General features: G+C 47.3%; 49 protein-coding genes (2 of these 49 running past the window's edge). 8 read left to right on the forward strand and 41 right to left on the reverse strand.

What is annotated here, in order from left to right; all coding sequences use genetic code 11:
* From AC1TPC_RS02370 to AC1TPC_RS02400, 7 genes are all read right to left on the reverse strand, one after another.
* Positions 1–612 carry the 5' portion of a YveK family protein gene (locus AC1TPC_RS02370; RefSeq protein WP_482065263.1) on the reverse strand. Its footprint begins 141 nt before the window's first position, so the window shows 612 of its 753 coding nt (coding positions 1–612); its start codon is at positions 610–612; its stop codon lies off the left edge, out of view.
* 166 nt (positions 613–778) lie between these two features.
* Entirely contained in the window at positions 779–1,063 is a 285-nt protein-coding gene (locus AC1TPC_RS02375; RefSeq protein ID WP_482065264.1) for a hypothetical protein, read from the reverse strand.
* A 1,605-nt stretch (positions 1,064–2,668) separates the two neighbouring features.
* Complete coding sequence (locus AC1TPC_RS02380) at positions 2,669–3,487, reverse strand: SPL family radical SAM protein (RefSeq protein ID WP_482065265.1); 819 nt, start codon at positions 3,485–3,487, stop codon at positions 2,669–2,671.
* A complete protein-coding gene (locus AC1TPC_RS02385) occupies positions 3,484–4,005 on the reverse strand; it encodes a methylated-DNA--[protein]-cysteine S-methyltransferase (protein ID WP_482065266.1) in 522 nt (173 codons plus the stop codon). The genes AC1TPC_RS02380 and AC1TPC_RS02385 overlap by 4 nt, the downstream gene beginning before the upstream one ends.
* Entirely contained in the window at positions 3,986–4,609 is a 624-nt protein-coding gene (locus AC1TPC_RS02390; protein ID WP_482065267.1) for a bifunctional transcriptional activator/DNA repair enzyme AdaA, read from the reverse strand. Before AC1TPC_RS02390 ends, AC1TPC_RS02385 begins: the two co-directional genes overlap by 20 nt.
* Positions 4,610–4,714: 105 nt before the next feature.
* A complete protein-coding gene (locus tag AC1TPC_RS02395; RefSeq protein ID WP_482065268.1) occupies positions 4,715–5,773 on the reverse strand; it encodes a M42 family metallopeptidase in 1,059 nt (352 codons plus the stop codon).
* A 307-nt stretch (positions 5,774–6,080) separates the two neighbouring features.
* The gene (locus tag AC1TPC_RS02400; protein WP_482065269.1) at positions 6,081–7,862 is read right to left on the reverse strand and encodes a glycoside hydrolase family 36 protein; all 1,782 of its coding nucleotides are present in this window, start codon (positions 7,860–7,862) and stop codon (positions 6,081–6,083) included.
* A gap of 198 nt (positions 7,863–8,060) precedes the next feature.
* Between AC1TPC_RS02400 and AC1TPC_RS02405 the strand changes: the two genes are divergently transcribed.
* Positions 8,061–8,918 carry a helix-turn-helix domain-containing protein gene (locus AC1TPC_RS02405; RefSeq protein WP_482065270.1) on the forward strand — a complete coding sequence of 286 codons (858 nt, stop codon included), beginning with the start codon at positions 8,061–8,063 and terminating at the stop codon, positions 8,916–8,918.
* On the opposite strand, the gene AC1TPC_RS02410 is transcribed toward AC1TPC_RS02405, so the two are convergent.
* The 16 genes from AC1TPC_RS02410 to AC1TPC_RS02485 form a co-directional block, all read right to left on the reverse strand.
* On the reverse strand, positions 8,915–9,712 hold the full coding sequence (locus AC1TPC_RS02410) for a pyruvate, water dikinase regulatory protein (RefSeq protein WP_482065271.1): 798 nt from the start codon (positions 9,710–9,712) through the stop codon (positions 8,915–8,917). The two genes, AC1TPC_RS02405 and AC1TPC_RS02410, sit on opposite strands and share 4 nt — an antisense overlap.
* A gap of 41 nt (positions 9,713–9,753) precedes the next feature.
* Positions 9,754–12,573, reverse strand: a complete 2,820-nt coding sequence (gene ppdK, locus AC1TPC_RS02415) for a pyruvate, phosphate dikinase (RefSeq protein WP_482065272.1) — start codon at positions 12,571–12,573, stop codon at positions 9,754–9,756.
* Positions 12,549–13,601: a type I glyceraldehyde-3-phosphate dehydrogenase gene (gene gap, locus AC1TPC_RS02420; protein ID WP_482065273.1), complete on the reverse strand. Its 1,053-nt coding sequence runs from the start codon at positions 13,599–13,601 to the stop codon at positions 12,549–12,551. Before gap ends, ppdK begins: the two co-directional genes overlap by 25 nt.
* A gap of 207 nt (positions 13,602–13,808) precedes the next feature.
* Complete coding sequence (locus AC1TPC_RS02425) at positions 13,809–15,074, reverse strand: Nramp family divalent metal transporter (protein ID WP_482065274.1); 1,266 nt, start codon at positions 15,072–15,074, stop codon at positions 13,809–13,811.
* Between the two features lie 649 nt (positions 15,075–15,723).
* Complete coding sequence (locus tag AC1TPC_RS02430) at positions 15,724–16,410, reverse strand: ABC transporter ATP-binding protein (RefSeq protein WP_482065275.1); 687 nt, start codon at positions 16,408–16,410, stop codon at positions 15,724–15,726.
* Positions 16,410–17,498: an ABC transporter permease gene (locus tag AC1TPC_RS02435; protein WP_482065276.1), complete on the reverse strand. Its 1,089-nt coding sequence runs from the start codon at positions 17,496–17,498 to the stop codon at positions 16,410–16,412. The genes AC1TPC_RS02430 and AC1TPC_RS02435 overlap by 1 nt, the downstream gene beginning before the upstream one ends.
* A complete protein-coding gene (locus AC1TPC_RS02440) occupies positions 17,495–18,520 on the reverse strand; it encodes a hypothetical protein (RefSeq protein ID WP_482065277.1) in 1,026 nt (341 codons plus the stop codon). Before AC1TPC_RS02440 ends, AC1TPC_RS02435 begins: the two co-directional genes overlap by 4 nt.
* A 408-nt stretch (positions 18,521–18,928) precedes the next feature.
* Positions 18,929–20,764 (reverse strand): IucA/IucC family protein, encoded by a 1,836-nt coding sequence (locus AC1TPC_RS02445; RefSeq protein WP_482065278.1) that lies wholly within the window; start codon positions 20,762–20,764, stop codon positions 18,929–18,931.
* The gene (locus AC1TPC_RS02450; protein WP_482065279.1) at positions 20,761–21,972 is read right to left on the reverse strand and encodes a type III PLP-dependent enzyme; all 1,212 of its coding nucleotides are present in this window, start codon (positions 21,970–21,972) and stop codon (positions 20,761–20,763) included. Before AC1TPC_RS02450 ends, AC1TPC_RS02445 begins: the two co-directional genes overlap by 4 nt.
* Positions 21,969–22,748 (reverse strand): HpcH/HpaI aldolase family protein, encoded by a 780-nt coding sequence (locus AC1TPC_RS02455; protein WP_482065280.1) that lies wholly within the window; start codon positions 22,746–22,748, stop codon positions 21,969–21,971. Before AC1TPC_RS02455 ends, AC1TPC_RS02450 begins: the two co-directional genes overlap by 4 nt.
* Positions 22,745–24,526: an IucA/IucC family protein gene (locus AC1TPC_RS02460; protein ID WP_482065281.1), complete on the reverse strand. Its 1,782-nt coding sequence runs from the start codon at positions 24,524–24,526 to the stop codon at positions 22,745–22,747. The genes AC1TPC_RS02455 and AC1TPC_RS02460 overlap by 4 nt, the downstream gene beginning before the upstream one ends.
* Positions 24,498–26,183 (reverse strand): IucA/IucC family protein, encoded by a 1,686-nt coding sequence (locus tag AC1TPC_RS02465; RefSeq protein ID WP_482065282.1) that lies wholly within the window; start codon positions 26,181–26,183, stop codon positions 24,498–24,500. Before AC1TPC_RS02465 ends, AC1TPC_RS02460 begins: the two co-directional genes overlap by 29 nt.
* Positions 26,173–27,594: an MFS transporter gene (locus AC1TPC_RS02470; protein ID WP_482065283.1), complete on the reverse strand. Its 1,422-nt coding sequence runs from the start codon at positions 27,592–27,594 to the stop codon at positions 26,173–26,175. The genes AC1TPC_RS02465 and AC1TPC_RS02470 overlap by 11 nt, the downstream gene beginning before the upstream one ends.
* Entirely contained in the window at positions 27,588–28,946 is a 1,359-nt protein-coding gene (locus AC1TPC_RS02475) for a diaminobutyrate--2-oxoglutarate transaminase (RefSeq protein ID WP_482065284.1), read from the reverse strand. The genes AC1TPC_RS02470 and AC1TPC_RS02475 overlap by 7 nt, the downstream gene beginning before the upstream one ends.
* A 14-nt stretch (positions 28,947–28,960) precedes the next feature.
* Positions 28,961–29,959, reverse strand: coding sequence for a hypothetical protein (locus AC1TPC_RS02480; RefSeq protein WP_482065285.1), 999 nt, complete (start codon positions 29,957–29,959; stop codon positions 28,961–28,963).
* A gap of 243 nt (positions 29,960–30,202) precedes the next feature.
* A complete protein-coding gene (locus AC1TPC_RS02485) occupies positions 30,203–30,991 on the reverse strand; it encodes an IucA/IucC family C-terminal-domain containing protein (RefSeq protein ID WP_482065286.1) in 789 nt (262 codons plus the stop codon).
* Positions 30,992–31,217: 226 nt separating this feature from the next.
* Here AC1TPC_RS02485 and AC1TPC_RS02490 point away from each other — a divergent pair, with 226 nt between their 5' ends.
* From AC1TPC_RS02490 to AC1TPC_RS02505, 4 genes are all read left to right on the forward strand, one after another.
* Positions 31,218–31,937 carry a hypothetical protein gene (locus AC1TPC_RS02490; RefSeq protein ID WP_482065287.1) on the forward strand — a complete coding sequence of 240 codons (720 nt, stop codon included), beginning with the start codon at positions 31,218–31,220 and terminating at the stop codon, positions 31,935–31,937.
* Between the two features lie 119 nt (positions 31,938–32,056).
* Positions 32,057–33,328: a stalk domain-containing protein gene (locus AC1TPC_RS02495; protein ID WP_482065288.1), complete on the forward strand. Its 1,272-nt coding sequence runs from the start codon at positions 32,057–32,059 to the stop codon at positions 33,326–33,328.
* A gap of 84 nt (positions 33,329–33,412) precedes the next feature.
* Complete coding sequence (locus AC1TPC_RS02500) at positions 33,413–34,426, forward strand: FecCD family ABC transporter permease (protein WP_482065289.1); 1,014 nt, start codon at positions 33,413–33,415, stop codon at positions 34,424–34,426.
* On the forward strand, positions 34,423–35,463 hold the full coding sequence (locus tag AC1TPC_RS02505; RefSeq protein ID WP_482065290.1) for a FecCD family ABC transporter permease: 1,041 nt from the start codon (positions 34,423–34,425) through the stop codon (positions 35,461–35,463). Before AC1TPC_RS02500 ends, AC1TPC_RS02505 begins: the two co-directional genes overlap by 4 nt.
* 164 nt (positions 35,464–35,627) lie before the next feature.
* On the opposite strand, the gene AC1TPC_RS02510 is transcribed toward AC1TPC_RS02505, so the two are convergent.
* The 15 genes from AC1TPC_RS02510 to coxB form a co-directional block, all read right to left on the reverse strand.
* Complete coding sequence (locus AC1TPC_RS02510) at positions 35,628–35,999, reverse strand: alpha-L-rhamnosidase C-terminal domain-containing protein (RefSeq protein WP_482065291.1); 372 nt, start codon at positions 35,997–35,999, stop codon at positions 35,628–35,630.
* A 274-nt stretch (positions 36,000–36,273) separates the two neighbouring features.
* Positions 36,274–36,522 carry a P-loop NTPase fold protein gene (locus tag AC1TPC_RS02515; protein ID WP_482065292.1) on the reverse strand — a complete coding sequence of 83 codons (249 nt, stop codon included), beginning with the start codon at positions 36,520–36,522 and terminating at the stop codon, positions 36,274–36,276.
* A 53-nt stretch (positions 36,523–36,575) separates the two neighbouring features.
* Entirely contained in the window at positions 36,576–38,042 is a 1,467-nt protein-coding gene (locus tag AC1TPC_RS02520) for a hypothetical protein (protein ID WP_482065293.1), read from the reverse strand.
* A gap of 1 nt (position 38,043) precedes the next feature.
* Positions 38,044–39,780 (reverse strand): DEAD/DEAH box helicase, encoded by a 1,737-nt coding sequence (locus AC1TPC_RS02525; protein ID WP_482065294.1) that lies wholly within the window; start codon positions 39,778–39,780, stop codon positions 38,044–38,046.
* Positions 39,781–40,170: 390 nt separating this feature from the next.
* Positions 40,171–41,478: an ABC transporter permease gene (locus AC1TPC_RS02530; protein ID WP_482065295.1), complete on the reverse strand. Its 1,308-nt coding sequence runs from the start codon at positions 41,476–41,478 to the stop codon at positions 40,171–40,173.
* Entirely contained in the window at positions 41,471–42,376 is a 906-nt protein-coding gene (locus tag AC1TPC_RS02535; protein WP_482065296.1) for an ABC transporter ATP-binding protein, read from the reverse strand. Before AC1TPC_RS02535 ends, AC1TPC_RS02530 begins: the two co-directional genes overlap by 8 nt.
* Positions 42,373–43,311, reverse strand: a complete 939-nt coding sequence (locus AC1TPC_RS02540) for an ABC transporter ATP-binding protein (protein WP_482065297.1) — start codon at positions 43,309–43,311, stop codon at positions 42,373–42,375. The genes AC1TPC_RS02535 and AC1TPC_RS02540 overlap by 4 nt, the downstream gene beginning before the upstream one ends.
* Before the next feature lie 12 nt (positions 43,312–43,323).
* The gene (locus AC1TPC_RS02545; protein ID WP_482065298.1) at positions 43,324–43,710 is read right to left on the reverse strand and encodes a GntR family transcriptional regulator; all 387 of its coding nucleotides are present in this window, start codon (positions 43,708–43,710) and stop codon (positions 43,324–43,326) included.
* 29 nt (positions 43,711–43,739) lie between these two features.
* Complete coding sequence (locus AC1TPC_RS02550) at positions 43,740–44,465, reverse strand: hypothetical protein (RefSeq protein WP_482065299.1); 726 nt, start codon at positions 44,463–44,465, stop codon at positions 43,740–43,742.
* Between the two features lie 170 nt (positions 44,466–44,635).
* Positions 44,636–45,079 carry a DUF420 domain-containing protein gene (locus AC1TPC_RS02555; protein ID WP_482065330.1) on the reverse strand — a complete coding sequence of 148 codons (444 nt, stop codon included), beginning with the start codon at positions 45,077–45,079 and terminating at the stop codon, positions 44,636–44,638.
* Between the two features lie 53 nt (positions 45,080–45,132).
* Positions 45,133–46,029 carry a cytochrome c oxidase assembly factor CtaG gene (gene ctaG / locus AC1TPC_RS02560; protein WP_482065300.1) on the reverse strand — a complete coding sequence of 299 codons (897 nt, stop codon included), beginning with the start codon at positions 46,027–46,029 and terminating at the stop codon, positions 45,133–45,135.
* Positions 46,030–46,121: 92 nt separating this feature from the next.
* Positions 46,122–46,439 carry a cytochrome C oxidase subunit IV family protein gene (locus AC1TPC_RS02565; protein WP_482065301.1) on the reverse strand — a complete coding sequence of 106 codons (318 nt, stop codon included), beginning with the start codon at positions 46,437–46,439 and terminating at the stop codon, positions 46,122–46,124.
* A 3-nt stretch (positions 46,440–46,442) separates the two neighbouring features.
* Positions 46,443–47,060 (reverse strand): cytochrome (ubi)quinol oxidase subunit III, encoded by a 618-nt coding sequence (locus AC1TPC_RS02570; protein ID WP_169087959.1) that lies wholly within the window; start codon positions 47,058–47,060, stop codon positions 46,443–46,445.
* Positions 47,057–48,904, reverse strand: a complete 1,848-nt coding sequence (gene ctaD / locus AC1TPC_RS02575; protein ID WP_482065331.1) for a cytochrome c oxidase subunit I — start codon at positions 48,902–48,904, stop codon at positions 47,057–47,059. The genes AC1TPC_RS02570 and ctaD overlap by 4 nt, the downstream gene beginning before the upstream one ends.
* 74 nt (positions 48,905–48,978) lie before the next feature.
* Complete coding sequence (gene coxB / locus AC1TPC_RS02580; protein WP_482065302.1) at positions 48,979–50,031, reverse strand: cytochrome c oxidase subunit II; 1,053 nt, start codon at positions 50,029–50,031, stop codon at positions 48,979–48,981.
* Between the two features lie 367 nt (positions 50,032–50,398).
* Between coxB and AC1TPC_RS02585 the strand changes: the two genes are divergently transcribed.
* Positions 50,399–51,127, forward strand: a complete 729-nt coding sequence (locus AC1TPC_RS02585) for a hypothetical protein (protein WP_482065303.1) — start codon at positions 50,399–50,401, stop codon at positions 51,125–51,127.
* A gap of 187 nt (positions 51,128–51,314) precedes the next feature.
* Positions 51,315–51,647: a winged helix-turn-helix transcriptional regulator gene (locus AC1TPC_RS02590; RefSeq protein ID WP_169087951.1), complete on the forward strand. Its 333-nt coding sequence runs from the start codon at positions 51,315–51,317 to the stop codon at positions 51,645–51,647.
* 1 nt (position 51,648) lies between these two features.
* Here the strand turns inward: AC1TPC_RS02590 and AC1TPC_RS02595 are convergent, their stop codons facing one another.
* Positions 51,649–52,518 carry a DUF421 domain-containing protein gene (locus AC1TPC_RS02595; protein WP_482065304.1) on the reverse strand — a complete coding sequence of 290 codons (870 nt, stop codon included), beginning with the start codon at positions 52,516–52,518 and terminating at the stop codon, positions 51,649–51,651.
* Positions 52,519–52,967: 449 nt separating this feature from the next.
* On the reverse strand, positions 52,968–55,859 hold the full coding sequence (locus AC1TPC_RS02600; RefSeq protein ID WP_482065305.1) for a family 78 glycoside hydrolase catalytic domain: 2,892 nt from the start codon (positions 55,857–55,859) through the stop codon (positions 52,968–52,970).
* Positions 55,860–56,030: 171 nt separating this feature from the next.
* Here AC1TPC_RS02600 and AC1TPC_RS02605 point away from each other — a divergent pair, with 171 nt between their 5' ends.
* Complete coding sequence (locus AC1TPC_RS02605) at positions 56,031–56,921, forward strand: helix-turn-helix domain-containing protein (protein ID WP_482065306.1); 891 nt, start codon at positions 56,031–56,033, stop codon at positions 56,919–56,921.
* A 5-nt stretch (positions 56,922–56,926) separates the two neighbouring features.
* Here AC1TPC_RS02605 and AC1TPC_RS02610 read toward each other — a convergent pair whose 3' ends face one another.
* A protein-coding gene (locus tag AC1TPC_RS02610; RefSeq protein WP_482065307.1) for an SDR family NAD(P)-dependent oxidoreductase crosses the window boundary here: on the reverse strand, positions 56,927–57,671 show its 3' portion. It continues 8 nt past the right edge of the window; only the last 745 of its 753 coding nucleotides appear in the window; its start codon lies off the right edge, out of view; the stop codon is at positions 56,927–56,929.

Raw genomic sequence — 57,671 nt, forward strand, 5'->3', positions numbered from 1 at the left:
AGTCTTGATCGTGTCATCCAAATAATCGAGAAGGAAGGTAATGCCTATGCCTACCATCAAAGCCAGCATAAAAGTGACGGCGATATTCATCTTTGGATTCGGCGATACCTGTGCGTGATTCTCCTTCGGATCGGCTTGGTCCAAGACGGATACATTGTCTACCTTCATTAGCTCTGGTACCGATTTTTGAAAAACGATCGCAACCGCGTTGGCGATTTTAGCCGCTTGCGCATAAGAATCATCCCGCACCGAAATGGACATGACCTGTGTTTCATTTACTGAGCTTACGCTTACTTTGCCAATGAGCTCACCGTACGTCACGCCTAGATCCGGATACTGCTTGACGACCTTCTTCATCATCCGCGGCGTCCTCAAAATTTCTTTATAGGTTTTGATAAGTCCAATAGTGGAGTTGATCGAACCAACGTCTATGCTTGGAATCAGCGAGCTGCTGCCCTTATGATCGTTGACGATTAATTTAGCGGATGCTTCATACTGTGGTTCGATGAAGTAATTGGAGTAAATTCCGATGGTCAGACAGCTAGCGGTAATAATTAAAGCAATCATCAATAGCCTTCTTTTCACGATGATCCAATACTGTTTTAATTCCAATTGATTTCCTCCGTTACTAATAAAGTCATCCGTCCTTGCAACTTCATAAAAGTTGTTCTTAACGAATATTAAATTTTTTTAATTATTCAAAACGCGAACTTTTAGACGTCATTTATGGATAGGTGTATCCCGTTTCATGAATACCTGACAACAAGGACGGAACCTATTATTTTGCTGTGTTCAAAAAATCGTCTACCGTTCCGCCATTCATAATGTAATCCATCATTTCGGCGGAGCAGGCTTTCAAGCCCAGCTTGCCGAGTAGCTGCGAGAAAAGCTCGGCCATATCAACAGGCTCATTTTGAAAGCGGCAGCCGGTGGCCATAAGCAGCTCTGGCAAAGATCTAGCTTCCGTTTTCCCGTCTTGCTGTAATAGAGAAGGATCCTCGGATAGTATTTTCAAAAATTGCTTCAGCCTTACTCGCTTCTGCTCCTGATTTGAAATGTTCATCTTTGAAACCTCCATTCATCAGCTCGCTTGTTCCTTTAATTTGAATCGCGGAACGCTTCCTGCAATCTAGTATGACACAGATGATAATAATTCTTGAGGGAATAAAGACATGGTGTAGATTAGCCAATCGTACTCATTTTCATTCGTGTTTTCATAAGTACGGACTCCTAATTGATGAGAATAGTTGGAAATAAACTGGTGCTATTTGGGTGTCAAAAATAAAAATTCTAACAATTGGAAGCGCTTTATGAATTTTCTGAGAGAATCAAACTTGAGACTCATTTTTACTTAACCTTCATTCGCTTCTTTCCCCTATAATACAAAGGTTTTTCCCTATTTTCATGTTGATTTGAAAGCAAAAAACTTGCAAATGAATGCGCTTTATTGACGTTTAAAGGGGGGACTATTGACTAGTATCCTACCAAAGCAGGACAAAAACGAGTTTCGACATTGTTCGCAATCCCCATAAAAGTGCACATTTCCTCACATCATAAAGTCAGATTTACATTAAAAAAAAATCATAATCGAGATTTTTGCTTAAAAATACCAGGACTTGACTGCTATAAACGTACATTCAACTGTTTTCAGTAGACTTTTTCGTCATTTAACCGAGTATGTTGAGCAGCCTTTCAGGATTAACTTCCATGAATCGGGATAATTATAAAGCTTCGAAAGCACTGAAATTGCACCAGATTATCATTATTCCTCATTCCAAAAAGACTACCTCCCTTTCCTCTCCTTACGTCCTACTGATGCCGAATTTGACGAAAGAAAGCGCATTCAGTTGCTAAGAAACGAGACTGCGCGCGGGAAGTCGCGCTTCGCAGCCTATCTGCACATGGCAGACACTGATCTAATAGCGAAAGTCGCGCTCCGCAAACTCTCTTCAAAACACTTAACGGGAATTTCTCCCGTTAATCCGTTCGATTTTACTCAACTAGCTCCCCAACCGCGCTCAACCCAAACTATTCACATAGAGACACAAATACGCGAGCGCTAATGCGCTCCCCCAACCTAGTTACTCTTCTCAGACACAAAGCAACCAGCGCCAAGCGTGCTCACCTTACATATCTACATTTCGCAGACACAAATCAACCCGCGCCAGTCGCGTCCTAGCCTCTTCTTTAACACTTAACGGGAATTTCTCCCGTTAATTAGCTCATAAAAGCTGTTTTTCCACCATTAGATGGAATTTCTCCCGTTAAATCATTCGATTTTACCCGTTAATGGCGTTTTGGATTAAATTAACAGGAATATTTCCAGTTAAGCGCATTTCCAGCTCCATTTAATGAACATTAACAGGAGAATTTCCCGTTAATTCACTTGCAAGCCTACAACTAGAAAAGGCTAGCCGTTCAAGTCATTGTCATCTCACATTCCATGACCCTTCCGACTAACCCCTGCCTAATATTGCGCAAGCTCCTCCTTCCTCATGAGTTGCTCATGAGTTGCTCATGAGCTGATAATGAGCTGCACTTGAGCTGCTAATGAGCTGCTCGTGAGCACAGCATAGAGTGACAAGCACAATCGCTCATCACTCCAAAAAAAAAAGGCCAGCCGAGCAAGTCATTACATGACTTGACCTTTCCGGCTAACCCCTGCCTATCAGGGCGCAAACCCCTGCTGGCTCAAATAAAGCTGATTCTCAGCGAAAACATGACTGAATCGATCGTAAACCATCCGGTACGCGGTAGGCGAATACCACTCCTCTAGGCCAAGCTCCTTGTACAGCCGCTCTATGCCCAGACTTCGCGTTCGTCTTCCTCCGCTCCCATCACCCATGAAATAATCGTCCACGCAGACACGATTGACCAGCGCTTTTAAAATTCCCGGAAAAGCCTCGCTGCTTGGCAGTATCGGCGCGATGGTCGCTTGCACGGGTACTCCCGCTTCCGCTAACAGCTGCAGCGTCTTTAATCTAGCAGCGATAGGAGGCGCAGCCGGCGTAAAATGTTTGCGAATATCCTCAAGATCCGTCTCCACTGTCATGCTTACCCGAACCTTATCTCCCAGTTGAAGCAGCAAATCCATATCTCTGCGAACGAGCGGACTCCTTGTTTGAACGAACAAAAAATCCGGCGGGTCCTCTACCATTACCTCTAGCAGCGATCTCGTAACCATCTCTTTATGTTCAATCGGCTGATAGGGATCCGTGCTTGACGACATAAAGATACTAACCTTTCCTTTGCCCTTCGCGCGCCGAAGCTCTTTCCGAAGCAAAGCTGCCGCTTCAAGCTTAACGTCTACCCATGTGCCCCACTCCTCCTGACGGAACGTGGATACCGGCATCTGACGAACATAACAATACGAGCAGCCAAACGAACAGCCCGTATAAGGATTGAGCGAATGGGTGTAGTCTTCTAGGAAGCCTGTACCTTTATTGAGAAGCGTCTTCGGATTTTTGTAAAATAACGCCGTCTTCATGCTTCCCTTTCCAGCTGCAGAAGCTGCGTCTTCATCTCCAGTCCGCCGCGATAGCCGGTGAGCGAGCCGTTTTTGCCAATTACGCGGTGACACGGCACCGTAATTAAAACCGGGTTTGCCCCTATAGCGGCTCCGACCGCACGTGAGGCTGCCGGCTTTTGAATCTGATTAGCTATATCCGAATAGGACTGGGTCTGTCCATATGGGATCTCGCAAAGCGATTTCCAAACGGCAATCTGAAACGATGTCCCGCGAAAATCGAAGGGGACCGTAAACGCTTTGCGTTGTCCTTCAAGATACTCGATTAATTGCACGGCATACGGCTGCAGCTTCTCTTCATCCTGAACAAGTCTGCTGCCGGGGAACTTAGCCTGCGCCCATTCGGCCAGCTCCTCAAACGGCTTATTTTGGGAACCGACGTAGCATAGCCCCATTGACGTGGCTGCAACGTACATGCTCCATTTTCCATGAACCAGCAATGTCCAATACATGAACGAACTAATTTTCTCTGCCACCATGCGGCACCTCCGGCATCTCGTTATTTTGTTTGGTTTGAAGTTCGGAATGACGTTTGGAATGACGATAATCACTCGGCGTACGCCCTATTTTCCTCTTAAACAGCGTTATGAAGTAGGAGGTATTGGGCATACCGACATTCAAACCAATATCCGAAACGGCTCGATCCGTATGGGCAAGATACTCCTTAGCTTTAACCATTCTCGTCTGCTGAATATATGCAATGGGCGTCATTCCTTTAATTCGCTTAAAGGTACGCTGCAAATGATAAGGGCTTCCGTGGCACATGTCTGCCAGCGTTTCGAGGGTCAACGCTTCTCTATAATGGCTATCGATATATTGCGTGATGACATCGACCCACTCATCATCCGGCAAACGCTCGCCCGTAGGCTTGCACCGCTTGCATGGGCGAAAATATGCCGACCGCGCCTGCTCCGCATTTTCAAATAACCGGACGTTTTCCTTATTCGGCGCTTTGGACTTGCAGGATGGCCTGCAAAAAATACCGGTCGTCTTTACCGCATATATAAACCTGCCGTCATAAGAAGCATCATTGCTTAAAATCGCTTGCCACTTCTCATCCGACATTTGTTCCTCAGCCTTCATTCCTTCCACCTCCATACATCAAAGTATACCCTCGTAAGTGGTGTGATGTACGCTTATTGGAATGTAAAAGCAAGATATTGAAATCGGTTTATGGTGCGATATCGTTTATTGATTCGATTCCATTACATAGGCTAAAAGCAAAGCCGCTGTATTAACGATAGCATCTACATGCGTCCGTTCCATTCCATGCGAAGCTTGAACCCCTGGCCCGATCAAAGCTGCACGAATATTGCTGCCGCCGCGCAGCGCCGCTGATGCGTCGGAGCCGTAATGCGGATAAATATCAACGGCGTAAGCCAGCTTCTCGCGTTTTGCGAGTTCAATCAGCCGGGAGGTCATTGCATAATCATAAGGTCCGGTCGAATCCTTGGTACAAATAGACACATCCATTTCCGTTGCTGAAAGATCATCCCCGAGCGCTCCCATATCGACGGCAATCATTTCGGTAATATCCGCCGGTATGTAGGAGCTTCCGTGCCCGACCTCTTCATAGGTTGATAAAATAAGCTTCAGCGTATGGGACGGCGTCCTTCCTTCCCGCTTCAACCACTCCATGAAGCCGAGCAAAGCCGCAACGCTAGCTTTATCATCCAAATGCCGCGATTTGACAAAGCCGCTTGGCAAGACACGAACTCTAGGCTCCCATGATATGAAGTCGCCAACGGATATGCCTAGCTTCTCTGTATCCTCCTTTGTTTTGACCAGCTCGTCAATGCGAACCTCCATATTCGCTTCCTCGCGCTTAAAGTCCCGGGCATCGGAGTATACATGCACGGAGGCTTTGGTAGACAGCACGGTTCCTTCATATTTTCGGCCGTCGCGCGTATGAATGACCGCATATTCGCCTTCGACTGTTTGCATCGCATAACCGCCGATCGGCGTCATTCGCAGCATGCCGTTAGGCTTAATCGAACGAACCATCGCTCCTAGCGTATCCAGATGCGCGGTGATGCCGATTACATGGTCGGCATTTTCGCCTGGAATCGTAATCATCCCGTTCCCCTTTGGCGTTATCGCAAGCTTATAGCCGAGCCTTTCCGTCTCAGCCTTCACATGCTTGATAATGTCCATGCAGTATCCGCTCGGACTCGGTATGTTTAGCAAAGCTTCTAGCTGATTGACGATATATTGGCGGTCTAGCTGTGGTGCGAGTGGTGTATTCATAAATGGAATCTCCTTATGGATAGGAATTGCTGAATGGACCAAAGAGCGTTCATTCTGCTTGTATGTTCATTTTACCTGATTGAATGTCAGGATCAAACTTCCTGGAGCGCAACCCTATTCGCGATAACACCAAAGTCGTGACAATGGCGAGTGCAACGCCAACGCGCTCCGATCCATGTAATGGCCGATAAAGACACGCCTCCAACGACGACACCTCCAAAACGCCCTCTTACGGCAACCTCTAAATAAAATAAGACTGTTCCGAAAAGTAGAATTTTCTACCTTTGGAACAGTCCGCAATATTTGCTTATTTGGAGTTGGCAGACAGAAGAATAACCAGTCCAGAAGGAGGAACGCTGAGCGACAGCAAGCCTTGCTCGCCATCTATCTCAAATTTGCTGACTTCTAGGCCCATGCAATCGAGTACCTGAACCTCTCTCGCCCCTAAAGCCTTAACCGCCTCTACAATCAACCGATCTCCGCGCGTCCCGTTTACGATGATTATTTTTTGAGTGTCCGTATCTGCTAATGAAACAACGGAATCGTTATAAACGGCTGTAATCGAAACCTCGTTATTGCGTGCGGTCACAAGCGGGAAGAGCAGCTCTGGACGCTGGGGCTCCAATTGGCCATGCATTAACACATCACGGTTCTCGCGCCAGAAGGATAGCCAGAAGGTCAGCATATCCAGATGCTTCTGCGGCAGCGTCTCCAGCCGGACGGAAATTTGCGGTACCGCGAACAGAATGTTGATTAATTGAAGCGCCGCGCTGTCAACCGGCTCGTCCGGATTCCACATGATCATGTCGGCATGCGCTGCCGTATTTCCACACAGCAGCCTGATGTCGAGCGTGCGAATACGGTTTTGCACCGCATCGTTTGGACAATCCCCCGCTCGGAACAGGTTGCCGTATTTCCGCATTAGCGGGCTGATATACGGCTGGCGGAATTCGATCATAATGTCTGGCTTTATTGCGCGTAGACGAGCCATCACATCGCTCAGCAATACGTCCACCGCTTGCGGCACCGAGGCGATATCGCGTCCCGGATCAGAGTTTTCATCTTCCTGCTCCTGCTGCTGGAATACATCAACAAAATCAAGCTTAAAGCCGTCTAAGTCCCAATCCAGCAACGCCTTCTCGTAGATGCCGATCAAATATTCGCGCACCTCGGGATATCGTGGATCGATGACGCCAGCACCCATGCTATCCATTTTGTAGAGCAGCTTATTTTGGAATCGAATCCATGCTTCGCTGTTCTTCCCAATGAACGGAACCGAATACCAGAGCAAATATTTCAAGCCCATTGCATGAACGCGTCCTACATGCGCCTTCATGTCGATCATTTTCTCCTCGCAAACCTGCCAATCCCCGCAAAAAGCGTAGCCTCTGGCATTGTCCGCCGTTTGCCAGCCGTCGTCAACGATGACCGATTTACAGCCGATTTCAAGCGCAAGGCGGCACTGCTCCTCGATTCCTTCCGGCGTGAGCTCCTGATGGAAGCTGTACCACGTTGAATACATAGGCTCCAGCGCTTCCGCAGGCACGCTTGAAGGCGTATTCGTCTTGTATTCGCTCCACCAATGACTCACATCGTCCAGAGATTTAAAATACGGAATTTCGCGCGTGTCGATCCGAAGCTCTGCTTCATAGGAGGCAAGCTCTGGCGTTGGCGTGTCGAACATAGCAATGACACAGTTAAAATGAGAGGTCTCCTCATGGAGGCCTGCATCGTACTTGATAACGTTCAGCACATCGGAAAAAGCGAATGTCAGCTTGTTCGTCCCCTGACCGCTAAATAGACTTACAACTGGAGCGGAATTCGTCGACTTTGAATCCAGCAGCGGATACCAGTCTGCCCGAATCCATCTGTGATATAAAGCCGTTGGATGCCACATGCCCTGCACGTCGATAACGGGGTGGCTCCATTTCAGCTTGAACGTTGGCGGTACTGCCGGAGAATCTGCTGCAATCTTTATACGAACAATATCAATTCCTTCGGATTCACGTTCGACCGAAAGCTCTGCGCGGAATCCGGATTCCACGCTTTCCAGCTTATATTCATATAACCCATTAGCGGTAAGCTGCATGCTGAACTGCCTCCCTAAGCTTCATCTGTTTTTGAGATTATTATATCTCCTGCACGAGTTGAGGCTATAGAGAGATTTGTGTTTAATAGTAGTTATTTTGTGTCATGATTTTAATGGAAACATTGTTTTAATGCTTAATTTACTAGTAACTTTGTGCTATCCTTAGTTATAGACAGCTAACGAAAAGAGGGATTCAGGTTGGAAAATCAATTTACGGAACATTTTCTAATCGGTCGCTTGGACACAGATATTCGTCTGCACTATTGCGGGCTGGAGCATTGTATGCCCTCCCATCAGAATGGTCCGGTCATGCGCGATCATTATTTGCTGCATTTTATCGTAAAAGGCTCCGGCGTCTTCACAATGGAAGGCTGCGATTATAAGCTGAAAGCAGGAGACAGCTTCTGCATGTATCCCAATCAGCCTGCTTCCTATCGTGCAAGCGAAGCGGATCCATGGACTTATTATTGGGTCGGAATTGATGGGCAGCTTGCCGCCAAGCTGTTCCTTTCAGCAGGAGTAACCGTCCAATCTCCCACCCATTCGCATCTCGAGCCTGAGCGAGCAGAGAAATTGCTGGCAGAGCTGCTCCATCATTCTGCAGTCAACGATCTGGCATCCGAAACCTACTGCTATGGCCTATTGCTGCAAATTTTCTCCACCTTCCTGAGCAGGCAGACGGAATTACAACAGCCTGTTCGCAGCGGAGGGCGAAATAGCAACGAGCTGTATGTCGCGCAAGCGGTGAAATTTATAGAAGAGCATTACCATAAGCGCATTTCCATCTCCGTCGTTGCCAGGCATGTGGATTTGGACCGTTCTTATTTCACCAAGCTGTTCCATGCCCAGATGGGCGTGTCTCCACATGAATTTCTAATCCGCTACCGGATGGAAAAAGCTTGCCTCATGCTGAGCCAGACGAGCCTGCCCGTGCAATTAATTGCAAGCAGCGTCGGCTTCGAAGATGCAGCCTATTTTGGCAAAGCTTTTATCCGCCGGTTGGGACTCTCGCCCACTGCATTCCGCAAGCGCGGTACATCTTCGCTATCAAATTAAATATATTCCATAATATGGTCTGCAGTTTCTTCAATGGCCTTATTGGTAACGTTAATGACCGTACATCCTAGCTGCTTCATCAAATCATGCGCATATTCAAGCTCTTCTACAATTCGCAGTATATTCGCATATCTGGAGCCATCAGGCAGCCCAAGTGCTTTAAGTCGTTCTGTACGTATTTTGAGTATGTTTTCGGCATCAATCGTTAGTCCGATAATGCGATGGCTCGGAATTTTGAATAGCTCCGCCGGAGGCTTGACCTCTGGCATAACAGGAAAGTTGGCCACTTTAATGCCCTTATGGGCAAGAAAAATGCTGAGCGGCGTCTTCGAGGTTCGCGAGATGCCGATCAATACAACATCCGCTTGCAGCATCCCTCTGGCGTCACGGCCGTCGTCATATTTTACAGCAAATTCAATGGCTTCCACGCGGCGAAAATAAGCGGCATCCATTTCATGCAGAAGACCTGGCTGCTGCTTAGGAGCATCTCCATAAGTATCTATGAATGCCTGCATCATCGGCCACATAATGTCTACTGCCCTTACGCCCAAACGAATGGATTCGGCTTTGATCATCTCACGCAATTCCGGCTGTACTAGCGTGTAAGCGACAAAGCCTCCTGTCGAAGCGGCTTCTTCCATCATGATTTTAATTTCTTCTTCATGCCGGATATGTCCGTACCGCCTGATCTTTACCTGATCGGCGTTGAACTGGCGAATGGTTGCCTGCGCTACCGACTCTGCCGTTCCGCCAATGGAATCAGAGCAAATATACAAATGCTGCTGTTCAGTCATTCAGATTTCCCTCCGATTCTACAGAATGCGATGCGAACTCGTTACCTGCGGTGAATGAGCTGTGCTTGTGCAGCTGCAATTCTTGCCAAAGGAAGACGGAACGGCGAGCAGCTGACATAATCCAAGCCGGTTTGGTGGCAGAAGAAGATCGATTCTTTTTCTCCGCCATGTTCGCCGCAAATACCAGTCTTAAGGCCTGGCTTTTTGGAGCGGCCGCTCTCGACTGCCCATTCGATCAATAAGCCTACTCCTTCCGTGTCTAACACCTGGAACGGATTTTGAGGCAAAATATTATGCTCCACATAATGAGTGAGAAATTTCCCTTCCGCATCATCTCGGCTGTAGCCAAACGTCATTTGCGTCAGATCGTTTGTTCCGAAGGAAAAGAAGTCTGCATATTCCGCAATTTGGCCTGCGGTTAGAGCGGCTCTTGGCACTTCGATCATCGTTCCTACCTGATAAGGAACCTGCTCCTTTAACACGCCCAACACTTCTTCGGCAGTACGATCCACCAACTCTCGCATAGCTTTCAACTCATTGACATGACCAACGAGCGGGATCATGATTTCTGGAACAACCTGAATCCCCTTCACCTGCAGTGCCAACACAGCGCGGAAAATAGCGATAACTTGCATCTGATAAATTTCTGGAATCAGAATGCCCAGCCGGCATCCCCTCCACCCCAGCATCGGATTCATTTCTTGTAAATTCCGGACCTTTCTTATGAGCTGGTCGAGCGCGCTGCGATCATCAACGGTTTCCGCATCCTTTTTCATCCGTTCCTGCCGAAGCAGCAGCTCCTCCATATTGGGCAGAAACTCATGGAGCGGCGGATCAAGCAAACGAATCGTAACAGGCAAGCCTTCCATTGCGGAAAAAATACCTTCAAAATCATCTTGCTGCATAGGAAGCAATTGATCCAAAGCAGCCTTGCGATCATAGGAGTTATCAGCAAGTATCATTTCCTGTACGACCGGCAGCCTGCTAGCCGACATAAACATATGCTCCGTGCGGCAGAGCCCTATTCCTTCCGCCCCAAACGACCTTGCTTTAGCCGCATCCTCTGGCGAGTCGGCGTTCGTCCGTATCTTTAGTGCTCGAATATCATCCGCCCACTTCAGCAGCTGGCCAAGCTCATCACTCATTTCCGGTTCCTTCAGCGTGACAGTGCCTGCAATGACGCGTCCAGTCGAGCCGTCCAGCGTGATCCAATCTCCTTCGCGAACCTTAACATCGCCTGCGATGAACTGTCCTTCTCCTGTATCAATGCGAACCTCCTCGCAGCCGCATACGCATGGCTTGCCCATTCCTCGCGCGACTACTGCCGCATGGCTAGTCATGCCTCCGCGACTGGTAAGGACACCTTCGGCAGCGATGACACCATGGATATCCTCGGGGCTTGTTTCAGAGCTGACAAGCACGACGCGCTTGCCGGAGCGGCTCCATTCCTCGGCTTTGTCGGCATCAAATACGACTTGTCCTGTAGCTGCGCCGGGCGAGGCAGGCAATCCCACTGCCAATACCTGCAGCTTCTCGTCCTCGTCAATGGCTCTATGAAGAAGCTGATTAAGATGTTCAACATCAATCCGAAGCATCGCTTCTTCTTTGGTCAATATCCCTTCATGAACAAAGTGGACTGCAAGCTTTACTGCTGCTTGCGCCGTTCTCTTGCCATTTCTCGTTTGAAGAATGAAGAGTTTTCCTTTCTCTACAGTAAATTCAATGTCCTGCATATCTTTATAATGTGCTTCAAGCTTGGCAGCAGTTTGTACAAGCTGCTTATAAATTTCAGGCATTTCCTGACTCAGCTTAATGATCGGCAAAGGCGTTCTTATCCCGGCTACGACATCCTCCCCTTGGGCATTGATCAAATATTCACCGTATAATACCTTCTCTCCCGTAGATGGATTGCGTGTGAATAGGACACCGGTTCCGCAATCATCGCCCATATTCCCGAATACCATCGATTGGATATTAACCGCTGTCCCTTGACTATCAGGTATGTTATAAGCCTTTCTGTATACGTTTGCCCTATGGTTGTTCCAAGAGCGGAATACAGCTTCTACTGCAAGATGCAGCTGTTCGAACACATCTTGAGGAAAGTGAACATTCGCTCGCCATTCGATTACACCCTTATATTTCTCGATGATTTCGATCCAAGCTTCTACTGGAACATCTTTATCCTCCATTACATCCAGCTCTTTTTTCTTATGGTGCAGCAGCGTCTCGAAGTGGATTCCTTCTATATCGAATACCACATTTCCGAACATTTGGATCAATCTTCTGTAGCAGTCATAAGCGAAACGGGGATTTCCTGTATGGCTTGCAAGACCCTTTACGGTATTGTCGTTCAAGCCCAGATTCAATATCGTATCCATCATGCCTGGCATCGAATTAACCGAGCCCGAACGGACAGACACAAGCAACGGATTGCCATTGTCGCCAAATTGCTGATTTTTCGTTAATTCCACCTGCACTAAAGCACTGCGGATCTCATCGAACAAGCCTTCCGGCAGCTTGCCGCCAGCACTATAGTACTCCCGGCAAGCATCTGTAGTGATCGTAAAGCCAGGAGGAACAGGCAGTCCCGCATTGGTCATTTCTGCAAGATTGGCACCTTTTCCGCCAAGCAATGTTTTCATTCCAGCATGTCCCTCTTGAAAATGGCGAACTCTCTTTTGTTGATCGTCCTGCGGAGGATGGGGCTGATCCTTTCCTTTAATAGGGTTCACCGAGCATGTGCTGAGTCCGCAGACTCCATATAGGATTTTCACCCTATTCGTATCTACGGTATCAATTAATTCCCCACAGTACTGACATACGATACTTCCCAATTTCACTTCGCTGCTGCTTGATTGCATTGCTTCATGCCTCCCATAAATTGAGTTTTTTGAACAACCATAGCCGCTAAATCGATTACCCTGCAGGAGTAAGCCCATTCGTTGTCATACCATGCCAATATTTTTAATTGATCGCCGGCAACCATTAGAGACGACCCATCAACAACCGCTGAACAATCATTTCCGATATAGTCAGACGAGACAAGCGGAACATCTTGCATATCAACATAAGGAGCCAATCCTCCTGAAATCATGGAACGAATTTTCCGCTTAGCCTCAACAAGCGTCGTATAGCTTCCAAGCTGGACAGTCAAGTCAATTAGAGAAACATTTATTGTTGGAACACGGATCGACAAGCCTTGGATATGCGGAGCTAAATGCGGCAGCACGTCAATTAAAGCTTTGCCTACTCCTGTAGTCGTTGGAATAATAGATTGTGTACATGCTCTCGCACGACGCAAATCCTTATGCGGGTTATCCAAGTGGTTCTGGTCACTGGTAAAGGAATGGATCGTTGTCATCCAACCGCTCTTGACCTCAAAGGCATCATCAAGCAATTTAAGAATGGGAGCGACACAATTCGTCGTACAAGATGCTGCGGATAAAATATGATGCTCATTCGGTTCGTAGCTTTCCTCATTGACACCCATCACCACGGTCAGATCAGCATCTTTGCCTGGTGAAGTGATAATAACGCTATGTGCCCCGGCTGCAAGATGCTTCTCGGCCCCCATACGGTCAGTGAATTTACCTGTAGCATCAATAACGATATCGACGCCGGCCTCTTTCCATGGCAGCCGAGACGGGTCTCTCTCCATAAAATAATGAAGTGCTCTTCCGTTTATTATTAGCTTTCCATCTTCTGTTGAAATGTCTGCATGCCAAGTTCCGTGTACCGTATCATATTTTAATAAATGGGCTATCGTGTCTACAGAATGGGGAGAATTGAGCGCTTTGATCTGCATATCGTTATATTTATCCGAAAACGCTCTTCTTATAAGCAATCTTCCGATTCTTCCCAAACCACTTATGCCAATTCCAACTTCCATTCCTTCAGCCCCTTATCGCATTTTTTATATAGTACATCCTAATTAATATAATATGACACATTAATCGAAATGTACATGTTTAATATGCAACATAATTAGATAATTAACCAACATTTAAATAGTCGATAGTAACAAATAGCAGCCGGATTGCCCGTAAAACGCAAAAAAAGCCGCCGATTGCTTCGGCAGCCTTCATGAAATTAATTTCTAAAAATGAGTTAACGTTTGGAACAGGAGAAAGATATTTAACGAAATGATAACGAGTGCTATCGCCCAAGCCAGTATATTTGTTATTTTATGATTAGCAAGACTGCCCATAATTTTTTTACTGCTTGTAAAAATAATGAGCGGAATTAAAGCAAATGGAATCCCAAATGACAATATGATTTGACTAATAACGAGTGCTGTTGTCGGATTGACCCCGATTGCAATAATGACGATAGGCGGGATAACTGTAATAAATCTTCTTAAATACAGCGGGATTCGCCATTTAATAAATCCTTGCATAATAATATCCCCGGACATAGTGCCCACTGCTGAGCTAGCCAATCCTGATGCCAATAAACCAACGCCAAATAAAATCGCTGAGAAAGGTCCGACTAATTCGCCAAATTGTTCAAAAGCTACATCCAAGTCCTGAACATTTAATCCATTTTTAAAAAATAAAGCTGCCGCTACAATGAGCATGCTCGCATTAACCACACCTGCAATGACCATGGCGATTAAAATATCAATAAATTCAAAACGAAATATCCGTTTTCGTTCACCTTCCGTTCTTCCTACGATCCTTTTTTGAGTCAAGGCGGAGTGAAGATAAATGGCATGAGGCATAACCGTCGCACCTAAAATCCCCGCTGCCAGCATCACGCTGTCTACACCATTAAATTGCGGAGTAAAAAGTCCATTTAGGATGTCTCCCGTATTAGGCTGTGAGTATAAGACCTGGAGGCCAAATGCTAATACTACTATAAATACCATACCCATTATTCCGGCCTCTAATGAACGGAACCCTCTCCGCTGCAGTTCAAGAATCGCAAAGGAGCCAATGCCTGCAATGATCGCAGACGGCAATAATGGAATACCGAACAATAAATATAAGCCTAATGCCGCTCCAATAAATTCGGCAAGGTCTGTCGCAATGACGACTAGCTCCCCTTGTATCCAAAGTCCAAACGAGACTGGTTTAGGAAAGTTCTCCCGAGACACCTCAGGCAGATTTTTTCCCGTAGCAATGCCTAATTTTGCCGATAAAGCTTGAATAAGAATGGCCATTACATTCGAGACAAGCACTACCCAAAGCAGCATATAGCCATATTGCGAGCCGGCAGCGATATTTGTGGCAAAATTGCCAGGATCAATATATGCTACGCCAGCTATAAAGGCTGGGCCTATGAACGGCAGCAACTTCTTTAAGCCTTTCGTACGTCCTGATAACAGCTCATTGGCTGCATGTTCTTTTGTTGCTTCGTCCAATCAGAACAGCTCCATTCCCATTTATGCTTCAACCATTGCACCAGGCAATATTTCTTTGATCAATGACAAAATGTTTCCTTTGGTAAAATTATAGGTGGGCATCGACAAATTAGCAACTTGAAGCAGGTAACGTTTATTGTTTCCTAATTCCAGTGGTACAAAGCATAATTTTTAGGCAATAGACTACAATAGAACAAAAAAACGAGTCTTTAGAATCGCTTCTAAAGCTCGTTTCGTTTTGAAATTCAGTCTACGAAATTTCTGACCACTTACACCAACGTCTCCATACCCTTGCAGTTGAACAGTGAACAGAAATAACAGGAAAAAGTCCATCTAAATTTCCTCTAGTGGCGGTAAATAAAGCAATTAACTGGAAATTCTCCCGCTAAAGTTAACGCTTTTATCCCATTGAGATAAAAAGCAGAAAATTAACGGGAGAAAATCCTTCTAAACTCGAATTTCTCCCGAAAATCAATAAATTAGCTGGAGTTTTTCCTGTTAAGCATGCTTACCGTGAGCTTTCGCAGTTGAGTCCATATAATGTGTAAAATGATGAAGGTTACTTTAACTCTCCAATTTTCCATCCTATTTTAATGCTGCAACAAGAGCTAATTCCTTTCGAAGATGCAGGAGTGAAGAAACGATAAACTTATTCGCGAATATCAATAATTAAACCATCCAGCATTTTAATTTGTCTGTCACATTTTTGGGCTAACGACTCATCATGTGTAATGATAATTAACGTTTTTCCGCTTGCAACTAACGAACGCAAGAGCTCGATGATCTGCATGCCAGACTGTGAATCTAATGCTCCGGTTGGTTCATCTGCTAAAATAATTTGCGGATCATTGACAATAGCTCTTGCGATTGCCACTCTTTGCCTTTGTCCGCCCGATAAGTTTTTTACTTTCTCATTCATTTTTCCAGATAAGCCCACAAGCTCCAAAGCGTCTGCAACCATTCTTTTTCGCGTACTTTTATTCTTTCGATCCGAGGAGTAGATTAGAGGAATCTCAATGTTTTGGAAGGCGGTATCCTCCTCAACAAGGGCGAAGTCCTGTACAATGTATCCAAACGTTTTATTTCGGCAAATCGCCCGTTGTTTCTCTTTGAGCAGCTTCGTATCTTGACCATTGATTACGATTTGACCTGATGTAGGGACCACGATCATGCCAAGCATATTAAGCAATGTTGTTTTTCCACATCCCGATGGTCCCGTAATGGCAATCTGCTCGCACTTGTTAATAGTCAAGGTAACGTCTTGTACGGCTATCGTCTTATTTTTCCCGCTGAAATATTCTTTCTTTAAATTCATGGACTCCAGTACAGGGATCATTATTCGTTTCTCCTTAAGAAAAATGTCATATCATACTTTTTCAACCTAGCAAGCGGGACATAGGATAGAATTGCAACGATTATGACTCCCAGCAACACATGAAAGATGAGAGGAATTTTCACGGGCGAAGCAAATTGAGATGCATATGCTGTAATAATCATAGGTACTGCAATAATAGAGAGGACATATATAATAATTTGAGCATATAACTGGCCTATAGTAGCTCCATATAAACGGTGAACGGCATATTCACGTAAATTTCGTTCGATGAGAAGGAGTAAACTAGCAATTATACCTGCCAATGTAAACAAAATGGCTGCCGAGAAGAAAAATATAAAAAACAAACCGCTTAACAGACTTTCATGAAAAATTTGAGGAGCAGTACTATTAAATCGAACAGGGCTAAAATTTAAGGATTGGCTTTGTGTCATCGTTTGTATATAATCATCAATTTCTTCATCTATCGGATTGATTAATGCCGTATTCGTTATAATGGATTCTAGGTACATGCTATTATAATACTCGTTTAATTTTTTAAACGAGGTGAGAATGATAATGCTCTCATCCAAATCGACGGAAGTTTGTTTCCTCAAATAGGCACTGTTTTCATTGAGCTTATTGTCAATTTCCAATTGCTCCTCATTATTTACTCCGAAAGATATGTTATCTCCCAGCTTTAAGGCATTTACTTTCGAACCAATAAGCACGGTGGTGCCATCATATTTTCCAAGACCAAATACTTCATCAAATCTCCCCAAACCCACTATGACATTTATATTAGGAAAAGCTTCTATACGAACATTATCTACGAAGGAATACCCGCTGTTCTCTTTATCTAAAATGTTTGTCATCTTCTCAATCATACCTTCCGTGTACTTCATTCCTTCTGTACCATAATAAGAATTAAAGTAAACAGGGTTATAGTCGCGAAGTTGATTTATTTGTTTGCCATAATTAAGAATGGTCATCAGTTGCGTTGAACAAATGAAAATAAAGAAAGTGAAAATCGTTAATTGACCAATGAACAAAATAATGGAGAACGCATTCCGATATATATTTTTAGCAGCAAAATACCATATATTCTTCATAATAGAGCTCCGTCGTTCGATCTTATTTTCTGACTATAAAACGCGAATACATAAGCAATAAAACTAAAGAACAGGTTTAATCCAACAATCAAAAGTAAAGTTAATATCGAAAAATCCAACTTCCCAAAGCGATAGAAAAATAAATAAGCAGAAGAGCCTGCTAAAGAACCGATTATAAAATTGACATATGAGTCTTTTAGAAGCTTTCTCATCAATTTTAAGCGGGTAGCTCCGAACCTCAAATGAATACCGAAAATTTTCTTGGATTTTAACAAGTTGACTCGATAATACAAGTAGTAGTTAGCATAAATCATTAGCAATCCAATAGCTGTCGTCAAATACATTTTATTATTCATAAGCTGCAGCAAAATATGGCTGGAAGAGCCCGCGGAATTAGCGACTCTCTTTTCCACAATATATTGATTATTCGTTAACAGTCCAATCAATTCTTGTATAACTTCTTCATCATACGTATCCATATAATAGAAACCTCTAACATCGGATAACTTAGAAAAATGCAGCGCATATTCCGTTTTGTCCGTATAGAATGGATGCTTCGAATCATAGACTCCCATCACTTGATAGGCTTGTCCTTTGATCTCATATATTCCGTCCTTTCTAACACTGGACTCGTGAACGAAAGAATTTTTCTTTACGACTATATAATTATGATGTTGGAGGATGAAATCGTTTGAATTCAAGCGGTGCCCTTCCGTTAAAATATATTTATTGAATAACTCTTTTGGATCGTAAATGCCCAATCCAAGGGAGTCGATATTATTCACAACTAGAGTAATCTTGTGTTTCTCAATGATTTTTTCAATTTGAGTCAAAATCAATTGATTTTCTTTCGTACTTGTTGAGTATGGATTTGTTACTCTCAGTTCCGTATAGGCAGTTCCAAGCTGAAAAGGCGATGCTGTAAGGAGTCCAATCTGAATTAAACTGTAAACAATGAAAATGGAAACTGCAGCCGTGCTAATCGCACTAAGCACTATTAGTAAAGCATCCAGCCTTTTCATTTAATCATCCTCTTCATTGTGTTTGCGGGCTTTTAGTAAATAAAGTATCAAAAAATCGGGTTCCTGAAATGCCACTAAAAGTGGATAAATGAAATCGTATTATAGATTGACGATATTGTAAATAGTTCCATATAACCCAATAGTTTTTTTATATTCATCCCCTCATAATGTCAATGCATCTATTCGCAAAATTTTATGTAGGAATTACTTGTAGATATTGTTTCAGTAAAATATTCACAAAACGAGTACGATGTATGTGAGGAATAAAAAATAACTGTCGAGATATTCTCGACAGCTATCCATAACTACGTTAGTTATCTAAGTTGGGAAGATTATTGCTGAGTATTCCATCGCAATAAGGGATAAGATGATACCTAAGCCGCGAATACAATTTAACAAGCCGCCTGACTAGACGAGCCGTGTACGAAATGGATTATGCCCTACGCCCTTGCCGGACGGCATCGCTCCCGGCACGCCGTCAGCTTCAAGCAGCGGACGGATGACCAGCTTCGACGGCCACGTCTCGCTTTCGAACAACGCACGAAGCAGCGCGTCGCGATCGGCATCCGGAATATCGATATGCGATACGGCCTCCCGCAGCGCCTTCTCCGTGATATCCCACAACCGCTTCTCCGGAACCTTGTAAGCCTCCGACATAGCTTCCATAATCGAAGCCAAATTGACTTGTGTGCCAAGAGATTGAACGTAAAAAATCAATTTCTCGATCGTTTCGTTGTAAAGGCTGTTCGAATAACCCGGCCGAATGTAATATCGAGGATCTTCGATTCCGTGTTTTTCCAGATAAGGCGGGTGCAGACGCACGGAATCGTGATCACGGAACAGCATGCCTGCAACTTTGTCGTCCTTCAGCACGAGGCAGCAATTCTGTCCATGGATTTCCGGCACGATGCCGATCTTGAACAATCGCATTACAATATCATAGAACGTCGCCGCTACGTCCGTGTAGAAGCAAACAGCTTCTTCCAAGGATGGCCTCCCGCCCCGGATTTCCGTCAGGAAATGGCTGTCGTTCCACGTTACTCCCAAAGCTGACATTGGGATGACCTTATATCCCTCTTCCAATATCTCCTTAGGATAGATTCTGACTTGAGCGGCCAGATGGCGCGGATGATCATCGAATAAGCCCATCTCCGGAGGCAAATAGCCCCACCAATGCTTCTCCTCGCATAGGAAGACGCGACCCGCAAGCGTCTCATCAATGGCGACCGCTTGGCGCAGCAAACGCTCTCCGGCAAGCCCGTTCAGCAGCTTCACGACCGGCAAGTACCGCGCGGCCCCTAACGATTTCACGCTGATCGGAAGCTTCAGCATCATCGTCGATTCGGCTGCTGGCGCGAATGAGCGCACCGATGAAGTCGCCAAGAACTCGCCCGCCTGCGTCTCCAGAAGGACGACGGTTCCATCTTCCAGCTCACGGCGGAAATCCGGCAATATTCGGTTGCGGAGCTGCCACGGATGAACGGGAATCAGCGTATACGCCTCCTTCGATAGTCCTTTTCGCGCGAGCTCATCCTCGATGCTCGCACTCGATTGTTCATCGAGTACATCGAGACTATTCACTTCCCCAAGCGCGCATCCGCTAGCAACCGCATCGTTTGCGACAGCAACCCAATGAAGCGCAGTCGCATTTCCAAACTCTGCCATGTACGCCTGATAATCCCGCTCCGCGAACCCGATCTTCGCCTTGGATAGCGGATGAAACGGCCGATCGCGCAAGGAGGAGAGCCGCTCACCTTTGACAAACCACTCGTAAGCCGACTTAGGCGTGAAGTCGAGGTGCTCTCCCGCCTGTTCCAAGCTTAGGCTCAGTTGTTTGACTGCGACGTTTAGCGCTTCCAGAAAATCTGCCACGCCCGGATGAGCGTACGCTTCCTTAGATAAAGCTTGCAGCAGCACAAGACGGCCAATCTCCGCGGGAGAGTTGACGGCGGCCCAGCCCGCCCCCACTTTCTTATAAATAGGCGTATCCATCGCCCACTGAACCCCTTGCCTATAACTGGATTCAACGAGAAAACAGATATCGCCCGCATAGACGGAAGCATGTGGCATGCCTTGGTAAAGGCACCGCACCTCATCGTCCGCCTCCGATAGTTTTTTTGTCGTTTCATCATCGATGACTACAAGCCGCTCCGCCAGAAAAGCGTCCATGAGTTCTTTCCGAATTCTGCGCTCGGCGGCAAGCAGGTTTTGCGACGATAGCGTAATCACTGTGTCCTTCTTCATCTCCGTCCCTCTTCCGTCAGATAATAAAATGCCGGGTGCGGATGACCCAGGAAATCATGGTGGGAAATCGTCCAGCAGTAAGCGCCCGACTTCTCGAAAATGAGAACGTCTCCTGCACGCAGCTGTTCAAGCTCGGCATCGGCATGAAGCCGATCCTTCGGCGTACACAGCTCGCCGACAATCGTTACCCTGCCGCCTTCGGTTTCCGGGCGCGAGAAAGGATAGGCCCATTCGTCCGTTGGCACAACGCGGAACGGATGATTATGCCCCCACGAAGCAGGCAGCCGGTTATGATGCGTACCGCCTCGAATGACAGCGAAAGCTTGATCGTGCGACCGCTTGATATCGATGACTTCGGCCACATAATAGCCGTGATCGGCTACGATGAATCTGCCCGGCTCGAAGATCAATTGCGTATCCCCCAGATTGCGTATTTCCTCGCACTCTGCCAGAAGCGAAGTGAATCGAGCCCAATCGAAGCCCGGTTCGCCGTCGTATGTCACGCCGAACCCGCCTCCCGCATTTACGACCGTAACATCCAGCTCATAGCGCTGCTTCCATGCCTCGACTTTCTGCAAATAGAGACGCACCATATCCACATGCAATTCGGCCAGCAAATTGTTCGAGAGGGAATGGAAGTGGAAGCCGCATAGGCGAGAATGCGTATTGTTCGGTTCCTTCAGCAGCCGAATCGCCTCTTCGATCAGCGGTTCATCGAGCCCGAACGGGCTCGGGCGGCCACCCATCGCGATCTTCGTTTGCGGCAGCGTATTCGTTCTCAAGTTGACCCGCAGCAAAATTTCGGTTGGCCGGTTCAATGCCTTCGCCAGTCCGATGATTTTTTGAAGCTCCAGAAGGCTTTCCACATGGAAATACGTCACATTGCTCTGCATGGCCAGCTCCAGCTCGGTGTCTTTCTTCCCCGGACCGCCGAAGAGAATCGGAACGCTGGTCGATACTTCCCGTACCTTTAACAATTCGCCGATCGACGCCACTTCGAAGCCCTTCACGAGCGGCAGCAGCGCCTCGATAATCCGTTTGTCCGGATTGGCTTTGATTGCATAGAACAAGCTGGTTTGCGCTGGCATCGTCCGCAGCATGCCTTTAACATGCGCTCGAATGCCCGCCAAGTCGTACACGTACGCGCATACCGGCTCTCGGCTCGCCCCCTTCCATTCGGCAATCAAACGATTAATTTCCTTGCTCATTTCCGCTCCTCCATCACCTTTCGATAGTCGTTCCGCTTGTTCATATACGCGCGGAAAGCCGTATTCCGGTCGTCCCCCAGCACGAAAATATTCACGCCCCGCTCCGCCCACCGAAGATGGCCAGCCGTGCTTCGCGATACGGCCGCATACGGCACGCCGAATTTCGTTGCCGTCTCCTGCACGCGCTCCAACTGGCGCTGCACCTCCGGATGCTCGGTCTCCCAAGGCACGGACAGCGATTGCGACAGATCCGCCGCCCCTTCCAAGACGAAACCGACATGCGGTGCTGACAAAATCTCTTCGCGGCGATTTACGCCCTCCACGCTTTCGATCATTGGAACGATCAGAATTTCCCGGTTTGCTTCTGCGATGTAGTCCGACAAGGAATATTTTGCGAAAACACCCGGCCGGCCGCTGTTCAAGCTCCTCATTCCAATCGGGTGGTAATAGGCGCAGCGCACAGCCTCCTCGACTTGCCCCCTGCTCTCCACGTGGGGAATAACGATGCCTTGCGCGCCGCAATCGAGCACCTTTAGAATTTCGCCGCGATCCACCTTGGAGATTCTGACAAGCGGCGTCAGATCGAGCAGCTCCGCCGCACGAATCAACTCTTCGATCGTCTCCATGTTCGTCGAAGCGTGCTCATAATCGATAATGACGAAATCGTAGTCCGCATGGCCGATCAGCTCTACGACGATCGGGTGCGGAATAGAGACGAACAGTCCAAAGACCTGCTCGCCCGCGCCGATTTTTTCCTTCAACCTATTCCGTCTCATCGCAAGGTTTCCTTTGCCCGCTGCAGCGGGTTTTGCGCCTTGCGGAAATACAATTCACCGTCGCCGTAGATTCGGCGCTTTGTCATCTCTTCAATGAGACCGTCTTCGGAGAAGAGATCAAACAGCTCGAACCGTTCCCTATATTCCGGGTGATCGCTCTGATAACCGAGAATTGTCTTCGTGCATTTGCTCCAAAATTCCGTTTCGCTGAGCCCGAATTTCTCGAGCGTGAAGCCGATTTCCGTCATGCAGATGAAGAAGAACGCATCATAGGTGTAATCTCTCACTTCCGAAGCCGATTCCGCCTGGAGGAACGAGTAACGGTTGAATTTGCGATGCGTCACCGGCTCCGGATGAAGCTTCGGTGCCCACTCCGGATGCAGCAGCTTGCCGGGAACGTAACGAACCCCGTCATGCAAGTCTTTTACGATGATTCGAGTCGGCAGCTCGTTCTCAAGGACAAGAATGATGTTCTGTGCATGTGATTCCAGCGCGATGCCATGGGCGTACAGCAGATGAATGATCGGAAGCGTAACCGCCTTGATCAGCGCATCGCTCCACGCTTCCACTCCGTAACGATCTATCGCGGTTTGGATAAAAGACTCTCCGTTTCGCTGCACGAGTGAAACTGCGTTTAACGGCCAGGCTTCTTCCTGGGGCGCAAGGTAAGTGGATATATTCTCCCGATAGATGGCGCCAAGCGTACCGTAGGCCAAACCCTGCGCAAGCGCCGGCAGCGCTTCGTATCGAAGCGAGACGCCCATCACTTCCCTTAAAATTTGAAATCTCTCGCGGCTCAGCAGCGCATCGTTCCGGATAATCCGCTGCAGCCAGTCGCTGATCTTCGGTGCGTTCTGCGTCGTATGATGCGCGAGAATGCGGCTCGTCGACGTGTTGGTGATGCTCAGCGCCAGTTTTATATAAGCGGCGCCTGCATGGTCCCGGCGGGACAACGTCCGAATCGACTGCTGCGCCCGATACGGGCTTTGCGACGCACCCAGCAACACGATTTCTTTGTTCATCAACTGCTTTACATAGAGCGTAGGGATCCGATGCTCAACTTGCCATGGATGCAAGGGAATAAAAACGTATCTCCCGGCATCGCAGCCTTTTGCTTCCAGTAAGCTATTGAAGGTTTGTCTGTCTTCGTCCGTCAAATGATCGAGATGAACCGCATCCGCAGCCGTCTCGCCCGATACTGAAATGTCTGCAAGCCTTTCATGAACCGCTGCCCAATGCAGCGCGACGGCATGATTGAATTCCGGACCATAGGCTTCGTTATCCGCCAGCGAGAACCCTATCCTCGATTTGTAGCTCGGATGATACGGATGCCCGTCCGCCATATGACTCTCCAGTGCTTCATAATGCCGATCCTGCGCCGGAACGCGCTCTGGCTGGAACGTCTTGGCTTGATGATCCTTCGCCAGCGTCTCGAGCAGCTCGCCCACGAACTGCATGACATGCGCTCCATCCAAGCTGTTCGCAACGACTTCTTCGAGAAAGCGGTAAAGATCGGCGCAAGGCTCCCCCTCTCTTCGGATTGAATTTTTGACGAGCTTCACGCGGCCAAAAGACGCTTTCTCCTCCGCCAAGCACGAATAGGAGACCGTCTCCCCGTTCATCTTTCTCCCCGTCAGCATCCACACCTCGCCCTGTCGCTCGACGTCAATAATCTGCTCGAACAGGAAGGCTTCCATCGTCTGACGCATGATTCTCTCCGCGACTTCATCCAAGGCGTTTATCTTCGCATCATTTGACAAGCATCTTGTTGATTCCATTCGCTTCACTCCCTATTGTCTTCATTGCATTGTTTACGGGTGCGTAAGACGGCGTCTCGCTGTTCCCCGCAAGGCAACTGATCAAATTCCTCTTCGCGTAGAACACATCCGCCGTCAGCAGGTGAAGAACGTATTCGTTTCCCGTTTCCGCATAGGCTTCCGCCAAAACCTCCCGCACGACCGCCCACAACCGCACTTCTTGCATCTGGACATCCCTGGCTATCGCGTGTATCAAAGAACCGAGATGGTTAACGATAAAGTAGTAGTCCGTGCGCGCCCAGCATTGTTCTTTCTCATAAAAAAGAGGGCTCGCCGCGTCCTCGCTTGGCAGCGCCTTCTCCCAATTCACGCTAACGCCTTCCAAGTCCCGGATTACGAACGCATGCGGCATGCCGTCCTTGATCGTAAGCAAGGTGTTCTGCAAATGCGCTTCGAAATGAATGCCATGCTCTTCCGCCGCGCGAACGATCGGCAGAAGGGAGATGGCCAAGTAACGGCGGAACCATCGTTCAATGGGAACGCGCCGATCGATCAACTCGAATAACCGGCAAGGCTCGCCCGGCACTGGTGCCTCGATTAGGCTCGACAACACATACGTCGACGTCGCGTCGAATTCAACCCTGCGATACGCGACCGTCAATAATCTGGAGATATTCTCATCATCGAAACGGCAGCCGCATACGCCTTCCTCATAGGCGATCCGTGTCGCCTCTTCGTCCCCGAAGCAGTTCCTCCCCAGCAGATAGTTCGACGCATCCAACGTTCGACGCATCTGCTCACGGCTGTTGTTTCTTCTCAGATTGGTAATTTGAATGTTTAACGGCAGCTTGATGTTGCAGGCCATATCGGGTATATAGACGGTGCGCACCGAGGAAGTCGGATAGACCGTCGGGCCGCAGCTTCCCAGCAGAACGATCTTCTCTTCCCGAATATAAGCCCTCACGGCTTGAACCGTCTGCACGTGTTCATACTGCCAAGGATGAACCGGCAGCACGCGGTATGCGTCCCTCTTCTCCCGAAGCATCAGTCTCGCTTTCGCTTCAACGCTCCTCGGGAGATCGACCCGACTGCTGCCGGATACCCATTCCTCCAAATAGACATCTTCTCTCACAGCCAAAAAACTCAACTGATAAGAAGCACGAAGCTCCGGACTGAATTTTCTCGCTTCCTCTTCGGTGAATCCTAGCGTATTCTTCGGAAAAGGGTGAAAGGGGTGCCCGTAGAGCAAGGATTGTTCGGAGGACAAGTAGTCCCGAACTGGATATTCAGCCGAATGTTGTAAGTAAAAGACCATGTTCCGGCAGCTGTTGCCGACCTTCTCCGCCAAATCATCGGCCAGCCCGGCCGCGATAGACGGATCGCGATGGCGAATCTCCTCGGCGATGTAGCGGACCAAAGCGCCATAGTCCAACTGTTGCCCGCCATTTGTGTAAAAATCCATATATTCGTGCTCGCCCATTGCCGAATAATAAGCAAGCTTGCCCGAAATCGCAGCACTGCTCGCCGGGAACGAGACTGCATACGTCCGGTTAGCCGGGTGAAGCGTAATCCCGCTGGCGGGTTCTTCGCCAAACTCCCTGATATAACAATTCAACAACGTTTTGCATGCATGCGCGTTGGCTTGTTCGCGGATTCCCGTCCGCAATTTATTTTCCATGTCCGATAACCGCACCTGCCCTCTTCTTATTTATCATAAATACAAGCGGCAACGTCAGGACCATCAAGACGCCCAGCGCGATGCACTCCTCTTGTAGCGTTATCCATTTCGCGCGCGCGGCCGTATCCCCCGACCGGGCGATCATCTGCCACCGGAAGTCATAAAAGACAGCCAGCAGCATAACTGCAAATGAAGAAGCCAAACGCTGGATCGTATTGGACAGCGCCGATCCTTCGTGCAGGTCCTCTTCAGGCAACGCTTGAAGTCCGATCGCCGTCATCGTCATATCGGACAATCCGTTGCCAATGCCCCTTAACGCCATCAGACAAATCACGAGAATCAGCGAGACACCCGCTGGCACGAATGCAAAAGACAATACAGACGCCGCAACAAATCCGATGCCATAAGCGATGAATGTCAGGGATTTGCCCGCATCGAGCCAATTGCCGCCCACCCAGACGAACAGGCTCGTGAAAACAGCAGTCGGAATAAACAAGGCCCCCGCTACAAATGGCGACAGATGAAGCACGTCTTGAAAGATCAGCGGCATGACGAAGATGACCCCGAACATGACCGCATCCTGCACCGTCGAGATCAGCAGCGCAACCGTGAACACGGGGCTGCTGCGCAGCAGCCCGTAACGGATCAAAGGTTCTTCCTGGGCTTGCTCATTCCGGATGAAGCCAATCAGCATCAGGACGCCTGCCAGGAACATCAGGCATGTGACCGCCTTTGGAACGGCGGAATTGGATACGAATTGAAGGCTCAGGCTAATTGCAGCAAGACTGGCCACAATCATCACAATGCCCTGAAAGCGGATGGTTTTCCTCTTGGCAGGACGATAGGATTGAATCTGGGTGCAGCACAGCACGAATGAGATCAGTGCGAACGGAACGTTCATCCAGAAAAGCTGCTCCAGCTTGCCGAACTGCATGATGAAGCCGCCGAGCGTCGGACCGATCGCGGGTGCGATCGTCAGCAGCATTCCCCAAATGCCAACTACCCTTCCCCTCGTTTCTTGTCCGTAATAATCAAATAACAGCACGAGGGAAAGCGGAATCATCAACCCTGCGGCCACGCCATGCATGACGCGCACGATCAACACGATCTCCATGTAGCTGTGAAACAGCCCGCCCAGAATGGAGAACAATCCGTATAATCCGATTCCCGCAATATACGTCCACTTGCGGCCGAGTCGATCCACAACAAGCGATGTCAGAGGCATCGTAATCGTCATGGCCAACATATAAAGAATGATGATCCATCCGCTTAACGCGGTCGAAATCCCGTACGTTTGGACAAAGCTCGGCAGCAGCGTATTGAATGCGCTGTTCGTCAGCACCAAGGAGAAGGCGCCGATAAGAATCGCGAGCAGCACGGAATGCTTCTTCGCCTGGGCGAAAATCAGCATGGATATTTCGCCGTCTCTACGGCTTCCAGCACCGATTTCTCGAAAATCGAAAGCACTTCCGCCGTTTCCCGCTCCGTGATTGTCAGCGGCGGCAAGAACCGCATGACGGCAGAGCGGCGACCGCCCACTTCAATGATCAGACCATTCTTAAAGCATCTTTCTTGAATCTTGGAAGCCAGCTCACCACTCGGCGGAAAATGCCCGAGCCAGTCCTTGCGTCCGCTGGGATCGACGATTTCGACGCCGATCATGAGGCCTCTGCCGCGTACGTCGCCTATTTCTTCGACCTTCTCCTGCAAGCGATCAAGCGCGTTGAAAAATTGATCGCTGCGCGCTCTCACATTCGCAAGCACGCCGTATTCCTGTATGTATTTCAATGTCGCGAGCCCCGTTGCCATGCCCAGCTGGTTGCCGCGGAACGTCCCTGTATGAGCCCCCGGCTTCCATTGATCCAATTCTTCCTTGTAAATCACGACCGACATCGGCAAGCTGCCGCCTATCGCTTTCGAGCAGACGATGATGTCAGGCACGATTCCTGCATGCTCGAAAGAGAACATCGTTCCGGTTCGGCCAATGCCTGTCTGCACCTCGTCCACGATCAATGGAATCCCCCTCTCGGCGGTAATTCGGCGCAATTCTCTTAGCCATTCGATATCGGCCGGAATTGCGCCGCCTTCCCCTTGAACAGTCTCTACGATCATGCCGCAGGGAGCCGCGATGCCGCTTTCGCAATCATCCAGCAAATTCTCGATATACTGCGCGCTGATTCGGGCCGTCATACCTTCTCCAACGCCGAACGGGCAACGATATTCGTAGGGAAAAGGCAGAAAGTGAACATCCGGCAGCAAGCTCTGCAAATGCTGCTTCTTGCTCAGATTGCCGCTCATCGCCATCGTCGCCTGGGTCGAACCGTGATAGCCGCCTTGGAATGCCAGAATAGACTTGCCTTTGGTCGCGTTCTTGGCGAGCTTAATAGCTGCTTCCACGCCGTCTGCGCCGGTCGGGCCGCAGAATTGGATTTTGGTTGTATCTCTTAACGGCTCGGGAAGAATCGAGAAAATCTCTTGCATGAACGCCAGCTTCAGCGGTGTGGCCAGATCCAATGTATGCAACGGAATTTGCTTCGCCAGTACATCCTTGATGGCCGCGACAATTGCTTCGTGGTTGTGGCCTAGCGCCAATGTTCCCGCGCCTGCCAAGCAATCGTAATAAGATTTGCCTTCCGTGTCAGTGATCAGGATGCCTTTCGCTTTGTCGATGACAAGCGGAAAGTGCCGCGGATACGACTGGGCATTCGACTCCTTCTCGTTCTGCAGCTCTAGATAGGACTTCCCTACGCTCGCCGATATCATTATCAATCGCTCCTTTATTCCTCGAATAGGTATTGCAAATAGATTTTGACCGGGTCAGAAGAACCTCCCTGAAAGAAAATGTGGGGATCGATCATATCCGGCAAAGCATTGACCTCCAGAATCCCTCCATTCTCATCGTCCAGCGGAAGACCGATATCTTTGCAGCGGATATCTACGCCGGCTACGTCGACCTGCAATGCTTTTGCAGCCTCAATCGCAATATCGATATTCATCCGGCATATTTCCGCGGTTCGGTCTGTCACCACTTCGCTGATGTCATTCGCCGCTATATTCCCTCTTGCGAATAGCTCTACCCGCATCCCTTTCTCAACGATGTCATGAACGTTCATGCCCTGCTCCCGCAGGTGGAGGAGCACGATATCCGATTCCGCATCAATCGGCTGAAACGAACCAACCGTTCCCGCGGCGTTGCGCTTAAGCTGCTGCTCGTTCAATCCGTTAATAAGCTGCCCGACCGTCGAACGGCCGTCGCCTTCGACGAACGCGGGCCGGTATTCCAAGACGCCCACCGCTTTGCCCGCGATGACCAATACCCGATAATCGCAGCCCTCCACGTATCGCTGAATCATGACGCTCTCGCTATGCAGACGCGCTGTTCGAATGGCTTGATCCAAGCCTTCCTGGCAACGAACGCCTAGCGTCACGCCAATGCTTTTGTTCAAGTCCAGCGGCTTCACGGTGACGAGACGATGCTCGCACAAGAAGCGTTCAGCTTCTTCACCCATTCCAAAGACGACGATATGCGCCGGCACCGGCAGCCCTCGTCTTCGCAGGAGAAGATTGGTCGCCTCTTTGTTCTTGGCCAGCAATCCCGCCATTAGCGGCATTTTGTGCGATCTGGTCTTGTTGATAATAATGCTCTTGCCTTCATAAGACAGCTCGAGAAAATCTTCATTTCCCGGAATCAGCGGCTTGCAGGCGATTCCCAATTCTGCTGCCTTGCTCATAATGAGTTTGTTCTGCGGGTTCTGAACCTGAGCTTCAGGTTTCAAAGCCACCCCTCCCAGACGACAAGCGAAACGTGGTGTTATGCTTTTGTCGATTTTATTTGATAATGATAATCAATATCATTATGCATGCCTATCATAAGAGAAAGCATTCCTAATTGTCAATATTTATAAATTGATGAGTTATCTTGTCAGCTTGTAGGTTGTTGTGGAGACGGGGAAATATCCGAAGTGAGAGAGATCAATTGGGGTTAGACATGCCTTCTAAACAACAGTATCGATAGGCGGTTAACCGCCTATCGATGCCAGTTCGTGTTTTATTTTAGGACAGCTAGCACAATAATCGTTAGGGTCATCCGAGGCCTGATAGTATAAACAACAGGTTTTACGAAGGCGAATAGGCGCTTCCGAAGCGCAGGTAATGACCTTGGGGCTATCGAATTTGGCAAGCGGATTCTTCGTTTCACCGAATAGATGCGCAGGCGCCGCGGTACGCAAATAGTGATAGTCAGCTTGAATTCGTGCTTGCTGGACGGGGTCGGCGCCTTCTGCGAATTTGTTCTCGTACAGCCAATATACGTAGATCGCCGTATTCTCCCACAAAACGGAAATGGAGATCGAAGCTGATTTGGACATAGCACGCCAGGCTTTGGCCAGATTGTCAGCGAACACATTGCGGATCACAAGGTCTCGCCATTCGTCGCGACCGCCCTCCTCGGGCCTAACGACATTCCAATCGGCTAAGCGCACCTTTGGCAGCCAGGCTTTGCCTTGATGGTGGGATTCAACATGGCAGTTACCGATAGAATAATCCAGGCTTTTGTCATATCTGCTCATGGCGTAAAGGCTGGATGCAAGAATTAAGAAGCTGTATCTCTTGGCGAACAGCGAGGCGTTCGCCTTGCTGGATGTCGCTTCGAAGATGCTGGAAACCTTCTCTAAATAAGCCAAACTTTTGTCTCGATCCAACAGGTCGATTGCTGGAATAGAGTACCATCTGTCCACCGACGGCTCCAACGCCAAGCGGTGATCCTTTACTAATGCGTCGATTTCTTCAGGCATATATTGAAATAGCATCTCTTTTCCCTCGTTTACTTAGATTGTTCTGCCCTTGCCGTACGGCACGCAAATCGGCGTTCCTGCATCTCTCCTTTATTTACCATAAATCTTAATCGCTTGGTAAGGCGATGTCAATGATATTGATAGTCATTATTAATTAGATGTTGAAATTGGACGATATTTCCACTAGAATACGTTTGAAGTCAGAAGCCGACGAATCATATAAGCATGGGAGGAACTTTAATTGAAACACACTTTTACAATCGCCCTCGTAACAGCGCTGTGCCTCACGACGGCCTGCGGCTCTTCACCGTCATCGAATCGATACATAGAGAAAGGGGCTCAGCCTACGAGCGAGCAGACCGCAAACGAGCAGACCGACCAGAAGGTTCAGCCAGAGCAGACGCCTAGCGAGCAGATCGCCCAGTCCGAGCAGTTGAAGCAAGACACGCCCGACAGTGAAACACAGGCCGAAACGGCGACAACAACCGAGAGCCCGGCAAAGGAACAGCACGCAATACCAACAAGCAAACCTTCAGCTAAGTCGTTTAAGCCTCAAAAGCCGCAGGAAGCCAAGAAGGACAATGCGTCCATCGGCAAAGCCGTCACGGATTCCATCATGGATAAAAGGAATGATACTGCAGTCGCGGAGGACCCAGAAACCTTAAAGCTAAAAACGTCCATACCAAACATCCGCGAGCTCGTCAAAGACCTGAAGCAGCAAGCAGAGAGCGGCGACGTGAAAAAAATCGCAGAAGTCTCCTCTCAAATCTCGCAGGGTTGGAACGGTATGAAATCGGACGTCGAAGCCTCCCATCCGGATATGCTGAAATTTTTGCAAGAAAAAATCGACAAATTAAATGAGCTGCAAGCCGCCGAAACGCTCGACACGAGCGCAATTCTGCAGCTGGACTACGAACTGTATCAAGCATTTCGTCAATTGGCCGACAAAGCAGGCATTTAAAAAGAAAATCATTATTTGGTAAATTATTCTTGACAAACAAGAGAGTAATGATCTACTTTAATTGATAGTGATAATTATTATCATTACTACATATCTCGAAAGGTGGATTTCTGTTTCCCATGATTAAACCAACGCTCCGAATAATCGCTTTATGTCTTTCTTTCCTGCTTGCAATCATCTCCATCCCGTTTGCCGCAACAGCGGCCGCTGCGCCGATCAAAGTCGTGCTCGACGGCAAGCAGCTCAGCTTCGACGTTCAACCGCAGGTCATTAATGGAACCACGATGGTCCCCTACAGTGTGATTACATCCAAATTTGGCGCTGCCTTAAGCCTGAATTCGAAAACAAAACAGCTGAAAGTCACGCGGGGCAAAACGACCGTGGAATTAACGATCAATAGCAATAAAGCAACCGTTAACGGGCAAGCTGTTAAGCTTCCCGTCAATGTCGTCGAGAAGAACGGCCGCACGCTCGTGCCGCTCCGTTTCCTCGGCGAAGCGTTCAGCTTGTGGGTCAACTGGAACGCCAGCACGCGAACGATTGATATCGATACGAAACGCATGATCGATCATGCTTTAGGTCAAACGACACTCACGTCCGTTCCAAAGCGCGTCGTCGTCTTGTTCAACGGCATGGTAGACATCTCGCTCACACTGAGTGTCAAGCCTGTCGGTGCGGTTGAGTCATGGGTTCAAGCTCCTTGGTACCACTACCTGCGCGCGGACATGGTCGGCGTCAAAAATCTTGGCAGCGAGCTGCAGCCTAACATGGAGGCCATCGTCGCCTTGAAGCCGGACTTAATTATCGGAGCGAAGCCTCGCCATGAGAAAATCTACAGCCAATTGTCCAAAATCGCACCAACCATAATGGTCAACCAACTGTTCGAATGGAAAACAAACCTGGATATCGCCTCCAAGGTATTCAACAAAGAAGACAAAGCCGCCGCTTTCATGAACGATTGGAACAAGCGAGTATCGGAATTCAAAGCCAAAGTCAAAGACCGAAACGCCGAGGTATCAATCGTCCGCTTCTACGATGACAATTCCGCTCGTATTTACGTTACCGGATTTGCCGGTTCCGTGTTGGAAGAGCTCGGCTTGAAACGGCCTAAATCACAGCAATCGCCTGACAAAGTGTTCGTCGATCTTGATTCGCAGGAGCAGATCCCGCTCATTAACGGCGATATCATCTTCGACATCACGTCCAGCAACAGCGGAGGGGACGAGTTCAAGACGCAGGCAGAATGGCAGAAGAATCCACTATGGAACAATCTCAAAGCCGTCAAAAATAACAAATACTACAAAGTTAACGACATTACCTGGAACATGTCCGGCGGCGCTACCGCGGCGAAAATGATGCTGGATGATCTGTTCTTCTACTTCGATATCTAAACAATGAAATATAGATTGCGACGCGGGGAAGAATGGGCCGAATAGGTCCGTTCTTCCTCGTGTTGCGGGAATGGAGCGGCGATCATGGAAAGGTTGTTCTCCGGAAACCTCGCTAAGAGCTCCGGTCTTGTGCTTGGCCTTCTCGTCTTGATTGCGTGCTTGTTCAGCAGCTTGGCGTATGGTATCACGATGATCAGTTGGAGCGACGTGTACCATTCTTTCACGCAATATGACGAGGCTTCTGACGCGCAAATCATCGTACAAACTTCACGCGTACCGAGGGCATTTACCGCGGCTGTGATCGGTGCCAGCCTTGCTGTTGCCGGTTCGCTGATTCAAGGATTGACGAGAAACCCGCTCGCCGATCCCAATATTCTTGGAATCAATTACGGCGCATCCTTCGCCATCGTATTCGCCGTCACCCAGCTATCCGTCTCCTCGTTGCCTGTGCTAACGGGCGTTTCCTTCGTAGGCGCTGCAGTAGCCGCCATCGCAGTGTACCTGCTGGGATCGGTCGGCCGCGACGGCTTGACGCCGCTTAAGATCATCTTGGCGGGAGCCGCGCTGAGCGCTCTGTTCTCTTCGTTCACACAGGGGATGCTCGTTCTCGACGAGCAGGGGTTAAGCCAGGTTATGTTCTGGCTGGCCGGATCAGTGGCGGGCAGATCGCTTGCCATGCTGAAGAGCGTGCTGCCGATTATGGCAGCAGGATGGATCGGCGCGCTCTGGATCGCAAGGCATATGAATGTGCTGACGATGGGGGAGGATACGGCGCAAGGCCTCGGACAGCGAACAGTATTCGTCAAGCTGGCCGCCGGCCTGATCATCGTGGCGCTTGCCGGCAGCTCCGTTGCGGTGGCGGGTCCCGTCGGCTTCATCGCGCTCATCGTGCCGACGATAGCCCGCCTGTTCTCCGGCAATGATTACCGCTGGAATATTCCTTACAGCGCGATTCTCGGCGCGATTCTCGTGCTCGCAGCCGACGTCGCGGCGCGCTTCGTCATCCAGCCGGAAGAGCTTCCCGTCGGCATTATGACCGCGATCATCGGCATTCCAGCCTTTATCGCGATCGCTAGAAAGGGGATAGTCAAGAAGTGAAACCCCATATACGCATCCGATTTGAGCGAATCCCTGTTTCTTTTTTCATTCAGAAGAAAACAATAATGCTGACGGTCGTGCTTGCAGCCGCATCCGTTGTCCTCTTCCTGCTGAGCGCTTCGCTCGGGGATATTCGCATCCATCCTTTGGATGCCATCCGCGTGATTCTCGGAAGCGGTACCGAAGAACAGCGGCTTATCGTTCATACGCTTCGTCTCCCCCGAATCGTCGCCGCGTTTCTCGTTGGCGCCGCACTTGCCGTCGCCGGGTCGATTTTGCAAGGCATTATTCGCAACCCGCTCGCTTCCCCCGACATCATCGGCATTACGAGCGGCGCTTCCCTTGCGGCGGTTGCGTTCATCAGCTATTTGGCGGGGACGGTCAGCATCGCCTGGCTGCCGATTGCCGCGATAGCTGGTGCGGGCATTACATCATTACTGATCTATTTGCTCGCATGGAAGAGAGGCGTGACATCGATCCGTCTCGTACTCGTCGGAATCGGCATCAACTTTCTGTTTGGTTCGATCACCAAAGTCATACTGATCAAGAGCCCGGAGTTTACAGCTTCGCAGGCCTACGTGTGGTTGACGGGCACGGTGTACGGCACCGATTGGAGCATTGCCTTGATGATCTTGCCGTGGCTGGTCGTCTTCATCCCGCTCGCATTCGTATTCGCTCGGAACATCAACGTGCTTCAGCTCGGGGACGATGTCGCGGCAAGCGCGGGAAGCGCCGTTCAGCGGCAGCGCTTTACTCTGCTTATGATTAGCGTTGCGTTAGCCGGAGCCGCTGTATCTGTAGGCGGGGCGATTTCGTTCGTCGGACTCATTACGCCTCATATAACCCGCAAGCTGGTCGGTCCATCGTTTGGCGGCATGCTGCCTGTGTCGGCCCTGCTCGGCGGGTTGATCGTCGCCGCGGCGGACACGGTCGCAAGGACGGCATTCTTGCCGTACGACATCCCGGTCGGCGTGTTCACCGCCGGCGTCGGCGCTCCGTTCTTCATTTATTTGCTTTATCGCAATCGAAATTCATAAACGAATCGGCTTCCCTGCACCTGTCTTTCGTTTCCCTCAACGGTTCCGCCAGAGCGGCGCAACTACGACAAAAAGATCACCAAAAGGGGTGATCTTTTTGTTATAGTGACTTCGTTGATTATTAATTGAGACATGTCGTAGAAATTTTCAGAAATAAATCCGTACTAACAGCCGTTAGAAAGTGTATGAATAACCGTTACCCCCTCGGGCGCTTGAATGTTCGCATGGATGATGTCGTTTTCGTCCAGATGCCAATCGACCAAAATGATGCCATTCGGTGTTTGTACAGATCCGTGACATTCACGAATGCCTCCCACCGGCTTCGGGTTAAACCGTACAGTCGCAAATCCGGTATCAACCGGCTCCACGCCAAGCACAGTTTGACATATCCATTGAACGGGAGTACTTGACCATGAGTGGCATAGGCTCATCCGATAAGACTCATAAGCTGTATAAGTGGTCAGCTCGTCATGAAAGTCTGATCCGGAATCCAGCTTGAACGCCTCCCAGAATGTAGTTGCCCCCTTCTCCAACATGCCTCCCCATACGGTCTTAATGATATTGTATGCTTCGTCGTGTCTTCCAAATAATGAATAGCATTACGCCACTGCACCATATGAGATTGTAAGTACGGCAACAATAAGGGTGTTTAACCGATAAAGATAAAAGCGAAACTGATCACAATCTGGAGAGGCATGAATAACCCTCTATCAAAAAAATCAGAAATTAGTTCAGACATTGTTTTTTTCTTTTGGGTAGGGACAGACAATTGGTGATATAGTTTATCTTTAAGCTCCTCCTCATTCCCACCTAGCTCAAGTTAAATGTAATTGGAAAGATATATTTATTTCTCGTGCTATCCTCTTCAAGCGTATTTAAATACATTTCTTTTATAGAACTTTTCCCTACACCCCACGATCCCAATAAACCAATGCTGTAAGGAGCCTCATGTAATTCAATTAAACTTTGAAGTGCTTCAGAGTAATGTCGATGACCAAATTCATCCGATTCAATTGATTGAATCTCCCTATCTATTGCAGATTGCATGGCTGTACTCACACACACCTCCTATAATTAATGACTTTTCTAGTAACGATCCTTGGGATGGTATACTACTTCTTCTTATTAAACATTCCGAATACTTGGATCTCCACAATGCGATCTTCCTTCTTGTCATAAATGACAAAAAACTCTTTGAATAAAAGTCCTTTTCCTAGTAAGACAATTCGATTTCCCTTCTCGGCGTACTCAAATTTCTTTGATTTAGTTGGATTTGGAATAGCCTTTAATATTCGTTGAATTATAGGTGTTATTGAGCTTATGGGAGCTATGGACTTACACAGAGGACATAGGCTGCCTGGATTGCAATTACCGCAATAGAATTGGTTGCAATTTGTGCAAAGATACTGCTCTTCTTCAGCACAAGCCTGTAAGCAGATATGGCAATTGATATGATGAGAGTTACATAATGGAAGCTTTGTTACACTTGATAGCGTCATACACGAAATACAAATGAGATCCGTACAAACCTTGCATTTATTCAACTTTCGATCATCAAAGAGCTTATTGCACGTCGTACATACAAACGTATGTTTTTCTGTAACTAAAACATGATCACTAGAGATTGTAAACGGTCCTTCCGTAGAACCACTAATTGTACATCGAACGGTTAATGGTTTATCACCATGAACCTTGAGAAGAGTATGCCCAGACTTACTATCGATTCGTACAGTCGCATGTTCAACAATATTTCTTGCCACCAATATAGCTACAGGTTCAATCATTACTTCGCTTTCTGACATCGAGAATTTTATTTCTTGCTGATGAATTAGTGCTACACGCTCTTTATGCAGTAAATCAATTTCCGTCTTGGGTTCATTTCCTTTTGATGTTTCTCCACCTTGGTTATCAGCAATGAGGGTATCATAATAGTCGTTTATTCGGTTGATCTCATTTAGTAATTGGTTATTTGTTTGTTTCGTAATTTTGTCAACAAATCGTTCAGCATCTTTAGAAGCCTCAGTTAATACATTAGAAAGAGCTAAATCCAACTTTTCTCTAGTTAGCCCGTCTACCGGAGCAGTTGTACCTTCTATTAAAATCTGTTCCAAACTTTCAAGTAGAGTGGTGACTACTCCTGTCTCGAGATCAACCTGAAAGCCTTTAAGGTACTCCTCTACTAATTGTCCGTGAACTGTTGTTTTACACCAAACATACAGCTTATCCGAATTGATACTTTCCTCATTTAATATTTCAAGTTCACAGCTTGGGAACTTAGTTGTAATTTCATTAACTAATCGCTCAATTGTCTGCTGCAATAGGATATGCCCGACCCCATGATTTTGCTCAGCAACTAATTTGGCTAACTTCTGTGTGAAGAACGATTCAAACGTAATGTATGTTTGCTTTGGGTTTGAAGTCTGAATAAAACTTATCTGATATTCTCCAACACCTGAGAACTCATTCTTAAGATATTGAGGGATCATAATATGCATCAGATGCTCGGAAATCGTTACTACATCAATACCCAAAAATGAACAACTTTCTTTTATAAAATCTTTAAGTTTGAAAAATTCCAATTTAGGCACCTACTCCGATATGATCTAATATTTTTGTTGTCTGATCTATATCCCCTTCCAACTCTTGTTTGGCTTTAAGCATATCCTCACCGATCGCTCTTAATTTATGTTCAATTTCAGATGCATGGGCAGACTCTAATATAATCTTGCCGATTCTAACTTCGAGTGAATCATCCTCTACTTTCATATAGGAGAGGATCGTATCTAGCTCCCCAATGACAATCTCAAATAGATTAACTTTCGAGGTTAAAATATAAAGTAGGTACTCATCAATGGTTCCTTTAGTCGGCATCGTAAATATCTCAACATCATTTACTTGTCCGAAACGGTGTACTCGTCCAATCCGTTGTTCGATTCTCATCGGGTTCCAAGGAAGGTCATAATTGATCAATCGATGACAGAATTGTAGATTGAGGCCCTGTCCACCTGATTCTGTTGATATAAACACTTGGCAATCTCCATCTCGAAATCGTTCGATAGACATTTGCTTTTCGCTGGAGGAGAGACCTCCCTGATAGGTTGTAAAAGTAACGCCATGATCGGTAAACACTGACTTTAACATTTCGATGGTCGCAAGATATTCAGAATACACGATGACCTGAGTGTTATTGGCTTTAATAATTTTCAATAGTTCTAATGTTTTTGTAGGAACAGTGATACTTTCACCGAAACTAATAAGATCTTCACATATTTTTTGATCATCTAATCCTGATAACCGCGGCAGCATTCGATTCTTAAGGGTCCTCAAGGTTGATTGTGGGCTGCTGCAATTTTGCTTAAGAAGCATCATAAGAATGAGAACAATTAAATTGATTTCCGTCTTATCCCAGCCAATAGGAATTTGACCATCGACATATTTACGATAAATATTTCTACAGAAATCTATCACCTGATTATGGAACTCCCTTTCGATATCAGACAACTCGATCTCCATGCTATAAACATGTCGTCTTGGTAACTCCACTAATGTATTAGCTCTTCGATTTCTGATCATCACATTATTTAGAAGATCTTTAAGATTTTGAATATTTTTGGGTGTATAACGGTTAATAATATACTCTTCTCTGAATAGTTTTCGACTACGTAAATACCCTGGTTTTAATATGTTCACGAGATTATATAATTCTCTAATATCATTCTGGATAGGTGTAGCAGACATAAGCAACGTGTTTATCTTACTTATGCTGTAAATGAATTTGTATGTAGCTGTAGTGTGATTTTTAAGACAGTGTGCTTCATCCACGACAAGGAGATCAAAAGTACGTTCACTGATTTTTCGCTTTCTTTCCTCAGAACGCACGAGCCCAGGAATGGATGAAATAATAAAGTTAGATGTCTCCCATCCTGACTCTTTGCTGTCCTTAAGCTCAATATTAAATTTCTCATTTAATTCTTCTTTCCATTGTTCCACAAGTGGGGCAGGTACAAGGATTAATACGGACTTGATGAGCCCTCTAGTGTAAAGTTCCTTAATAATTAATCCTGCTTCTATTGTTTTTCCCAGACCGACCTCGTCAGCTAATATCGCGCTTCCTTGCATATCACGCAATACTTTCAATGCCGCATCAGTTTGCCATTGGCGTGGTTCTATTTCTATTTCCGAAAGACATACTAAACGATCAAATCCTTTTTGGAGACGAATTTCCTGAGATTGGAGTTCCAATCTAACGTTCATGCTCGAAGATCTACCTGATAATAGTGCTTGCATCTGAGCTTCTGTAGGCATAACTACTTTCAACTAGAATACCCCCAAGTACGACTTTAGTAATATTGTACCAGATATTGTATGTTGTTTACTGTCGATAATAGTCGTTAAATATCAAAATTGATAATTTAAAAGTTATCCTTATGGGTGATTGCTATCTAGAATATCAAGCCTCATCCTTTGTTCCTATTCATGAAATATTTCCTTCCATTAACCGTATTTTCGATATACCTGACTTTTTTTAATTCTTCATAACCTTTTATATTAACTCTGTATTTTAAGTTAAAATTGAAAAAACCAGTAAGATCAAGGGTTTTGATCCTACTGGTTCATTTAGTTTGTCTCAAGTAGATGATATACAAATTCTAAGTCTTAATAAAAATTGTCTCACTTATAGGTATTACCCACAGTTTTCAAATAATCCTAAATCTTATAAGCCTTCATAGCTTTGCGAAGCTCTTTAAAGCTGGGACGCTTGCCGTACATCAATACGCCCGTGCGGTAAATTTTGGCCGAGAGCCATACAGCAGCGTAGATGGTGACGAGCAGAATACCGATCGATGCCCACACTTCCCATACTGGAGGATCGGTCAAGCCTAGTCTCAGCAGCATAACAAACGGCGAGAAGAATGGAACGAAGGAGGATACCTTCACTAGAATGCTATCCGGACTTGAAATGCTGAATATGGAAATGTAGAAGCCTGCCAGCGAAAGCATCGTAATCGGCAGCACCGCCTGACCCAAATCCTCTGTACGACTGACAATGGACCCCACCGCAGCGAACAACGTTGCGAACAAGAAGTAACCCGTCAAGTAGAACAGTACCGCATACAACAGCAGCATTGGATCAATTTTTGTTAAATCGATATTGAACTGGCCTAGCATTTTATCGTTATGCGGCAGCGATATGTTTACGATAATTACGAGCACGTAGATCGTAATTTGGATAAGCCCCACCAAAAACATGCCGACGATTTTACCGAACATTTGCTTAAGGGGCGATACGCTCGTAATAAGAAGCTCCATAACGCGCGAGCTTTTCTCTGCTGTAATTTCCGAAGCGATCAATTGACCTGTAATCATAATAGCCATGAACAGAAGGACGACGATGAAGTATACGAGTCCCATATTAACGGCTTGCTCTTCCGGTGTTTTGCCATCGCCGACATTGCCTGCGCCTTCGCTAGCGGAAATTTGTACCGATGCGATTTCGATCGGTGCATTAAGCAGCGCTAGCTGCTTATCTGTTAATCCAGCATCCTGGAGCACGGTAGCTTGACGAATCGCTTGAAGACCATTCTGAATTGAGCTAGTCAGATCAAATGCCAGCAGCTTCTCGGATTTATACGTGATTTCCGGAAAGCCACTGTCTGTCATTTTGCCAAAAGCCAAGTAGCCTTTAATGTCTTTAGCCGTAATCGCCTGCTTCAGCTGCTTCTCGTTCTCTGCATCTGTGCCTTTATCCTCGTAAGGAACAAGCTTTACTCCCGGCTTCTCCTGCAGCTCAAAATATGCTTTAAGCTGGTCACCCGTCGCCGCACCTTCTGCTTGTGTGGATTGAATATAACCAATATTAGTTACTTTGTCGCCGCCGCCGAATTGCGAGAAAATATAAGGTAGATTTATAGCGATTGTCATAATAGCGGCAATAATAAGCGTCGTAACGAGGAATGCTTTGCCTCTGAATTTATTTTTTAACGTAAAGCCAACAACTGTCCAAAAATTACTCATGGCTATCACCGCCTACTGTTTTAATAAAGATTTCGTTTAAGGTAGGTTCCTTAATTTCGAATCTTGAAATGTTCGACTGTTCAAGGGCATGTCGCAAAATCTCTCCGCCTACCGCTTCATTTGCAATGCCAACTTCATAGCCGTACTCATGGCGGTTAACGCTGGTAACCCCGGCAATCCGCTCGATACCCGCAACTTCTTTCTCCGTGCTGAGAATGACGCGCTCCTTCGGAAATTGCTTCTTAATATCCTTTAAACTCCCCTTTAGCACAACATTTGAGCGGTGCAAAATGGTAATGTTCCGGCATAGCTCCTCGACATGCTCCATCCGGTGAGTGGAGAATAGGATGCTCGTGCCTGAGTCTCGCAGCTCCTTCACCGTTGATTTCAATAGCTCGACGTTAACCGGATCAAGTCCGCTGAACGCTTCATCAAGGATGACGATTTTCGGAGAATGAATAACACCAGCGATAAATTGAATTTTTTGTTGATTGCCCTTGGATAGCTCTTCTACCTTCTTGTTGTAATACTCCGGTACCTCGAATCGGTCCAGCCACTTCTTCAAGCTTTGCTCCGCATCCTTCTTCGACATGCCGCGCAGCTGAGCTAGATAAATCAGCTGGTCGCTAACGCGCACCTTCGGATACAAACCTCTCTCCTCCGGCAAATAGCCAAGATTGCGGAGCTGATCATTGCTGTAAGCTTTTCCGTTGTACAAAATTTTTCCTTCATCCGGGTAAATAAGGCCTAACACCATTCGCATCGTCGTTGTCTTGCCTGCACCATTGGCGCCGAGCAGGCCGTAAATTTCACCCTCGCTAACCTCTAAACTAATACCGTTGACAGCTGTTTTATCCCCGTATTGCTTAACAACATTTTCTACTATTAATGGATTCATTTCGTTGCTCCCCTCGATTCATTCGTTCTTGTACTTAATCGATCCTGCATAAGCAGCGCATTCATAATTTCATCGAGCTCAAGTGCCTGCCTGCTGACGATCTGGTAACCTTCCGCAGCACACCATTGTTCAGCTTCAGCTGCTTTATTCGTCGTTATGCGGTACGTTATTCCACCCGTATGCTCCACGCCGCATTGGCCTGGAATCAACGCTGCCTTCTTCGGATTTAGCCCCGTGCCGCTGACAAAGATCGTAAACCAGCTGCTGAACAGCTCATCCTTCTCATAGATGCCAAGCACCCGTCCCTGAGCCATAAATACGATAAAATCGGCAAGACGTTTCACTTCTTCAATAATATGGGAGCTCATGAGAATGGTCCGATCGCCGCGGTCCATATACCGATGAAGCACCTCGATCATCGTTTTCCAAGCAAGCGGATCAAGTCCTGAGGATGGTTCATCGAGCAATAGCAGATCAGGATGATGAGCCAGCGCTAACGCAAATTCGAATTTGCGGCGCATCCCCTTTGACATTTTGCCAAGCACTTGATTATCATCGACCTCAAGAATATGCAGCAGCTCGCGATAGCGATTGACATCCCAGTTGTCATACCAAAACCGGTGAAATGCTGCCTTCTCCGTCCCCATCATGCTATCCTCGTGTGCAGAAGATTGATCATGCAAATACCCGATTCTTTTCTTTAGCTCAGTGCCGAGCCCCTTCTCTACTTGATGACCAAGCAGCTGAATCGAGCCCTCATCCGCTTTATCGAGATCAAGCATCAAGCGGAACGTCGAGCTTTTGCCGCAGCCGTTAGGACCAACAATAGCTGTAATGTAGCCGCTCGGAATACTCATATGAAGCGGTCCTAGCTTGAAATTCGATCGGTTCTGCACAACGCCGTCCAGTTGAATGGCAATCGTATCCTCCATCATGCGTCCCATCCTTTATTCAAAATGTTTTTTCATCGCGTCTTTAAACATCGAATCCAGCTCTTCCTCCGTACACTGAACCCGCTTGCCCGCAACGACTGCCTGCTCAAATGCTTCAATGACAGCGGCGAGCCGATGCCGGTCACGTTCCTGTTCTCCAACCTGCGCCACATAAGTGCCGGTTCCTTGCCTCGTTCGAAGCAGCCCTTCCGCTTCCAAATCGTTATATACCCGCTTTACGGTAATGACACTGCATTTAACCGTTTGCGCAAGCTCGCGAATCGATGGCAGCAACGTCCCTTCTATTAGCTGTCCGCTTACAATTAATGCGCGAAGCTGTACTTCGATCTGATGATATAGCGGCTCTGCGCTTTGCTCGTTAATTTGTATGGGCAGCCGCATGGCCTTCACCTTCTTCCATTCTCTAATGACTAAGCGCTATAGCTGCGTTTCTCAAGACGGTTTTCAATGCGATTCACTCCAATGAAGATGGCTGCAACACTTATTGCGATAGTCACTAAAGCAATCCACCAGTGTCCGTTTGTGATCGCTTGCAGGGATGCGGCAACAATATTGCTATCCATCAATACTGTTAGACAGCTCGAGATAACGAGTAGTACAAAAATATAAACCATGTTAAACAAGAAGTATATTTTGCCTGTATGACCAACTTCCCAGTAGACGTAAGCAATCGCCATCGATAAGGAGTAACCGAACCAGAAAAGCCCATAGATTGCAAAATGCAAGGCAGATATGTCCGCACCCATATCTCGTATGAAGATGAATTGTATGATGAAAAATAACAGCTGCGTTGTTAACAATACAATAGCTAGCTGTATAATACGTCCCAACGCAATTTGCTTGGATGAGATCGGCAGCGTTCGCCAATACGCTAATTTTTTGGTATAGCTATTATCCTTCCAGTAACGCAGCATCGCTTGATTAAGAATAAAACCCATACAAGGGAATAACGTTAGATAAACAAAGTCTGCAGCCCAGTAGAGCGCCTTCTCTTTGTTGCCTTCAATCACATCATTTAATAATGGAACCGTGAATAACAATAAATAGCCGATAAAAAAAATCGATAAGAGACTTTTCCAACGATCCCTAGCCAGTTCATGCTTCGCTAAATACCAAGCGCCTTTCCATAACCCCATTGCAATTGCTCCCTTCGCTCAACCAGTGAATATACTGTATATATCTTTATACACAGTATATTCACTGTGTACACCTTTGTCAACACCTCCCAATAAATAAAAAAAGCCATACTTCCGAAAGAGTTGTCTCTCCCGAATGCATGGCTTTCCCACTGACTATGAATCGTAATCTATCCGAAAATCGCTTTTATCATAGGCTCCGTATGACCGCCCGGATACATCAGATAAAGCAAAACATAAACCATGGTACCGGTAATGGCGGTTACGAACCAAATAACCGAAGTAACCTTTCCCCACTTCCGATGCTTAGCGAATTTCTTCTTGTAGCCAAGCGTAAGCGTCGTAATGCCAAATACGGCAGCAACCGTCGCAAGCACAATATGAAACAATAAGAAAACGAGATAATATGGCTTTAAACCATCCGGCCCGCCCCATGAGGTATTACCTGCAAAAATCGTTCGTGATGCGTATACGATAAAAAAGATTATTGCAGCTACCGCTGCATAGAACATCACCTTCTGATGCTCCTCCAGCCTGCGCTTAATGGCCAGTCTCCAGCCTATGGCTACTAGGACTGCGCTAAGCACGATGAAGAAGGTGCTAATTGTCGGCATAATATTATAAATGTTCAACTCTACCCCACCTATTGTTCTTATAATGATTGGTGCTAAGCCGTACCTTTATTCGTATTTGGCAAATCATCTTCCGTATGCTCTCGTTTGAACCATTGCTTGAAAATATAGGCCAAAATAATGCCGTACATAATCTCCTGCACAAACTTCATCACGATTCCACCAAGCTGCTGATCCTCAACGACATCCATAATATTAAAAAATTGCGGACCGCTGAAGCTTTCCAGCAATCGACTAGGATCGCCCGTTACGCAATAACCCATTGCAGTCACCCATACGTCAGGATCGCTGTAGATGGCATACATGGACGTTTTCGCAAAAATAATTAAGGCGCAGGCTGGTGTAAGCAGCATTCCGTTTGCAAAAACATAAGCCATTCTTTTCAAATCGGTTAGTCTTGCCCACTCTGGTACAGGAACAGCAATTTGCCACCACATCATAAACGATGTAACGAGCAAAATAAAATAATAAAGACGATGCACAGCAAAGTGCGTCATCACATAGTCATGGACAATTGGAATATGATATACCGAAAACAAGACATTAAACAGCACAAGACAAACAATCGGATGCATCATAAAGCTAAGCTTTTTCCAAAACGGCATCGAGAACAGCTTTTTCCATAAAAAGCTTGGTACGCCTAGTAAAACTAGCGGCGGTACAATCAAATAAGACACAGACATATTGATCATATGAAATGTAAACATAAGGTGGCCTAATAGATTAAAAGGCCCTCCGTGCACCAAATAAAACATAATAGCAGCAGAGACGAACATCACCTTTTGCAGCCTAGTTGCAGTCGGTGCTTGAGGATCATTCTTCTCTCGCCATGGACCGATCAGATAGTAATATAGAATGACGATTGCCGCCATCCCGAACGCAAACATGGGGGTCCACAATTCTTCGAAGCGAAAATACTGTAAGCCAAGCATCGTGGAAGCTCCTTTCAATAACACTAGCCTATTTTTACAAAAGAGGAGGGACCCAAGCCTCGGGACCCTCCTCTCCTCCAATCAATCGAACATTACCACCAAGCCCAATACTCGGCCATAATGACACATGTGAATACGATGAATACGCCTGTCAAAATGCCGATAATGGCGAAAGTATGACCGCGGTCCTTCATATGCATCCAGAATGCCATTTGAACGAAAACCTGCAAAACGGCTAATCCGACTAAAATAATGTAAATGAAATCTTTGTTGATTTCTCCGCTGATTACAGTCGCGAATGCGATAAACGTAAGCAGGAGGGAGAAAATAAAGGCAATGATATGCTTCTTCGGTCCTTCGACCTTATGACGCTTGGGGCTTTCCTCTGTGGCTGGATGATTGCTGGCCATGGATTAAACCACCTTTCCCATCAAGTAAACGACGGTGAAAATGAATACCCATACAACGTCGATAAAGTGCCAGTACATACCGGCTACATATACCTTCGGTGCGGTAACAACAGTCAAGCCTTTTCTTGCGAGTTGAATGATAATCAATGTGATCCACGTAATACCGAAAGCAACGTGCGCTCCGTGGAAGCCAACAAGCGTATAGAACGAGGAGCTGAATGCGCTCGTCGTAAAGCCGTGGCCTTCATGTACATAGTGGTAGAACTCATAAATCTCTAGTCCTAGGAAGCCTGCGCCAAGAACAACGGTAATAATCAGCCAATTAATAAGCGCTTTTACCCTATTCGTATGCAGCGCGTGAACAGCGAATACGCTGGTCAAGCTTGATGTAAGCAATAGTGCAGTCGCAAGCGCAACGAGCGGAAGCTGGAACAGCTCATGCGCTGGAGGACCGTCAAGAACTTGATGGCGAAGTGCAAGGAACGCTGAGAACAACGTTCCGAACAATACTGTCTCGCCGCCAAGGAAAAGCCAAAAGCCTAATACTTTATTGCGTCCCTCGAGGGTCGCCTTTTCGGGCTCATGAGGCAATTGCCCCTCTACATGCGAATGCGCACTCATGCTTTACCCCCCAAATCTCTAAGGATTTCGTCTTCTTCAATGTGGAAGCCGTGATCATCGATTGCGGAACGCAGGAACATGCATCCGAACAAGATCAGAAGGCCAAAAATACCAACAGCATAACCAGTTTTGAATGAGCCGAACAGGTTGCCCCAATCATGAGCATACATGAATCCTAGACCTGCGATGAACAAGCCAAGTCCCATAAAGAACGGCAGGATTGATGGAGATGGCATATGAATCGGACCAATTGGCTCAGCAGGCGTCATGCCTTTGTGGCCATCCGATTTTTCTTTCCAGTAAGCATCATAACCGCGAACAAGCGGCGTTTGAGCGAAGTTGTACTCTGGCGGCGGAGATGGAATCGTCCACTCCAGCGTACGACCGTCTTCCCAAGGATCTGCCGGTGCATCTTGTGGTTTGAATGCTGTTATAACGACGTTCAGCAAGAAGAAGATTGTACCGAAGCCCATCAAGAATGCGCCAACCGTACTAATCATGTTCATTTCATTAAAGCCAAGACCGTCAAGATATGTCCAAATACGACGCGGCATACCAAGCAAGCCAAGGAAATGCTGAATGAAGAATGTTAAGTGGAAGCCGATAAAGAAAGTCCAGAACGTCAGCTTGCCAAGTGTTTCGTTTAGTATACGGCCGAACATTTTTGGCCACCAGTAGTGAAGGCCAGAGAAAATACCGAGAATCAATCCGCCTACGATAACGTAGTGGAAATGCGCTACGACAAAGTAAGAATCGTGATATTGAAAGTCAGCTGGCGCTGCTGCCAGCATGACGCCGGTAACGCCGCCCATTACGAAGGTTGGGATAAATCCTACAGCAAACAAATTCGCTGACGTGAATTTAATGGAGCCGCCCCACATCGTAAATAGCCAGTTGAAAATTTTGATACCTGTCGGAACGGCGATAAGCATCGTTGCAATCGAGAACAGCGCATTCGCGACCGGTCCAAGACCAACCGTGAACATGTGATGCGCCCAAACCATGAAGCCCAAGAAGCCGATCAGGATTGTAGCAAATACCATCGAGCTGTAACCGAACAAACGCTTGCGTGAGAATGTACTTATTACCTCGGAAATAACGCCGAAGGCCGGCAGGATGAGGATATAAACCTCAGGATGCCCGAATATCCAGAAAATATGCTCCCATAGTACAGCGTTGCCGCCGCCTGAAGGATCAAAGAAATTTGCGTCAAACAATCTGTCGAACATTAGCGCCGCAAGACCAACTGCAAGAGCAGGGAATGCGAACAAGATAAGCGCTGAAGTAATGAACGCTGTCCATGTGAACATCGGCATACGCATGAACGTCATGCCTGGCGCACGCATGTTGATAATCGTTACGAGGAAGTTAATCCCCCCGATTAGCGTACCGATACCGGCTATTTGCAAGCCGAGAACGTAATAATCTACGCCATGGTCGCCGCTATAGGTCGTACCAGCGAGCGGAGCATACGATGTCCAACCTGCATCCGGTGCTCCTCCTGTAAACCAGCTGACGTTAAGCAGCACGCCGCCGAACAAGAACGTCCAGAAGCCAAGTGAGTTAACGAAAGGAAAGGCTACGTCGCGCGCGCCGATTTGAAGCGGAACGACCGCATTCATAAGAGCGAACAACAGCGGCATGGCCGCTAGGAAGATCATAGTCGTACCGTGCATAGTTAGGAGCTCATTGTATGTATCCGCGCTAACAAAGTCATTAAGCGGCTTCCACAATTGAACCCGAATCAAAATCGCTTCCAAACCGCCGACAAGGAAGAAAAATCCGCCAGCAATCATATACAATATGCCAATTTTTTTATGGTCAACCGTTGTCAGCCAGTCCATCAGACCACTGTAACGTTTGACCTGATGCGAATGCGCATGAGCCAAAGTAGGTACCTCCTTCAATCACCGATAAATTATTGTTGGTAGTTAAGCTTTAGTTCAGATAAATATTTAGCAATACCTTCAATTTCCTGCTCAGTTAGATCATAAGCTCCACTCATTTGATTGCCCGGTTTTACTTCTTCCGGATTTTTGATCCAACGGTGTAAGTTGTCATAAACTGAACCTTCATTGGAATATTGCGGATCATCGGTGTTAACGAGTATACCTCCGACAGTCTCACGGCTTCCGATACCTGTCAAGTTAGGATATGCCGGTCCGCCAAGGTCGCCCACTGCGTGGCAAGATAGACATTTGCTTTCGAATGCTTTCGCAATTGCTGGATCGCTCGGAAGTGCTACAGGCTCTTTAAGAGCTGCTACCCAACGATCAAATGAAGACTCGTCCACTGATTTGACCTTAAAGTCCATCAGGCCGTGCGAAGGTCCGCAAAGCTCGGCGCATTTACCTAAGTAAACGCCTTCTTTTGGAGCTGAGAAGTACATAGCATTTTCATTAGCGCCAGGGTTCGTATCGATTTTACCTGCAAGCGATGGAATCCAGAACGAGTGAAGCACGTCAGCAGATTTCGCTTTAACGGAGATCGTCTTGCCTTTTGGAATGATAAGTTCCTGCGCTGTTTTGATTCCGTAATCCGGGTATTCAAACTCCCACCAGTATTGGTGTGAAGTAACGATTACTTGAACCGCTTCCGGATCTTTGCTGTAGTCTTTAGCTAAGTTAAATACGGATTGTACAGTCGGAACGCCTAAAATGATAAGCATGATGATCGGAATAACTGTCCAAATGATCTCCAGCTTATGATTTCCTTCAACTTGCTTTGGAATCGTATTGTCTCCCTTGCGTCTGCGAAACCGAATGATTACATACAAAGAAATCGCAAAGACGACAACAATCACAATTAACATGATTCCGATTGCCAGCTTCATCAGTCCGAATTGCTCTTCCGCTACAGGTCCCTGAGGATTCAGCGTCGACAAATCGCTCCGCCCGCAAGCCGCTAGCACCAGTACCATCATGGCCATAAGCGGCGCAAGCCGTTTTACAAATCGCCACCGTTTCATCATTAATCAACCCCACTTTTGACGTTTTCGCAGCTGCCTGATTTTAACGTGGCATGCGGCTGGCTGCGTGTTTCACAGATGTTATTACAACTCCTGCAACTTAAATCACTTTATTAAATATAAAGTTGAAGCCCCTATTTGTCAATGTTCCACAGAGAGTTCACAAATTGTTCTCAAAGCTGTCAAAAACGCATTATTCCAACGTTTTTAAGCTATTGCATTTCATTTTGCAGCATGTCTGTTCGACTTGCTCTCTACCCTTCATTGTGCACCAAACCCATGGTCAATTATGTATGCTCGCTGAAACGTATATTTAAGCTGTCAAGGCAAAAACTAAAGCCATTATCGTATGAATGGGGGTCCGTTCTTAATGCTAAAACGAATGGCCGCACTGATGCTCTCCGCTATCGTCTTATCGGCTGCTGCCGGCTGCAATTACGAAGAGCTTGTCCAGAAAAGCGATACCGATTACGGCAGCCGTCAGGCCAACGATCCGAAGATGCTGGGCGGGAAATCTTATGGTCCAATGTCGAATAGCCCGCATCAGCATGACAATGCTTTTTTTGAATACAGCTCCGTTATTTCAAGAAAGGTTACTGATCTAAATGGCATTGCCTCTGCAATCGTCATGCTGACGGACAAAAATGCGTACGTAGGCTTGATGCTGGATTGGACTGCTGTCGGCACTCGCAATCACGGCGGTAAAACAGAGCAAGACAATACCGGAACCAATGAAGGGGTCTACAATCATGATACCGGCAGCCCTTACGGCAACAGCCGCATACTCGTTTCGCCCTACAATTCCTACTTCTCCGTCAATGATATTAATGACTTGTCAGATGAGCTTAAGCAAACCGTCGCCCTAAAAGTTCGCGAGCTTGCGCCTACCGTACAAGAGGTTCATATATCGGCTAATATGGAGTTCGTCAATTATTTCAATGAATTTGCTAAAGAGGCTTGGGGCGGACGCTCCCTCATGCCATGGATTGATCAATTTAATAAGGTAGTCAAATATCACTTTGCCGGTGGTAAAGACATGCCGGCACCTATCACCCAGCCGGGAACCTATAGCCCTTCCGAGGCTCAAATGGATCAATAAAAAAATCTCTTCTATTATATATAGCAAAAAAAGGCTCTCTTTGCAGGAGCCTTTTTTTGCTATTACAATCTGTTCCTTTATTAGCGCCCTGAGCTGTTTCCGCTTCTGAGTGAATGTTTTTTCATTTTATTATCTCCAATATATATACTATACTTATGGTAGTAGCGATGGAGAGGGGATCTTCTAATTGAGCGCACATAATTACATTCCGAAAGAGCCTTTGCATATCGAGTGCAATATCGAGAAGACGCTGGACGTTATTGGCGGTAAATGGGCTTTTCTTGTTTTGCGAGAGTTGTTTTGCGGTACCAAAAGGTTCGGAGAAATACAGAGGCTGATTCCTGCGGTTAGCCCTCGTGCGTTGACAAGCACGCTCCGTCATCTGGAAGAGAAGGGCGTGCTTGAACGCAAAGTATTTCCAACCGTACCGGTAACGGTCGAATATACATTGACGCCAAAGGGCGAGGATCTGCATCAGATATTAAAAGAAATGAAACGCTGGGCTGCTATGTGGACCTAGCTTAAGGCTTCAACAAGTGATCCGGCAGTGATTTGGTGCTCGCTTGAAAGCGATCGATCGCAGTCTGATAGACACGGCGATCACTTTCATTACGGGATAATCGTTCAAGGCGGAGCAGCTCCGCCTCAAACTGCTCGATCAGCATCGAGACGCGCTCTTTCGGTTTTGTTTGATTGTTTTGCGGCTGATTGCCCTCTTGCCCGGTTTGAATTTGCAGCTCGTCATTGCTGTCAAGTTGCGCGAGAAACACATCCGCCTCTGTCATATTCCTCTTTTTCAGCTCATGGAGCAGCCATTGCCGATCATGCCCCAACTTACTGAGCACCTCATCTTGGATGTCCCCATCCATCAGTACGGTCTGCGCTTCCCACTCGTTAGCCACATTCCATCCGAGTACATCAGGCGTTATAGGCTGATACTCCTTCTTCAGCATCACATTGACTTCCCCGCTTGACTCCATAACGGCAAACTCGACATCTGCCACGCGGTAAACGTCTTTTTTCCGCAATTGTTCAAGCATTTCATCCAATGTCAATCGTTCTTTATGCAAATTCTTTCTGAGCAGCTGTCCATCTTTAATGAGAACCGTTCCTTTGCCATCAATAAAATCACGAGCTTTTTTACTTTTCATCGTCAAAAATTCCATAGCGACCGATACGCTGACCCACACCCCTAACGAAACCAAACCCAAAAACCATAAATTATCGAGATCAAGCGAGATATAGGCGGCTATGTTACCTATAGATATGCCTGTTATGTACTCGAATAGAGACAGCTGTGAAATTTGACGTTTCCCTAACACCTTCGTTAACGCAAATAGAATGACAATTGCCGCTAGCGTTCGAAGGACAATTTCAAACCAACTTGGCATTTTGACTTCCCCCTTTCCATCTCTAGAGTATCCAGAAAGGTAAAAGTCATGCGTTTTCCATTTAGATGTTGCATTTCATTCTGCAGTGTAGTATTATAGAAAGAACGTATTATATTTAACCCCAGCAAATCCCCAGTAAGATTCAATGTTTTCCTCGGATTTTGATTTCTTTGCTGTTAATTCTCAAACCTGTTACGTGATGTATTTCTGATTCACACTGGCGCGGTCATCGGAGCCGCGAGGACGGAAGAGAGGTAGGGCTTTCGTTGTTTTAGAATGCGAGTTTTAAACAACTTGGTACACATGCTGTTTGCTGTTAACAAGGGGATTCCATACGGCCTTTCGCTCATGAAGAGGTCCGGTTAAATATAAGATACACACAGGGCTGTCTTGCTAGTGCATTTATGTACTGGCAAGGCAGCCCTATCCAATCTTCAACACCTTTTGCTCTAGCCTAATCTCGTCTCACGAATATCTGCTTTTACGCCCTCTGGCACTCGAATCCTCACTTTCGCATGCACGGGATAACAAACCTCCAGCTTCATTGCCGAACCACCCTGCTCCACTCGCCAAGAAACATCGATTCGCCCTCCGCCTGGATGCGGCACGCTGCCCTTCGCCCATAAGAGACCGCATAGGTTAGGCGCGATTTCCACCTCGGTCCATGCTGCCGTCAGAGCCTTTACCCCTAACAGCTCACGGCCTAAGAAATAGGCAGGCGCCGATGACCAAGCATGACAGTGGCTGCGTGTCAGCATATCCTCATGCGCGCGATTTTCGGAAAAGTTCGGATACATCTCCCAGCAAGTCGTCGCTCCATTATCGATCATAACGCCATAATGATGGCGAATGTCTTCTACGATTTGCTGCGCGTTGCCTGATTTAGCTAAAGCTTCATAATAGAAGAACGACATAAATGGACTTCCGATTTGTATAAAATGCGCTGGCGGCTGCTGCATATATTGCGTTAGCCGCTCATAGCGCTCGCCCTTAGCAACCTCGGTCAAAGTCGCTACAACCTGCGTCTGCATGCTGAGCACCTCTGATCTTCGCCCATCCGCATGAATACAATCGATATAAGCCTGATTCTGTTCATCCCACAAATGCTCGTTGATCGCGCTCGCCAGCTTCTTAGCCTCCTCCTTAAGCCAATCAGCCCCTGTGGAATCATCAGCGATTATGGCTAGCTCGGCTGTCGCTTGCAGCGTTTTGACAAGAAACATGTTCTGATGCGCAACGACTCCATCATTGGGCTGATCGATCGACGACCAATCAAGGAAATTCCAGCCCTTAATGTTGAATAGCCCGTTTCCATCTATTTTGTCTACATAATGCTTCAACGTAAACTTCATATGCGCATACATTTCCTTCGCAAAATCATGGTCTCCCGTCTGCTGGTAGTACTCGTGACAAGCAAGCGCCCAAAAAAAAGTCCAGTTCGGAATGACGCTGTTCCAGCCGCTTGGCACTTGATTGACAAGCAGCGGCGTCTGCTCCTTCGAGCCCGGAACGAGCCGGAGACAACGCTTCACAATATCATTTACACCATACAAATAGTTGCTGATTAATGCTTCGTTGCGGCTGTCCCCTACCCAGAACACCTGCTCATAGGCAGGACAATCAACGAAGGTGTCCTCCATGCAAAGCTTCGCCGTATGCTGGCTAATTTGCCAAATATCATTTAACAACGGGTCTGAGCATTGGAATTTCCCGATCTCGGCAACCGGATAATTGCTCTGCAAGCAGGACAACCCATAAAACTTAACCGGCCTCGCAGCGCCCCGAACCGTCACCATTTGATAGCGGAAGCCGCGTCTTGCCGAGGATACAAATAATTGTCTGCCTTGCCTGCAAACGTACCGGATCGTATTATCTAGTCCGTAAGTGTCTTGCCTGTAATGGCTGTTCATATATTCAAAGCCGTAAAAATCAATAACGGTATCCGCATCCGCATCTACCTCGAACGTCAAATAACCGGAATATTCTTTGCCAAAATCAATAATGAGCTCCGTGTCCGCCCCATGGAAAATCGGAACAGTTCCGGCCTCCGCATTTGGAATGACCATTTGCTGCAACGATGCCGGAATCGCTAGAGCTGTACTCTCCTTTTTATAGACGCATAGCGCGAATACATCGGCTTCGCTTACATATTTATTCGGAACCGGCTTTACCCATTCGGTATATTTCGATAAGTCATCCGACGAGGCAACCGAGCCAATGACTTCCATATAAAGAGGATGATTGCGATTAAACGACTGCCTTCCTTGATGGTCGATTTGAACAGCCGTTTCGAATGGACCAATCGAGCAAAACACCGAATGCTCTTCACCAGCGCCTTCCCAAGGCGAACGGAATGCAAACGGCTTCTCACAGTACAGCCCCAGATGAATAATGCCGGGATGAGACGGACCTGACACATCCACAAGCAGCAAATGCTCGCCCGCGTCAAGCTCCAGCTCCGCATATCGCTCAACGTCATTTCTGCCAAAGGCATCAATCGGCTTTCCGTTCAGCGTAGCGGCAACGATGCCTTCACCAAAAGCGGCACCGAGAATAACGGAAGCCGCTTCTTCGAGATGCAATAGCGTCGCCGCATAACCTATATATTCGAGCTGATTCGAATGATTCTCACTGCCTGCTACCAAATGATTGCGCACATCTATTGCAGCCGACCAGTGAAAGGTTTTTACTTTGTTAAGCGCTTCTACACGCTGCGGAAAAACCTGCTCTTCTGTCAGCAGAGGAATATCGCGAGGAATTAATGTCGTCCATGGGCCTTCCCCTACTGCTGCTATGACGAGCGCTGATGCCCAGCCTATATCGGAATAATCACGTTCCTTCCAGCTGTCATCCCACTCCGAGGCATCCAAATACTCAGAGAAAGCGTGCTGGCAAGCCATGCGTGTAGATCTTGAATGTTGACCGAGATAACGGGACGTCCGCCATGACTGATCGCTGCTCACTGTCTCCAGCACGCTGCCTTCTTCACTCAGAAAATCCAGCTGTGCCAGCAAGCCGCCGCGACCGCGTATATAATAAAAAGTCGTTACGCCAAAATGCATGACCATTGCTGCAATCGTATTCTGCTTGCCACGCTCAAGCAAATGTCCAACCTCATACGTATCATAGGATTGCTCTGTTTGCCAAGAACGAACGGGGCCACGTCCAAGCCGCTTTCCATTGATATACAATACATATCTTGAATCCGCCGTTATGCGAAGCGAGCTTTCGCTCCAGCCTTCCTGCGGTACTATAAAGGTTTTGCGGAAGCAGTGCCACTCATTGCGAGGACTCTCCTCCCCTTCTGTCCAAATCCAATTTGCCTGCCATGAACGATTCATTTATGTACCACTCCTTCGCCTTATTACCTCTGATTGTACAGCAGCGACAGAATGGACTAATAGGTTGATTACGACAAATATATAGGTGTAAAATGACATAAGATCAATCTTGCAAACGTATACGGTTCACTAGTATAGTTTCTTATTTTTATAGATTAGGGGCGCTTCCAGATGAAGAAAAATGTCATGCTCACCAAGGCCGAGCTTTATTTCAATGATGAGCTATCTATATTCGTTAATCGGGTAAGCGAACGATTCGAGCTGCGCGAGCATGCACATGAATTTGTGGAAATTTGTTATGTATGGGAGGGAAGCGGCTTTCATTATATCGGAGATAAGGCGCTGCGCGTAACGAAGGGAGATTTATTTTTGATACCCATCGGCATCTCGCATGTATTTAGACCGTCCTCCTCGTCTGCGGATAGCCGTCTAATCGTGGGCAACTGCATCTTTAAGCAATCGGTCCTTGATTCCCTTACGAGCACGATGCCAAATATGCTAAACTCGTATCGCTTTAAACATATTGGCGCTGATGTCATGACAAGCTGGATATCATTCAGGGAGCAAGCGCATGAATTTGGAGGTTTATTCGACCGCATGCTTCAGGAAACTCAGCAAGCCCGCTTGGGCTTTCATACGATGCTGCTTGCTATGCTGCTTGAGCTGCTTCTGCTGCTGGAACGTCGTTTAGAGATTGGGAGGCATCATAGTCCATCGAATGTCATCGAGCCTGGTAATCGTGTGGACACGATTATCCACTTTATGCGTTCACGGCTGCACGTTCCGATTTCACTGCGTGACGTTTCAAGGCAAGTCCAGCTTGGTGAGCGTCAAGTGCAGCGGCTTATCCAAGCCTCAACGGGGCTTACGTTTACGAGCCTTCTGCGCAAGGAGCGCATCGAACGAAGCTGCATCCTCCTTGAGCAAACGACGAAAACAGCGGTGGAAATTGCTCCCCTCGTCGGCATGCACGACATGAAGCATTTCCACCGCTTATTCAAGCAGCTGATCGGCATGACTCCCATTCAATTTCGTCAAGCGTCACATCATGCAGCAAAATAATAAGGCTATTCCTCATAAATCATTTTTCTCGTCATGCCGCCATCAATCGTAATATGGGTACCCGTTACAAAATCATTGCCAGGGTCAGTTAAGTAAATACACGCACGAGCAATATCCGCTGGCTTGCCCACGCGCTGGGACGGATGCTGGGTATGATCCTCCGGCCGCAGCTTATCGTAATCGCCATTCTCGATCCAGCCCGGACAGATGGCATTGACGGTAATGCGATCCGGACCGAGCGACACCGCCATAGCATGCGTAAGCGACAGAATTCCGCCCTTCGAGGCCGCATAGGCTTCTGAATCCGGCTCCGACATCATCGCTCTCGTGGAGGAAATGTTCACGATGGCTCCGCCTCCGCTTGTCCGCATCAGCTTCGCCGCCTCACGCGAGCAGACGAAAGTGCCGCGAAGGTTGGTGTTCACGACGTCGTCCCATTCTTCAATCGAAAGATCATAGGGTGACTTCCATATGCCAAACCCTGCGTTATTTATGACGATGTCCAGTCTGCCAAGTATGGTCTCGATATCGCGGAACAATCCTACGATCTCATCTGGATTGCTCAAATCAACGACAAAGGATAGAGAGTCATAGCCAGCCTCCTGCAGCAGCTCGCCTGTCTGTTCCAGCCCGGCTTCATTTTTATCCACTAGAACGGGAAGCGCTCCGTGTTCCGCATAGGCGATTGCAAGCGCACGGCCTATTCCTGCTCCTGCACCTGTTATAAGTACTATTTTAACGTCATAGACA

It is taken from the genome of Paenibacillus sp. Y280 (assembly GCF_056786335.1).

Bases quoted from the DNA above. Each gene is read 5' to 3' on its own strand.
- AC1TPC_RS02390 (WP_482065267.1), bottom strand. From the start codon at position 4,609: ATGAAGGCTGAGGAACAAATGTCGGATGAGAAGTGGCAAGCGATTTTA.
- AC1TPC_RS02400 (WP_482065269.1), bottom strand. From the start codon at position 7,862: ATGCAGCTTACCGCTAATGGGTTATATGAATATAAGCTGGAAAGCGTG.
- AC1TPC_RS02410 (WP_482065271.1), bottom strand. From the start codon at position 9,712: ATGACTGAACAGCAGCATTTGTATATTTGCTCTGATTCCATTGGCGGA.
- AC1TPC_RS02375 (WP_482065264.1), bottom strand. From the start codon at position 1,063: ATGAACATTTCAAATCAGGAGCAGAAGCGAGTAAGGCTGAAGCAATTT.
- AC1TPC_RS02460 (WP_482065281.1), bottom strand. From the start codon at position 24,526: ATGGAATCAACAAGATGCTTGTCAAATGATGCGAAGATAAACGCCTTG.
- AC1TPC_RS02470 (WP_482065283.1), bottom strand. From the start codon at position 27,594: ATGCTGATTTTCGCCCAGGCGAAGAAGCATTCCGTGCTGCTCGCGATT.
- AC1TPC_RS02570 (WP_169087959.1), bottom strand. From the start codon at position 47,060: ATGAGTGCGCATTCGCATGTAGAGGGGCAATTGCCTCATGAGCCCGAA.
- AC1TPC_RS02555 (WP_482065330.1), bottom strand. From the start codon at position 45,079: ATGCCGACAATTAGCACCTTCTTCATCGTGCTTAGCGCAGTCCTAGTA.
- AC1TPC_RS02430 (WP_482065275.1), bottom strand. From the start codon at position 16,410: ATGATCCCTGTACTGGAGTCCATGAATTTAAAGAAAGAATATTTCAGC.
- AC1TPC_RS02385 (WP_482065266.1), bottom strand. From the start codon at position 4,005: ATGGTGGCAGAGAAAATTAGTTCGTTCATGTATTGGACATTGCTGGTT.
- gap (WP_482065273.1), bottom strand. From the start codon at position 13,601: ATGGAAGTTGGAATTGGCATAAGTGGTTTGGGAAGAATCGGAAGATTG.
- AC1TPC_RS02455 (WP_482065280.1), bottom strand. From the start codon at position 22,748: ATGAGACGGAATAGGTTGAAGGAAAAAATCGGCGCGGGCGAGCAGGTC.
- AC1TPC_RS02600 (WP_482065305.1), bottom strand. From the start codon at position 55,859: ATGAATCGTTCATGGCAGGCAAATTGGATTTGGACAGAAGGGGAGGAG.
- AC1TPC_RS02440 (WP_482065277.1), bottom strand. From the start codon at position 18,520: ATGAAAAGGCTGGATGCTTTACTAATAGTGCTTAGTGCGATTAGCACG.
- AC1TPC_RS02435 (WP_482065276.1), bottom strand. From the start codon at position 17,498: ATGAAGAATATATGGTATTTTGCTGCTAAAAATATATATCGGAATGCG.
- AC1TPC_RS02450 (WP_482065279.1), bottom strand. From the start codon at position 21,972: ATGAGCAAGGAAATTAATCGTTTGATTGCCGAATGGAAGGGGGCGAGC.
- ctaD (WP_482065331.1), bottom strand. From the start codon at position 48,904: ATGGACTGGCTGACAACGGTTGACCATAAAAAAATTGGCATATTGTAT.
- ctaG (WP_482065300.1), bottom strand. From the start codon at position 46,029: ATGCTTGGCTTACAGTATTTTCGCTTCGAAGAATTGTGGACCCCCATG.
- AC1TPC_RS02495 (WP_482065288.1), top strand. From the start codon at position 32,057: ATGATTAAACCAACGCTCCGAATAATCGCTTTATGTCTTTCTTTCCTG.
- AC1TPC_RS02565 (WP_482065301.1), bottom strand. From the start codon at position 46,439: ATGGCCAGCAATCATCCAGCCACAGAGGAAAGCCCCAAGCGTCATAAG.
- AC1TPC_RS02585 (WP_482065303.1), top strand. From the start codon at position 50,399: ATGCTAAAACGAATGGCCGCACTGATGCTCTCCGCTATCGTCTTATCG.
- AC1TPC_RS02475 (WP_482065284.1), bottom strand. From the start codon at position 28,946: ATGATATCGGCGAGCGTAGGGAAGTCCTATCTAGAGCTGCAGAACGAG.
- AC1TPC_RS02605 (WP_482065306.1), top strand. From the start codon at position 56,031: ATGAAGAAAAATGTCATGCTCACCAAGGCCGAGCTTTATTTCAATGAT.
- AC1TPC_RS02465 (WP_482065282.1), bottom strand. From the start codon at position 26,183: ATGGAAAATAAATTGCGGACGGGAATCCGCGAACAAGCCAACGCGCAT.
- AC1TPC_RS02535 (WP_482065296.1), bottom strand. From the start codon at position 42,376: ATGAATCCATTAATAGTAGAAAATGTTGTTAAGCAATACGGGGATAAA.
- AC1TPC_RS02395 (WP_482065268.1), bottom strand. From the start codon at position 5,773: ATGAATACACCACTCGCACCACAGCTAGACCGCCAATATATCGTCAAT.
- AC1TPC_RS02445 (WP_482065278.1), bottom strand. From the start codon at position 20,764: ATGAAGAAGGACACAGTGATTACGCTATCGTCGCAAAACCTGCTTGCC.
- AC1TPC_RS02510 (WP_482065291.1), bottom strand. From the start codon at position 35,999: ATGTTGGAGAAGGGGGCAACTACATTCTGGGAGGCGTTCAAGCTGGAT.
- AC1TPC_RS02550 (WP_482065299.1), bottom strand. From the start codon at position 44,465: ATGGGGTTATGGAAAGGCGCTTGGTATTTAGCGAAGCATGAACTGGCT.
- AC1TPC_RS02500 (WP_482065289.1), top strand. From the start codon at position 33,413: ATGGAAAGGTTGTTCTCCGGAAACCTCGCTAAGAGCTCCGGTCTTGTG.
- AC1TPC_RS02530 (WP_482065295.1), bottom strand. From the start codon at position 41,478: ATGAGTAATTTTTGGACAGTTGTTGGCTTTACGTTAAAAAATAAATTC.
- ppdK (WP_482065272.1), bottom strand. From the start codon at position 12,573: ATGCAATCAAGCAGCAGCGAAGTGAAATTGGGAAGTATCGTATGTCAG.
- AC1TPC_RS02540 (WP_482065297.1), bottom strand. From the start codon at position 43,311: ATGATGGAGGATACGATTGCCATTCAACTGGACGGCGTTGTGCAGAAC.
- AC1TPC_RS02595 (WP_482065304.1), bottom strand. From the start codon at position 52,518: ATGCCAAGTTGGTTTGAAATTGTCCTTCGAACGCTAGCGGCAATTGTC.
- coxB (WP_482065302.1), bottom strand. From the start codon at position 50,031: ATGATGAAACGGTGGCGATTTGTAAAACGGCTTGCGCCGCTTATGGCC.
- AC1TPC_RS02380 (WP_482065265.1), bottom strand. From the start codon at position 3,487: ATGAAGACGGCGTTATTTTACAAAAATCCGAAGACGCTTCTCAATAAA.
- AC1TPC_RS02545 (WP_482065298.1), bottom strand. From the start codon at position 43,710: ATGCGGCTGCCCATACAAATTAACGAGCAAAGCGCAGAGCCGCTATAT.
- AC1TPC_RS02485 (WP_482065286.1), bottom strand. From the start codon at position 30,991: ATGCTATTTCAATATATGCCTGAAGAAATCGACGCATTAGTAAAGGAT.